Raw genomic sequence first — 57,671 nt, 5'->3', positions numbered from 1 at the left:
ACCTGCCCGCGGGAGGCCCCCAGCGCGCGGAGCAGGGCAAAGTCGCGCATGCGCTGGGCGACGGTCATCGCGAAGGTGTTGGCGATGATGAACATGCCCACCAGCAGGGCGATCACGCCGAAGGCGATGAGGAAGTACTGGATGAACCCGAGACCGGCGGACACCGTGCGGGCGTCGGACTCCGCCAGCTCCTCCCCGGTGCTGATCTTCGGGGCCTCGGGATCACCGCCGGAGATCTCGTCGGACAGGGTGGAGGCCACGGTCGTGGCGTCCTGCCCCTCTGCGACGGAGACGGTGAGCCCGGGCAGGCCATTGCCGGTGTAGCGTTCGAGGTACTCGCCCTCGTTCATCGCCAGGCCGAGGAAGGTGGTGCTGTCGCCGGGGTACGTGCCACTGACGGTCACGGGGAGGTCCCCGACGTTGTCGTTGACGGTGACCTGCGCGCCGACACCGAGACCGTGGTCGGCGGCGACGTCCGTGGACACGGCGACCTCACCGGGCCCGGGCGGGGCACCCTCGGTCATCTCCATCGGAGGGCCGACCGTGGCTTCCGGCGGGTACCAGGGAACCGGACGCACCGGCACGCCACCGGTCGGGACCGTGGAACCGTCCTGGCTGAGCACCACGCTGCGCTGGTCGTGGACGTTCACCTCCCCGACCAGGGGACTGGCATCGACCCTCTCCAGGGTGTCCGGTGGAAGGGTCCGCTGCCCCTCCCCGGGCTGGACGGCGACGTCGACACCGTCGTACTCCGAGGACGAGACGGACTCGAAGGTCCGGTCGAGTGCGCCGGTGAGCATCAGCGTGCCGGCGACGAAGCCGGTGCCGAGGACCACGGTGAGCAGGGTGAGCAGCAGGCGGGCGGCGTGGGCACGGATCCCGCGCAGGCTCAGTCTGGCCAGGGTGGCCGTTGCTTTCAGCGGTGACCCCGCAGCCATCACTGCTCCCCGATACGGGTCATCACGGACAGGACGCCCGGGGCCGTCGGTTCCCTGACCTCCTCGGTGACGTGCCCGTCGGCGAGGAAGACCACCCGGTCGGCGACGGAGGCCGCGGTGGCGTCGTGGGTGACGGTCACCACCGTCTGGTGGAACTCGTCGACCGCGGTGCGCAGGATGTCGAGGACCTCGGAGGATGACCGGGTGTCGAGGTTGCCGGTGGGCTCATCGGCGAAGACGATCTCGGGGCGGGTCACCAGCGCACGGGCGCAGGCGACGCGCTGCTGCTGGCCGCCGGAGAGTTCGGAGGGCAGGTGGGTCAGCCGTCCCTCGAGCCCGAGTCTGCCGGTGATCTCGGCGTACCAGTCGGCGTCGACGGCGCGTCCCGCGATGTCGGCCGGCAGCGTGATGTTCTCGGCGGCGGTCAGGGTGGGGACCAGGTTGAAGGACTGGAAGACGAACCCCACCCGGTCCCGGCGCAGGGTGGTGAGGTCGCGGTCGTTGAGCACGGCCAGGTCCGTGTCACCGATGAACGCCGAGCCGCCGGTGGGGCTGTCCAGGCCCGCCATGCAGTGCATCAGGGTGGATTTGCCGGATCCGGACGGGCCCATGATGGCGGTGAACTCGCCGGCTGCGATGTCGAGCGACACCTTCTCCAGGGCGGTGACGGCGGCTTCGCCGCGTCCGAAGGATCTGCTGAGGTTGACGGTGCGGGCTGCGGGAGAATTCATGGGGAGAGCTCTCGGTCGGGGAGTGAGGGAGGTGGTGTGTGGTGTTGGGGCCCGGGGAACTTTCGCACCCCTGTGGCCGCGTGGCGAGCAGTGAACTGGGGTTTCGTCGGCCTGGTCCGTCGGTGGGGTGCGAAAGTTGGGTGAGGGGGACCGGCGGGGAGCAGCTAGTTGGCGTGCAGGACCTCGTTGAGTTCCACGGAACCGGTCTCACGGGCCACGGCCTCGACCGCGCCGCTGACCGAGTTGCGGCGGAACAGCAGGTTGGGGACACCGGACAGATCGGAGGCCTTGACCACCTCACCGTTGACGCTGACCTTCGTCCCGTAGGTCACGTACAGACCCGCCTCGACCACGCAGTCGTCACCGAGGGAGATACCGACCCCGGCGTTGGCGCCCAGCAGGCAGCGCTCGCCGATGGAGATCACGGCCTTGCCGCCACCGGACAGGGTGCCCATGATCGAGGCGCCGCCGCCCACGTCGGAGCCGTCGCCGACGACCACACCGCCGGAGATGCGACCCTCGACCATCGAGGATCCCAGCGTCCCGGCGTTGAAGTTCACGAAGCCCTCGTGCATCACGGTGGTTCCCTCGGCCAGGTGGGCTCCGAGACGGACGCGGTCGGCGTCCCCGATGCGTACACCGGTGGGGACGACGTAGTCGACCATCCGCGGGAACTTGTCGATGGAGTACACCGTGACCCGGCCCCGGCGGCTGAGCGTCGCGCGGACCGCCTCGAACCCCTCGACCGCGCACGGCCCGAAGTTCGTCCACACCACATTGGTCAGGGCTCCGAACAGGCCGTCCATGTTGCAGCCGTGGGGCTGCAGGACCCGTCCGGAGATCAGGTGCAGGCGGAGGTAAGCGTCCGCGGCGTCGGCGGGCGGCGTGTCCAGGTCGTCGATGACGGTGGTGACCACCGTCAGGTGCACGCCGCGGTCGGCGTCCTCACCCTCCAGGTGGGAGTAATCCGCGGGCTGTGCGGGGGCGGCACCGAGCCCGAACTCGGGGTACCACACGTCCAGGACGGTGTCGTCGGCGGTCAGGGTCGCGATTCCGGTTCCGTAAGCGGCAGTCATGGTGGCACAGTCTAGCGTGTTGCGTCCCCGGTGACGTCGGAGAGGCTGTCTGTGGTGTAGGTGGTGCCGGCGTTGTGGCGGCTCACGAACCAGCCGAGGGCACACAGCAGGCCGAAGGCGATGGCCACCGTGAAGACCTGGTCGCGGGCCGCGTCGTCGAAGAGCATCAGGACGGTGATGCCGGCCAGCGCGACCAGGGTGAGGATGGGCAGGGTCGGCCAGCCCCACATCCGGATCTTCAGGGAGCCCTCGGCCTCCAGCCGGGGACGCAGCTTCAGCTCGCTGAGCACGATCATCACCCAGATCACCAGCAGGCAGCCACCGACCGCGTTGAACAGGATGTTGATCAAGTCCTCCGGGCCCCAGATCTGCAGGCCCACGGAGATGAAGGCGAAGACCAGGGAGCAGATCACGGCGGCGATCGGGACCTTCTGGCCGGAGACCCGGCGGAACACCTTCGGGGCGTTCCCCTGGTGCGAGAAGGAGAACATCAGGCGGGAGGTGGCGTAGATCTGCGCGTTGAACGCCGAGAGCAGTGCCAGGACGATGATGGCCTCCATGAATCCCACGACACCGGGGATGTCGGCCATGGAGAGCACCCGGGTGAACGGGGAGTCCGCGGCGACGTCCGCCTCGTCGAGGGTGGAGTAGTTCAGCAGGGCGGTGATCACCAGCACGGAGCCGAGGTAGAACACCATGATGCGCCACACGACGGCACGCACGGCGGCGGTGATCGCCTGGGCGGGCTTCTCGGACTCGGCCGCGGCGATCGTGACGATCTCGATGCCGCCGAAGGCGAAGGCCACGGCCAGCAGGCCGGCGGCGATGCCGGAGACGCCGTTGGGGGCGAACGGGGTGAAGTTGTCGGTGCCGACCGTCTCGTGGCCCGGCAGGAGCCCGAGGATCAGCAGCACGCCGACCGCCAGGAAGAAGATGATCACCGCGACCTTGACGAAGGAGAACCAGTACTCGAACTCACCGAAGCCGCGCACGGCGAACAGGTTGACGACGGTGAACAGCACCACGCAGATCAGGCCCGGTACCCAGCTCTCGACACCGAACCAGTTGCCCATGATGGCGCCCGCACCGGTGATCTCCGTGCCCATCACCATGATCAGCATGAACCAGTACAGCCAGCCCAGCGAGAACCCGGCCCAGCCACCGAAGGCCTGGCGGGCGTAGGTGGCGAAGGTCCCGGACGCGGGCCGTGCCGCGGCGAGCTCACCGAGCATCCTCATCACGAAGACGACGATGATCCCGGCGACGATGTAGGACAGCAGGACGGCCGGGCCCGCGGCGTTGATGCCGACACCGGTGCCGAGGAACAGGCCGGCGCCGACGGCGGAGCCCAGCCCCATCATCGTCAGGTGCCGGACCTTCAGTCCGTGTCCCAGATCCTTGTTGCCGGTCTCCGCGTTCGCCAGCCCGGATTCGGTGGTCCCGGTGGCGCCCGCAGGGGTCGTGCCACCGGGAGTGGTGTGCTCAGTGCTCATACCTCCGGATTCTCGCACACCTCCCCGGCACGCCCCGGCACAGGTCACTACAGTGAGGGGCACGATGAGTACCACGAACACGGACCTTCCCCCGGACGTCACACTCGACCTGGCGTCCTCCCCGGTAGACCTCACCCGGCAACTGGTCGACATCCCCAGCCGGTCCCACCAGGAACGCACCATCGCCGACGCCCTGGAACAGGCACTGAGCAGGCTTGCCGGCGGATCCGCGGGCATCACCGTGGACCGGCACGGCAACACGCTGGTGGCGCGGACCCACCGTGGCCTGCCCACCCGCGTGGTGCTGGCCGGCCACATCGACACCGTCCCGCCCGCCGACAACCTCCCCTCTTTCAGGGGGCCGGACGCCGACGGCGTGGACTGCATCCACGGACTCGGGTCGGTGGACATGAAGTCGGGGGACGCGGTCTACATCCACGCCTTCGCCACCCTGGCGGCGTCCGGGGAGCTCGTCCACGACCTGACCCTGATCCTGTACGAGGGGGAGGAGGTTGCGACCCGCTACAACGGACTCAACCACCTGTCGGAGGCTCACCCGGAGTGGCTGGCCGGGGATGTCGCGCTGCTGGGCGAGCCGTCCGGCGCGGTGATCGAGGCCGGGTGCCAGGGGACGCTGCGGGTCCGGGTGACCGCCCACGGGACGCGGGCGCACTCGGCCAGGGCGTGGCTGGGCGACAACGCCGCGCACCGGCTGGGTCCGGTCATGTCGCGCATCGGCGCCTACGAGCCACGCTCCGTCGACATCGACGGGTGCGGCTACCGGGAGGGGCTCAACGTGGTGCACCTGGAGTCCGGGGTCGCCACGAACACCATTCCCGACGAGGCCTGGATGTTCGTCAACTTCCGCTTCGCCCCCGACCGTTCGGCGGACGAGGCGCTGGCGCACACCTGGGAGGTGCTCGGGGTGGGGACACCGGACGCTCCGGCGGAGGGCTTCACCCTCGACGTCGACGACCTGGCGCCCGGTGCGCTGCCGGGGCTGCACCGTCCCGCGGCGGCGGCGCTGGTGGAGGCGACCGGGGGCAACGTCCGGGCCAAGTTCGGGTGGACCGATGTCGCCCGCTTCTCGTCCCTGGGCATCCCGGCCGTGAACTTCGGCCCCGGTGACCCCGGGCTGTGCCACACCCCACAGGAGAACTGCCCTGTGGGGATGATCGAGACGGTCAGTGACCAGCTGATCAGCTACCTGACTACCCCGACGGGAGAAACAACGTGAACGACAGGGACAGGGACAACACCGAACCGTTCGTCTACCAGGGGCCGGTGATGCGTCGCCGGGTGGGTACCGCCGGTGACGGCGACGGGGGCTCGGTGACCGGTGGGCCGGTGCCGCGCTCGACCACCGACCAGCGGCTGCTGGACGAACAGCCGAACTCCGACTGGCTCCACTCCGACCCCTGGCGGGTCATGCGCATCCAGTCGGAGTTCGTCGAGGGGTTCGGCGCGCTCGCCGAGATCCCGAAGGCTGTCACGGTGTGGGGCTCGGCCCGCAGCGGGGAGGACCACCCCTACTACGCGATGGGGCGTGAACTGGGGCGCCGGCTGCACGAGGCCGGTTACGCGGTGATCACCGGTGGCGGACCGGGACTGATGGAGGCCCCGAACCGTGGGGCGGCCGAGGCCGGTGGGCTGTCGGTCGGCCTGGGTATTGAGTTGCCGCACGAGCAGGGATTGAACGACTGGGTGAACCTGGGGCTGAACTTCCGCTACTTCTTCGTCCGCAAGACGATGTTCCTGAAGTACGCCCAGGCCTTCGTCTGCCTGCCCGGTGGCTTCGGCACCCTCGACGAACTCTTCGAGGCGCTGGTGATGGTGCAGACCGGCAAGGTCCGCCGTTTCCCCATCGTCCTGCTCGGCTGTGAATTCTGGGGTGGGCTGGTCGACTGGATCCGCAGCCGCCTGGTGGACGAGGGGATGGTCTCCGAGGGGGACCCGGACCTGTTCCTGGTCACCGATTCACCGGAGGAGGCGGTGGCGTACTGTGTTGACGCACACCAGGGCAGGGTCGCTGAGCTGGAGCGCAGGCGCGGTGAGCTGCAGAAGGAACTCCAGGACCTCGAGGGCCACGCCGACTGGCTGCAGAACGGGCATGAACGCGCACAGGACCCCGGAACCCGGTAGTCTCAACACCTATGTACCTGCTCATCACCATTGCCGCCGCACTGCTGGTGGGACTGGTTCTCGTCTACCTCGTCCACGCCGTCTTCGACCGTGTGCCGTACGACAGTGAACCGGATGCGCCTGCGGAGCCGGATCCGGCTGCAGAACCGGAGCACGGGCACCCAGAGACCGTTGGAACGGAGGACGCGCAGTGAAGAGGATCCCCAATCTGCCCCGCCAGGTCCCCGAGATCACCGTGGGTACCGCCGTCGAGGGCACGGACGTCATCGGGTGCCGCGTGGTCGTCGGAGAGGTGCCGGAGACCGGCACGGGGGCGCACCTGGCAGATGACGGGGTCTGGGAGGTCCGGGTCCCGGCGGAGCCGGTGCCGTTGACCGACCTGACGGACCTGTCCGAGGAGCCCCGGCTGGGCGAGGACGGGTGGCGGGCGGCTGCGGCGGTCCTCGTCCGCCGGCTCGGGGTCGTCGTCGCCGGGCACCCGGTCCGGGCGAAAAGGCACACGGTGCAGGTCTCCGTCCCGTCCGGCACGACCGCACTGAACCTGCGCAATCTCGCCCAGGGGCTGGTCCTCGGTGGCCGTCCGATCGTGGTGACCAGGAAGGAGCCGTCCCCGGAGGTGCGGACGATCCACATCGACATCGGTGCGATCGACGACCCCACGGTGGTGGACAAGGCGGCGGAGAGCGTCTCCCGTGGCAGGGTCCAGGGGTCGGCGACCGCACTGGCGCGCGACCTCGCCAGCGTGCCGGAGTCGGACGCGACGCTGCAGTGGTGGAAGCGCCAGGCGAAGTCCGCGATCGGTGACATCCCCGGCACCCGGGTGAAGACCCACGGTGCGGGGTGGCTGCAGCGCAAGAGCTTCGGCGGTCTGCTGGCCACCGCCGTGGCCGAGGGCGCCCCCGCCGACCGGGACCCTGACGGGGACGTGGGAATGGTCGAACTGCAGTGGGACCCGGCGGCCGCCGAGGGGGACCTGACCGACGACCGCCCGGACGTGCTGATCGTCGGCGGGGCCGAGACCCCCGCCGTCATCCGGGCACTGGCGGAGCTCCGGGGGCCCAGGAAGGTGGTCGGACTGGTCCCGGTGTACGGCAGCACCCTGCCGCAGGCACTCCCGGACCGGACGGACGCGGTTGTCGAACACGTCAACGGGATGACGACCCGCCTGAACCTGACGGCGGACGGGGCCCAGCGGTCGCGGGCGTCCCGGCGGCTGGCACTCGCGGACTCCGTGGCCTACGGGGTGCAGCGGTACAACCCGCGCCGGGTGGTGGTGGTCGCACCGGTGGCCGCCGCATCGAAGATCGCACTCGGGGAGCGGACCGGGGCGGTGTTCGGGGATTCCCAGTCGGTCCGCCGGGTCACGCTGCGCGGTGCCCGGGTGGGGGAGCGGTGGTGGCCGATGCCCACCCCCGCCCATCTGGAGCGCAGGGTGACATCCCGGGAAGCGGACGCGGTGGTGCAGTCCGACGGTCCGGACGCGCTGACTGCGGCGATGTTCCTCCGCAGGTTCGCGGGTGAGGTGCCCTGCACTGTGCTGGACACCTTCGGCCCGGCCCGGTCCGATGCCGTGGTCGGTGAGGTCAACCGGGGCAGCACGGGTTTCGCCGCCAGGACTCTTGTAGAGTGGTTCAGGAAGTAATCCGACCTTTTTCCTTGGAGGGGAGACCCAGCGACCGTGCTCTCTGATGTCATCGACCTGCTCGCCGACCCCGTGGACGGCACCCCGCTCCGTCACGGCGACGAATCCTGGCGGACCCTGGTCTCCGAATCCGGCCACAGCTACGACGTGGCCCGGCAGGGCTACGTCACCCTCGCCGGCGGTGCTGGCCTACGGTACTCCGGCGACGACGCGGACATGATCCAGGCCCGCGAGACCTTCCTGTCCGGCGGCCACTTCAGTCCGTTCGTCGAGCAGTTGACCGAGAATGTCTCGCACGCCCTCGATGACGCCGACGTCGCCGAGGACACCTCCCCGGCGATCGTGGAGATCGGTGCCGGCACCGGCTACTACCTGTCGCACACCCTCGATTCGATCCTGCACTCCCGGGGGGTCGGCATCGACGTGTCCGTTCCCGCCGCCAAGCGGCTGGCGAGCTGCCATCCCCGGGTGGGCGCCGTTGTCGCCGACGCCTGGTCCAGGCTGCCGTTGCGTGACGGGTCCGTGGATGCGGTGACGGTCATCTTCGCCCCGCGCAACGCCGCGGAGTTCGCCCGGGTGCTGGCCCCTGAGGGCCAGGTGGTGGTGCTCACCGCCGATGCCGGGCACCTCGCCGAGCTGCGCGGGCCGCTGGGGATCATCGACGTCGAGGAGGGCAAGGTCGAGCGGATGATCTCCCAGGCATCGGGTCACCTGGTCCCGGTCGGGGATCCGCAGACCGTGGAGTTCAGCATGTCGCTGGACCAGGCATCCATCGCGGCACAGATCGGCATGAGCCCGTCGGCCCGCCACATTCACCCCCGTGTGCTGGCCGAACGTATCTCCGAGCTGCCGGAGACGATGACGGTCTCCGCCAAGGCGTCGATCACCCGGCTGAAGCGGGACCCTGCGCTCGGCTGAGCGTTCCCGCTGCCCCGCTCCCGGCTCTCCCCTAGTCCTCGCCGGGGTCGATCCCGGCCTCGAGGTCGCGGTCGGCCAGGACGGCCTCGCGGATCAGCCTCTCCTGCTCCTCCGGATCGTCGAGGTGGGCCAGGCGGCGCTGGAGCTGGCGCCCTAGTGACTCCATGGCGGAGATCACGTGTGCCTGTCCACTGGCGGCGACGCTGAACCTGTCGAAGGACCCCTCACCGGTCAGTGCGGTCGTCAGGGAGACGAGGCCGCCGTCGGCGAAGACCTCGCAGACGGGCCCGTCGACGAAGACGGTGAGGGTGTCACTGTCCCCGTCCGCCAGTGGTGCGGTGCGGACGTCCCCGTCCCGCTCGATGGTGACCTTGTCGCCGGAATGCCGAACACTGACCAGCACATTGCCCGCGTCGTCCTTGACGTCCACGGTCACCGACCCGCCAGGGCCGGCGTCGCCCTCCTCGGTGACCTCGAGCTGGGCGGTGAAGACCGCCGCACGGTCGGTGTAGGAGCGCACGGCGGTGGGGAGTCCGATGACGTCCTGGTAGAGGTGGCCCGCACGCAGGCTGAGGAAGCGGGGGACGGACAGGCAGTTCGCCCACGTCCCCTCGCCCTCGGGGGCGGTGGGGAAGGCCCCGACCAGGCCGGAGAGGACGGGTCGGTCACCCTGGACGAGGCGCGGCCGGGTGAAGTCATGACCGTGGTCGAGGACCTGGAATGGACTGCTCGGGTGGAACACGGTTCCCTCCAGCGTCCCGACGACGTAGCCGGTGGTCTCCGTGCTCCCGTCGCTGACGGTGCCGTCGGCGGGGTAGGTGACGAACAGGACGTCGTGCTTCTCACCGGTGTCCAGGTCGGTCATCACCGCGATGCGGGGCGCGAAGGGGCGACCCTCCGGGACGGTGGCGCCGTCCCCACTGAAGGTCAACGGCCCCTCCACCGTCCAGTGCTGCCGGTCGTCGGAGGTGAGGACAACGATGCTGGCGTCCTGCTCGTCCACCAGCGCCAGTGCGATCATCAGCCACCGGTCGCCGCGCCGGATCACCGACGGGGTCACGAGGTCGGGGACGGGGTGGGCCGAGTCGTCGACGCTGATGGTCCCGAGCCTCTCAACGAGGGGGGAGACCACGCTGGGGTCGTCCGAGATCTCGTCGGTGGTGGCCGAGAGATCGGCGATCCGCGCCCTCTGGACCGCGAAGCGGCGGTCTCCGCGGTGGCCGTGGGGGACGGTGTTGGAGCGGAGCCCGGCAGCGTCCTGCCCGGGGCTGGCCGTGGTGGTGACGAAGTACAGCTCCACGCCGTTGTCGACCGGCACCGAGGAGCCGGCGAGGCAGTCGATCTCGTCCTCCGCGGGGGCGAGGACGTCGTCGCAGACGTCCCAGCCGTAGGGGATTCCGGTGGCCACCTGGTGGGCCCAGCGTGCCCCGGCGTCCGGGCGGGGCCGGAACTGGTGGAAGACATGGAGGGCGTCGCCCTTGTTCAGGGCACCTGCGGGGGCTTCGAGGACGCCGACCTCCGCGGTGACGTGCAGTTCGGGTCGGTAACGATTCACGACACCCCTGTATACCAGCGTTCTCAGTGCTTCGTGACGATGGTCGTCCCGGCGCCGAGGGGGAGCCGGGCGACGGTCAGGACGTCGTCGGTGGCCAGGGACGCGAGGTGCTCCTCGGCGTCGTGGGCCGCCCGGGCCTGCCTGTCGGTCCTTTCGGGGTCGGCGAGAGTGCCGTCCAGCAGTGAATCGAGCAGGACCAGGACACCGCCGGGCCGCAGGGCGGGGAGGGCCGCGTTGACGGTGGCGGAGAGATGCTCGATCTCCGATTCGGAGACGATGATGTCGTAGGAGTCGTTGGCCAGACGTGTCACCCCGTCCAGGGGAGCGGAGGGCAGGAACCGGTAGCAGTTCGGTCGTACGCCGGCGGCGGAGAAGGCGTGCCGGGCGAGGGTCTGGTGCTGGACCTCCGGGTCGATGCAGGTGACGTGGCCGGTGCGTCCGCCGGTGCTGAAACCGGTGAACAGGTGCAGGCCGATGACACCGTAGGCCGGCGACATCACCACGGCACTTGGCGGGGTGGACGATGCGCGGGCCGCGAGGAAGGTCAGGAATTCCCCGGTGATGGAGTCCGGGGTCAGCAGTCCGTACTCGGCCGCCGAATCGCGGGCTGCGGCGAGTGGTTCGTCGGTCACGACCGATTCGTTGACGTAGTCGCGGACGGCGTCGAGGGCGGAGCTGGATTTCGCGTTCACGGGTGCAACTGTAGGTCGCCTCCGGTGCCGGTGGGGTGACCTGTGCGGCGAGTCGGGTGTGACGGGCCCGAATATGGGAGGACAGTGACTGCTGGGGTTGATGTGACAGTGCCCGGGGTGCGGACGGGTAACCGTTGGACACCGTGGTGGGCGACCGGATAGATTTGGAGTGGAAAGTCGTGTGGCTGTGGTTCACAGGAAACCTCCAGTCGCCCGCAACTCCCCGACAATGCACGTACGTCAGGATGGATCCCATGAACGCTGCAGCTGACTCGCACCCGGAGCCTACTCCGTCTGAGTCCGTCACGGGTGCCTACGACCGTGGCGAGGGAGACATGCCGTCCTGGGCCGACCTGGTGGGGGAGCACGCCGACAGCGTCTACCGCCTGGCGTACCGGCTCAGTGGTGATCCGCAGGACGCGGAGGACCTCACCCAGGACACGTTCATGCGGGCGTTCAGGTCGTTGAAGACCTACCGTCCCGGCACCTTCTCCGGATGGCTGCACAGGATCACCACCAACCTCTTCCTGGACATGGTCCGCCACCGGGCCACGATCCGCATGGAGGCCCTCCCGGAGAACTACGACCGGGTGGAGGGGACCCGGGAAGGCCCGGAGCGGGCGTTCGAGATGAACAACATCGACCCGGCGCTGGGCCGGGCACTCGATGACCTGGCACCCGAGTTCCGCGTCGCCGTGGTGCTCTGTGACGGCCTCGACCTGAGCTACGAGGAGATCGCCGACACGCTGGGCCTGAAGATGGGCACCGTGCGCTCACGCATCCACCGGGCGCGCAGTCAGCTCCGCGAGAGCCTGGAGCGCTCGTCCGGCGAGCTGAACTACGTCCCGCGGGCCTGACACGGGCCGTGTACCTGTGCGCGGGAGTGCAGGCTTGCGGCACGCTGCGGCGTCACTGGGTACCATGGGGGATCGTTGGATGAATGTTCGACGCCCGGTGTGCATGACGGGCGCGATGAAAGCGTGAGGAGGCCGGACCTTGACGGATATGGGCGGTTTCTCCGACGTCGGACATCTCACCCCGGAAGTTGTCGCGGCACTTGTCGACGGGGAACTGGGGAAAGGGGCCGAGCACCGGGCGCGCATCCACCTGGTCCACTGCGAAGAGTGCCGGACAGAGGTCCGTGCCCAGCGGCAGGCCGCTGAGCGGCTCAGGGGGAGTGACCCCCTCGACGGGATCCATGTCTCCGGTAGCCTCCTGGACCGGCTGACGCAGATACCCACGGTGTGCGGGGACAACGCAGAGCAGGCGGAGGATGAGCCGGGGGATGTGGGCCCGGACGGACGCCGCCGGCCGGCGACCCTGTCCGGACGCATGGCGGCGGCGGCACGCCGGGTGCAGCGGATGGGATCGGCGGCACAGTCCAAGTCGCCGCGCAAGCGCCGGGAGCGGTAGGATCGTCGGGGTCGGAACAGTCGAAGGAAAGGCGCGTGCACGGTGTTCTCCAGCGTCGGATGGGGCGAGATCCTCGTTGTGATCATCGTCGGCATCGTCGTGGTCGGCCCGGAGCGTCTCCCACGGCTGATCAATGACGTCAAGGCACTGCTGCTGGCGGCACGCCGGACGGTGTCGAACGCGCGCAAGGAGTTCGACGAGGACTTCGGGGAGGATTTCGAGGAGTTCCGCAAGCCGCTGAACCAGCTCAACAGTGTGCGGCAGATGGGGGCCCGCGGGTTCATCACCAAGACCCTGCTCGATGACGACGACAGTTTCCTGTCCGACTTCGAGGACTCCGCCCGTGAGGTCACCGGGGCATTCAAGGGTACCGCGGACGCGGTCCGGCACCCCGTGCGGGAGACCTCGCCGGACAAGGGGGCCCCGGCCACCGGAGCGGCCTCTGGGACGTCCTCGGGGACGGTCTCCGGGGGAACCTCCGGAGCGACCGGTGAACCGGCGGAGGCGGGAGTGCCGGCCGCGGATGCTCCGGCGGAGTCCGGGGTGGAGGTGGCCCCTGTGGAGGAACCTGTCGCGCAGGCCTCTGAGCCGCACACCGGCCTTCCCCGTCAGGGGGAGGCAGGTCGCGCCCCGGACTGGACCGACTCCAGGGGCTACGACGACGCGATGTAGCTGCCGCGGTCCCGCAGCCCCGCCGGTGACGGACTTTCACACCCGACCGGATTTCTGACCTTCCCATGCGATGCTGTGACCTGCGCGTATCACATCGTGGGAATTTTCAGGGTGTGAAAGTGTCGGTGAGGGGGCACCGACGCCCCGGTGACCTTGGAGCCCCGGGCACGCGCATCATGGATCAGGACCCGGCGACACCCAGGTTCAGGGAACGCCCCGCCAGCGACTGGCGACGGGTCACCAGGTGGTCGGCGATGTCTCCCAGCGCCTCGCCCGAGGCTGAGCCGGGCTCGGAGATCGTGATCGGATTACCCAGGTCCCCGCCGATGCGCAGGTTGGGGTCCAGGGGGATCTGACCCATCAGGGGCACCTCGCCTCCGGTGATCTCGCTGAGTCGGTCGGCGACGACCTGGCCGCCACCGGTGCCGAAGATGTCCATCCGTGTGCCGTCCGGCATGTCCATCCAGCTCATGTTCTCGATCACGCCGCCGATGCGCTGCCGGGTCTGCTGCGAGATGCTGCCCGCGCGCTCGGCGACCTCCGCGGCCGCGACCTGCGGCGTCGTGACGATCAGCAACTCAGCGTTCGGGACGAGCTGGGCCACCGAAATGGCCACGTCGCCGGTGCCCGGCGGCAGGTCGAGCAGCAGGATGTCCAGGTCGCCCCAGAACACGTCGGCGAGGAACTGCTGGATCGCCCGGTGCAGCATCGGCCCACGCCACACGACAGGGGAGTTGCCGTCGAGGAAGTGGCCGATGGAGATCAGCTTCACCCCGTGGGCCTGGGGCGGGAGGATCATGTCGTCGACCTGGTGCGGCCGGTCATTGGAGCCCATCATGTGGGGCACGGAGTGGCCGTAGATGTCCGCGTCGACGACGCCGACATTGAGGCCACGCCGGGCCAGTGCGGTGGCCAGGTTCACGGTCACCGAGGACTTGCCGACCCCGCCCTTGCCGGACGCGATGGCGTAGACCCGGGTGGTGGAGTCCGGCTGGGCGAAGGGGACGATCGGCTCGGCGGCCCCGCCGCGGACCTTCGTCCGGAGCTCCCGGCGCTGCTCGTCGCTCATCACGTCGGTGGTGACGGTGACCCGCTGGACGCCGTCGACACCTTCGGTGGCCTCCTGCGTCCGGGAGGTCAGCGTCGATTTCATCGGGCAGGCGGCGATGGTCAGGAAGATCTCGACGGCAACGTCCCCGCCGTCGATGTCGATCGATTTGACCATGCCGAGCTCGGTGATCGGCTTGTTGAGTTCCGGGTCCTCGACGGCGTCGAGGGCGCTGCGGACCGCTGATTCAGTGACTGTAGACATCATCCCCGATGGTACGCCCGGCCTGGGCCGGAACAAACCATGGTTTCCCTCACACTGGCCCTCACACCGGGTCGTCGTCCCGGTGTTCGTCGCGCTGCTCGTCGTGGCGCTGGTCCTCCATTTTGTCCTCGATCCTGCGGAGCAGGTCACCGAGGTCGTCGAGTTCGCGGCGCAGGTAGTCGCGGGTCACGTTCTCACCCACGGCGATGCGCAGCCCGGCGAGCTCGCGGGCCAGGAACTCGGTGTCGGCCTTGGTCTCCTCGGCCCGGCGCCGGTCCTCGTTGAGCGACACCCGGTCCCGGTCGTCCTGCCGGTTCTGAGCCAGCAGGATCAGCGGCGCGGCGTAGGCCGCCTGGGTGGAGAAGGCGAGGTTCAGCAGGATGAAGGGGTAGGGGTCCCAGTTCCACCAGAATCCGCCGATGTTCAGGCAGATCCAGACGATCACGATCACCGTCTGCCACATCAGGTAGCGTCCGGTGCCGAGGAACCTGGCCACCTTCTCGGCGCCGGAACCGACGGCGTCATCATTGAGGGCGAACAGCCTGCGCCGGTTCGCGGCGATCGGGGTGTCCAGCTCGGTCCTGGGGTAGTTGTCCGGCATGTCTCTCCTCACGCGGTGCGGGTCGTGGGGTCGGTCGTGGGGCGGTTGGTGGTGCGGTTCTCGCGCCAGTCGTCGTCGCGCCAGTTCTCGGGCAGAAGGTGGTCGAGGAGGTCGTCGACGCCGACGGCGCCGAGCAGGTGGTGTCCCTCGTCGAGCACGGGTGCGGACACCAGGTTGTAGGTGGCGAAATAGCGGGCCGCCGTCTCCTCACTGTCGTCCGGGTGCAGCGCGGGGAGGTCGAGGTCGAGCAGTCCGCCGACCAGTGACGACGGTGGTTCGCGCAGGAGCTTCTGCAGGTGGACGCACCCCAGGTAGCGTCCGGTCGGTGTGGCCTGCGGGGGACGGGCGACGAAGATCAGCGAACTCAGCGACAGCGGCACCTCCGGATTCCGGGCGTGCGCCAGTGCCTCGGCGACGGTGGCCTGCGGCGTCAGGATGATCGGGTCCGAGGTCATCAGCGCACCGACGGTGTCGGGGGAGAAGCTCATCAGGCGCCGGACCGGTTCGGACTCCTCGGGGTCCATGAGCTCGAGCAGGACGTCCGCCTTGTCGTCGGGCAGCTCGCCCAGCAGGTCGGCGGCGTCGTCCGGATCCATCTCCTCGAGGATCATCGCGGCGCGCTCGATGTTGAGCGCCTCGAGGATCTCGGTCTGCTCGTCATCCGGGAGCTCGGCGATGACGTCGGCGAGCCGGTCGTCGTCCAGTTCTCCCGCGACACGGAACCGGCGTTCCGCCGGCAGGTCGCGCAGTGCGATGGCGACGTCGGCGTTGCGCATCACCGTGAACTCGGCGATGAGTTCGGCGTCGACGTCGCGCGGACCCGTCCCCGAGGCGGACAGTCCGTGCACGTGCTTCAACGGGATGATCGCGGGTGTGCTGCGCCGTCCGAGACGGGGGCGGGTGATCACGGCGACGCGGCTGAGGTCCCACTCCCTGGTCCGGGTGAGCTCCAGCTCGACGTCGGAGATCTCGACAGCGCGTCCGGCCAGGTTCTCGTACGCGGGGTCGTCGGTGTGGACCTTCGCGCCGACGAGGTCCTCCATCACGGTCAGCTCACCGGCCCGCGACCGGAAGGGGCGCAGGTTCACCGAGCTGGTGTTCAGGGTGACCTCCTTCGGGTCGATGGCGGCGACCCTCCCCATGGGCAGGAAGATGCGTCTCTTCCCCGCGACCTCGGCCACCAGACCCAGGGCCTGTGCGCGGGAGGGACGAATGGTCACCACGATGTCCCGGACCCTCCCCAGCGATTCCCCGTCGGAGCCGAGGAGCAGCATCCCGGCCAGTCGTCCCGCGTACACCCGTGTTGTGCCCATGGGTAATGAGGTTACTTCACCTCACAGCCAGCCGTTGCGGCGGAACACCCGCACCAGCAGGACGACCGATGCCACGATCGCGATGATGACCGCCGGGTAGCCCCAGGACGTCCCGAGTTCCGGCATGTGCACGAAGTTCATGCCGTAGAACCCGGTGAACAGGGTCGGCACGGCGATCACGCCAGCCCAGGCGGAGATCTTGCGCATGTCCGTGTTCTGCTGCAGTGAGATCCGGGCGGACGCGACGTCGATCAGCCCGGAGAGCCGGTCGGTGTAGCCGTCGATCCGCGCGGCGGTCTGGAGCTGGTGGTCCAGGACATCGCGCATGTAGGAGTGGTCGTGTTCGGGGAACAGGTCGGACGCCCCGTCCAGGCCCTTCAGGGCGGGTGTCAACGGTTCGACCGCGTGCCGGATGGTCAGGACCTCCCGCATCTGCACGTAGACGTCCTGGATGGAGAAGTCGCCGTCGGGGTCGAACACGGCGTCCTCCAGGGCGTTGATGTCGTCCTCGAGCTCTTCGGCGATGCGCAGGTAGTTGTCCACCACGTCGTCGGTGTAGGCGTACAGCAGGGAATGCGGGCTGAAGGAGCGGTCCAGGTCCCCCTGCAGGCGGGTGGTGATGTCCGGGATGCTCGCTGCGGGGCCGTGGGTGACCGAGATCAGGAACCCCTGCCCGAGGATCAGCTGCACCTCGCCGACGGCCGCCTCCGGACGTCCTGTGCCGTCGCCGCCGCCGTCACCCCCGGAATAGCTGAGGGAGCGCAGCACCAGCACCGCCTGGTCGCCGTAGCGCTCGAACTTGGGACGTTGCCTGCCGAGGACCGCGTCCTCCACGATCAGCTCGTGGATGCCGAACACCTCGGCGAGCGTGCGCATGTGGGAGACCCTCGGCGCCCGGGTGCTGATCCAGCAGAACTCGTCGGTGGTCATGCCGTCGTGGAGTTGCTGCACGTCCGACACATTCTCCAGGGTCACGTGCCGGGAGGTCACCGACGCATCGGGGCGCCTCTGGTACACGGTGCAGCTGTCGGCGGTGTGGAACGTGTCCGAACTCGGTTCCGTACTCATGGTGGCAAGTTAAGCAGATGTCGCGCGGACGGCTATCCTTTAGACGGATACGGATAGTGAGGGTGCAGTAAGGGAGGTTGGCATGACCCGCTTGATCGCCGGTGGTCTCTGCGGCATGGCCGTGATTCTGGCGCTGCCCGGCAGCCCGCTGTGGATTCCCCACGCCGTGGGGGGAGTCGTCGCCGCGGCCGCAGCACTGCTGTCGGACAGGGCACGGTTGTGGGCAGTGGTGCCGTGGGTGGCACTCGTCGTGGTGTTCGTGGTGGCATGGTGGTGATGATGGAAGGACGCGGGGTGCGGCAGATGGCACGGTTCAGGACGGGTGCGGTGGCGGTGGCTGCCGGTGCCCTGGTGCCCGCGATGGCGGCCTGCACGTCCAGCGACGCCACCGGACCGTCCGCCCCGGAGCTGGATGCGGACACATCCGGGACGGTGGTGCTCGGGGTGACCGACGATCCGGTCCAGCAACGCCTGGTGGACAGCTACGAGAGCGAGTTCGCCGCGGTGGGACGCAGCGTTGACGCCTCGGACGTGTCCGGGCAGGACCGTCTGCCGCGCCTGCTCAGCGGTGAACTGACCATGGTGGTGGGATGCGTCGGTGAGCTGCTGGACGAACTCGACCCGGCCAAGGGGGAGGAGATGCGTGGTCGCTACGCCGAGGCGAAGGACGAGGCCGCCGCGGACGGCGGCGAGGTGGACCCCTCGCAGTGGCGTGACATCACCCATTCGACGATGTTCTCCGCGCTTCCCACGGACCTGCAGGCCAGCGACCCCGGCGAGGCGGTGGGCTGTGACGATGACTCCCTGCCGCAGAACATCGTCGCGCTGTACCGCAACACCGAGCTCGACCGGCAGGACCGCAAGGCCCTGAACAATGTCGCCGGCGGGGTCAGCAGTGACGAGGTCGCCCCGACGTGCCCGACAGGGAGAAGGGGAGCCGCTACTTCGCGAAGGCGTCGTTCAGCAGCTGCTCCTGCTCCAGCTTGTGCACCTTCGCCACACCGGTGGCGGTGGAGGACTGGGCACGGCGCGAGATGCGCTTCATGCTGAAGCCCGGGATGCGCTCAGGCAGGTGGAGGGCGACGAACGGCCACGGACCCTGGTTCGCCGGCTCGTCCTGCACCCAGCGGAACTCCGCGTTCGGGTACCGGTCGGTGACGTCCTTGATCCGGTTGTGCGGCAGCGGGTGCAGCATCTCCACGCGGACGATCGCGACATCGTCACGTTCATCGGCCGCGCGCTTCTTCTCCAGGTCGTAGTAGATCTTGCCGGAGCAGAGGATCACGGTGGAGATGTCGTCGTGCGTGCCGGAGGTCTCCTCCAGCCGCGGGTCGTCCAGCACCGAGCGGAAGCTGGTGACCTCGGTGAAGTCCTCCACCGGGGAGGTGGCGGCCTTGTTGCGCAGCATGGACTTCGGGGTGAAGACCACCAGCGGGCGGCGCATGCTGCCCATGGCGTGCCGGCGCAGCAGGTGGAAGTAGTTCGCCGGGGCGGTCGGCTGTGCGATGGTCATCGAGCCCTCGGCGGCCATCTGCAGGAAACGCTCGATGCGGGCGCTGGAGTGGTCCGGCCCCTGGCCCTCGTAGCCGTGGGGCAGCAGCAGGATCAGGTTCGACAGCTGGCCCCACTTCGCCTCGCCCGAGGAGACGTACTCGTCGATGATGGTCTGGGCGCCGTTCATGAAGTCGCCGAACTGTGCCTCCCAGGCCACCACCGCGTCCAGGTTGCCCACGGAGTAGCCGTACTCGAAGCCCATTCCGGCGAACTCCGTCAGCGGCGAGTTGTAGGCGCGGAAGGAGCCACCGTTGCCGTGGTCCGCCGCGAGCTTCTCCAGGGGGCTGTACGGCTCGGAGGTCTCCGCGTCGAACAGCACCGCGTGGCGCTGGGTGAACGTACCGCGCAGCGAATCCTCGCCGGCGAGACGGACCAGACGGCCGTCTTCCGCGAGTGTGGCGAAGGCCAGCAGCTCGGCGAAGGCCCAGTCGACGCCGCCATTGACCGACATCTCGTGGCGGCGCTTGACCACCGGCTTGACACGCTGGTGGACACTGAAGCCCTCCGGGACGTTGGCGAAGGCGTCTCCGACGGCCTCGAGGGTCTCCGGGCTGACCGAGGTGTCCAGGCCGCGGGTCAGCGACTGGGATCCGGCGATGCCGGTCTGCTCGGCCGGTGCGGTGCCCTTCTCCGCCTCGCGGACCTGGTTGAACACGGTCTCCATCTGGTCGTGGAAGTCCTCGGCGGCGCGCTTGGCGTCCTCGTCGGTCAGCTCGCCACGGCCCACCAGGGTGTCGTGGTACAGGGCACGGACGGTCGGACGGTCGTGGATCCGGTCGTACATCGCGGCCTGGGTCATTGACGGGTCGTCGGACTCGTTGTGGCCACGCCGGCGGTAGCAGACCAGGTCGATGAAGACGTCCTTGCCGAAACGGCGGCGGTACCCGGCGGCCAGGCGTGCGACCCAGACCACGGCCTCGGGGTTGTCCCCGTTGACGTGGAAGATCGGGGCGTCGAAGCCCTTCGCGAGGTCGGTGACGTAGTGGGTGGAACGGCCGGCGTCCGGCGTGGTGGTGAAGCCGATCTGGTTGTTGACGACCACGTGGACGGTGCCGCCGACGGAGTAGCCGTTGAGCTTTCCGAGGTTGATCGTCTCCTGGACGATGCCGAGACCGGTGAAGGCCGCGTCGCCGTGCATCAGAATCGGCATGATCGGGAAGTCGTTGCCGTTCTCGGAGAGGTCCTGGTGCGCCCGGGAGATACCCTCCATGACCGGGTTCACCGCCTCCAGGTGGGAGGGATTCGCGGTCAGGGTGATGTCGATGTCGTTGTCACCGAACATCTGGGTGTACTCGCCGGTCTGCCCGAGGTGGTACTTGACGTCACCGGAACCGCCGGAGATCGACGGCTCGATGTTGCCCTCGAACTCGGTGAAGACCTTGGAGTAGGGCTTGCCGACGATGTTGGCCAGCACGTTCAGGCGGCCGCGGTGCGGCATGCCGATGACGACCTCCTCGAGGCCCTGCTCGGCGGCGGAGTCGACCGCGGCGTCCAGGAGCGGGATCAGCGACTCGGCGCCCTCCAGCGAGAAGCGCTTCTGGCCGATGTACTTCGTCTGCAGGAAGTTCTCGAACGCCTCGGCGGAGTTCAGGGTCTGCAGCAGGTACTTCTGCTCGGGATTGGACAGCTTGGGCTGGCCGGCCTCGATCTGCTCCTCGAGCCACTGGCGCTCGGTGTGGTCGAGGATGTGGGTGTACTCCGAGCCGACCTTCAGGGTGTAGGCCCTGCGCAGGGTCGCCAGGACCTCGCGCAGCGTCATCTTCTCGCGGCCGGCGAACCCGCCGACGTTGAAGCTGCGGTCGTAGTCCCACAGGGTCAGACCGTGGGTCTCGATGTCCAGGTCGGAGTGGTCGGGGACCGGCAGGCCCGGCTGGGTCCACTGCAGCGGGTCGATGTCCGCGATGAGGTGGCCGCGGCTGCGGTAGGCCTCGATGAGCTGCATGACGCGGGTGGACTTGTCCACACCGATGCTGGGCAGGTCCTGGCTCCAGCGGACCGGGGCGTAGGGCACCGACATGGCGGTGAAGATGTCGTCCCAGAAGTCGTCGTTGATCAGCAGGCGGCTGATGTCGCGGAGGAACTCGCCGGACTCCGCACCCTGGATGATGCGGTGGTCGTAGGTCGAGGTCATCGTGACGAGCTTGCCCACGCCGATCTCGGCGAGGCGGTCCTCGGACGCGCCGGCGAACTCCGCCGGGTAGTCCATGGCGCCGACACCGACGATGGTGCCCTGCCCGCGGGTCAGACGGGGCACGGAGTGACGGGTGCCAATGCCGCCGGGGTTGGTCAGCTGGATGGTGACCCCGCTGAAGTCGTCCATGGTCAGCTTGCCGATGCGGGCGCGGTTGACGATGTCCTCGTAGGCGTCGACGAAGCCGTCGAAGGAGAGGGTCTCGCACTCACGGATGGCGGCGACGACGAGGTTGCGCGCGCCATTCTTGGAGACCATGTCGATGGCCAGGCCGAGGTTGATGTGCTCGGGGGTGACCATCACCGGCTTGCCGTCGACGACCTTGTAGCTGTTGTTCATCGAGGGGTGGGCCTGCGTGGCCTTGACCATTGCCCAGCCGATGATGTGGGTGAAGCTGATCTTGCCCTTGCCGCGGGACTTCAGGTGGTCGTTGACCATGGCGCGGTTCTCGAACATCAGCTTCGCCGGCATGTCGCGCACGGTCGTGGCTGTGGGGATCTCGAGGGAGATGTCCATGTTCTTGGCGATGGACTTCTGTGCGCCCTTGAGGGGGTGGTCGCCGGAGGTGGGCGCCTCGACCGGGCTCTTCGGGGCCGGCGGTGCGACGCGCTCGGGAATCGGGTTGACGGAGGCTGGCAGTGACCTGGCCGCGGCTCCGGCCTCCGTACCGGACGCCATCGGCGGGACGGGCTTGGAGGGCTTCTCCGGCTCCTTGTCGGGGGCCTTCGCGGGTGCCTTCTCCGGGGTGTTCTTCGTGGCCGCTGCCTTCTTCGTGGAGGTTCCGGTGCTGTCTGCGCCGGGACTGCCGGCTGCGGCGGGCTGTTCAACCTTGTCCGGCCGGTTGTTGAAAAGATCCCGCCATTCCTGGTCAACGGACTGCGGGTCTTCCTTGAACTGCTGGTACATCTGGTCGACCAGCCATTCGTTTTGGCCGAAATTGGTGCTGTTCACAGCAGGTCCTCGCCTCATTTCATGATGTGGTCAATCTCGACGTTCCACACTACTACAATGCAGCCCATACGCGGTGTGTCGGGGGCGGCGTCAAAAACAGCAGATGAGCCTATGTTTTCAGTATTATTCTTTGCGCTCGTTCATCGGTTCGGTGGCGTCGCGCCACAGACGTGCGTACGGGCCGCCGGCCTCGAGCAGGCTCACGTGGTCCCCGCTCTCGACCACACGGCCCCCGTCGAGGACGATGATCCTGTCGGCCCGGGCGGCGGTGGCGAGGCGGTGCGCGACAATCACGGCGGTGCGTCCCCGGGACACCGCGGAGATGGCGTCGACGACATGGTGCTCCACGTCATCGTTGAGGGAGGCGGTCGCCTCATCGAGCAGCAGGATCCTCGGGTCGGTGATCTCCGCGCGTGCCAGGGCGATGATCTGCCGCTGGCCGGCGGACAGCCCCACCCCACGTTCGCGGACCGGTGCCGACAACCCGCCCGGAATGGTCGCGATGATGTCCTGTCCGCCGATCCTCTCGACCGCCCCGGTGATCTCGTCGCGGGTGGCGTCCGGGCGCCCGTAGGCGACATTGGACGCCACCGTGCCGGAGAACAGGTGCGCCTCCTGGGGTACGACCCCGAGCTGTCGGCGCCAGAGCGCGATCCTGGCGTCCCGCAGGTCGGTGGAGCCGGCCCGGACGGCACCGGTGGTGGGGTCGTAGAGCCGGGAGAGGAGCTTGACCACCGTCGACTTCCCGGCCCCCGTTTCCCCGACGAGTGCGGTCGTGCCGTGGAACTCCAGGTCCACGTCGAGGACGGTGGAGTCGCCGTACCCGAAGGTCACGTCCATCGACGGAGTGCCGGAGACCTCCCGGGTGCCGTCGGTCATCGACGACCGGCGTGCGAGGAGTTCACTGATCCGCTGCAGGCTCACCTTGGCCTGCTGGAACTGGTCGAAGACCTGGGACAGCTGCTGGATGGGCCCGAACAACTGGGTGACGTACAGGGAGAACGCCACCAGGACCCCGGAGCTGATGTCGCCGCGCGTCACCATCGCCGTGCCAAAACCGAGGACGACGGCCTGGGAGATCTCGGCGAGGAACTGGATGCCGGGGAAGAACACGGAGGCGGCGGTCTGCGCCTTCATCCGCAGTGAGCGCAGCCGGTCGGATTCCCCGGTGAACCGGGCGAGGGTGGTGGCGTCGTAGTCGTAGACCTCGCTGGTGGCCAGCCCCGCGACATTCTCGTGGAAGGAACCGTTCACCTCGGAGGCGGTCGACCGCGCCTGCTGGTAGAGCGGCCGGACGATGCTGCGGAACGCCAGCGCCGCTGCGAGGGTCACCGGGATGAACAGGGCGGTGATGCCCGCCAGGGCCAGGTTCGTGGTCACCAGCATCACCAGGACACCCGCCAGCATCGCCACCGAGACAATGGACTGGGAGACACCGGTCTGCAGGAACCTGGACAGGGTGTCGATGTCGGTGGTCATCCGGGTGAGGATGCGCCCGGCGCTGGTGGTCTCGAAGTAGTTCATGTCCAGACCGGTGATGTGGCGGTAGCTGCGCAGGCGCAGTGAGTAGAGCAGACGTTCACCGGCGCGGGAGGTGAGGATCTCCGTGGCCGACTGCGCCGCCCAACTCACCAGGACGACCGCCAACGCGATACCTGCCGCGACCAGGACGGTGCCCATGTTCCCGGTCGATACCCCACCGTCGATGGCGTGCCGGACCAGGGTGGGCAGCGTGACATCCGCGGCGACGGACAGCAGCAGCACGCCGACGATGGCGATGACCAGTCCCCGGACCAGCCGCAGCAGACTGGGCAGGGAGAAGGGGGCGGTGTAGTCGGGGACGGACGGGACCTCGCGGGCGGCGGGGAGCGACCGCAACTGCCGGGCCATGTCGGGGCGTCCCTCGAGTTCCGTGGCCCATCGCTCCAGATCCGCCTCCTCCCGGGTCCTTTCCCGGGGTTCGTCGGCAGCACGGCCAGGGCTGTCCACCGTGCGGCTGCCGGTCGGCCACAGGGATCCCCGTGCGGGTTCCGGGAGGTCGATGAGGACATCGGCGAGTTCCACAGCGGAGTGGCGTCGTCCGGTGAGGACCAGGGTCAGCGGGGAGGAGGGGGAGTGGGCGCTGTGCAGGTTCCGGAGGTTGTCGAGGATGCGGGCCTCGGTACTGGCGTCGATTGCCGTGGTGGCGTCGTCCAGGATGAGGATCCGTGGTGAGCGCAGGAACGCCCGGGCAAGGCCGATACGCTGTCGCTGGCCACCGGACAGTGTCAGGCCGCGTTCCCCGATGACGGTGTCAAGGCCGCCGAGTTCGTCGATGAAATCCTCCGCGCAGGCGGCGCGGGCGGCCTGCCGGACCTCGTCATCGGTGGCGTTCGTGCCCATGCGGATGTTGTCGCGGATGGGCGCCGAATAGAGGAAGGGGTCGTCGAACACCAGCGTGGGACGGTCGTCGTCGCGGACGTCGGGGAGCGGTACCGCGTCACTGCCGTCGGTGAGGGCGAGGTCGACACCGTCCGTTGCGTGCAGTCCCGCCAGGGTATGCAGAAGCAGGGTCTTCCCTGACCCTGCCGGGCCGCGGACCCCCACCGTGGTCCCCGGTTCGATGTCGATGTCCAGGTCAAGGGGGCCGGTGCGGATACTGCCGCGTATGCCGGTGGCGTTTCCGGTGCTCCGTGTGCCGGTGGGGCGGGCGGGAAGCGCGAGGATGTCCATCACCCGGGACACCGCGGAGGACGCCAGCTGGACCGTGACGATCATCCCGGCGGCCTGCCGGGTGGTCCGCGCGATCAGGGTGACGAACGTGCTCGCGGACAGGAACTCACCGACGGTGATGTGCCCCTCCAGTGCCAGCCAGCCACCGATGACGATCGTGGCGACCATGCCGACGTTCGGCAGGCTGGACAGGACGGGCTGGAAAACGGCGGTGAGCCTGGCCTCCCTCATGCGCAGCGAGAACATCCGTGCGGCCAGACGGCGCAGTGCCCCCAGTTCCCGCTCCTCCTGGGTGAAGGCCTTCACCACGCGGATGCCCGTCACGCTCTCCTCGACCTGCGTCGCGATGTCGGCGCTCTGCTGCTGACTGGCCCACGTTGCGGCGTACAGACGACGCCGGCTGGCCACGACCACCACTCCCAGCAATGGAACCTGGACGAGGATGACCAGGGCGATCGGCAGTGACAGCCACAGCATTGCCACCACGATGACGACGATCTCCACCATCGCCGCGACCGCCATCGGCAGCATCTCCAGCATGCGTTCGATCTGGTTCAGGTCGGAGATGGACCGGCTGACGAGCTGCCCGGACCGCAGTCGCATACGTTGGCCGCCCGTGGTGCGCTGCAGTGATGCCAGCAGGCCCGTGCGCAGTTCGTGCTGGGTCCGGGTGGAGAACTGCCCGCCCGTGTACTTGCGGACCGCCTGGAACGCGTAGCGCAGTACTGCGGCGACCACCAGCCCGGAGATGGCGCCGTCCCGGCCGTCGATGGCGGATCCGGCGAAGATGGGCAGGACAACCTGGGCCAGTGATGCCAGCACAGCGGACCCGAACGCCAGGCCGACCCAGACGGGGTGGCGGCGGTACTGGTCGCGGAGTCGAGGGTGCTGTGTGCTCAATCGCGTGCCTACGTGGTCGGCACCGGATCGTCGCCGAGGATTCCGTGGACATCGGTGACGAGACGGTTGGCGGTCGCCCGGTTCGCGCGGGCCCCGAGGTAGGCGCCGGCGCCGAAGGGGAGGAGTTTGCCGGTCATGGAGGTTCCGAGACGGCGCCGGATGTTGCGGAACGCGAGGGTGCCGAGCGTGGAATTCAGGGAGAGGTTTCCCGCGCTCCCGGAGGTCGGCAGGCTCATCAGTCCCCGCAGCCCCCGCTGCCCGGTCATCGAGGACAGGGCCTTGGATCCCGATGCCCCGGCGAAGGCGAGGAGTACAAGGTCACGCCGGACGGCAGCGTCGGAGATGTCGACGCCGTGCAGCCGTGCGGAGGCGACGACGTACCATGCGCAGAGTTCGAGAAGGACGACGCTTTCGAGACCGACCGCGCCAACGGCGGCGACGGTGCCGATCCCGGGGACCACCGCGACTCCGCCTGTGCCGACCCCGGTGCCGGTGGCCAATCCCATGAAGTGCTTGTCGATGGCGCGCTGGGCGGCGCCCAGGTCACCGTCGTTGCTGCGCAGGGTGGCGTCGGTGTAGGCCCGGATGGGGGCGGTCTGGATCTGGACTGCCCTGTCAACGGCTCCGATGAACTTCCGGGTGACGAATGAATCCTTGTTCCGACGTCGACGCAGCACGGTGCCGTCCTCTCTCACGGGGGTGAAGTTGTCAGGATGTTCATTCTAGGCCGCAACCGCTCCGGGTGGTATCGGGCTAGCATTGGGGACGTTCCGGCTGACCCTCTCCCGGAGAACGTACGTTAAGGAGGTGCCCGTCATGGGTTTCTATGAGGACATCGCTGAATCCCTCGATGCGGAGGGGATCGAGTCCAGGGTCAATGACGGCATCCTGTTCGTCCCCGTGTCCGCCGATCTCGAGATCCAGTTCGTCGAGATCGAGGAGGTCGCTGGCACGGGGATGCATGCCGCCAATGTCTTCCTGGCCATGGCGGATGTGTCCGAGGACGATGACGAGTTCGAGGCTGCCCTGGTGGGGGTGGTGTTCTCCGTGGAGGATGCCGTGTCCACCGTGGCCCGGCACATCGCGACCGACCAGGTTGTGACGGTGATTCGCGACCTGATCGACGGCACGGATTCCCGGATCGAGGATCTCGAGTTCGTGCAGGACGCCACCGATGCCCTGCGGGTCGCCGCGGAGATCGGTGAGAACTCGGAGCTCGTGGTTGTCCTCGACGGTGAGTCCGCGGTTCCCTCGGCGCGGGTCCAGTTCATCACTCTGGGGGATGGGTTCGACGACCTCATGGACCAGGCGATCTCCGAGGTCTGGGATGACGGTGCCCCGGGCGAGGGCCTGTCGGAGGTCGAGCGCCAGGCAATGTTCCAGGGGCTGGTCAGTGACGTCGCGGATCTGGCCGAGGAGGTTCTCGACCTCGGTGAGTTCACCGACTTCGACAAGCTCTTCGACGTCCTGGCGGTTGCCAGGGAGCAGGCGGAGGACTGGGAGGAGCTCCTGGTCCCGCTCGAGCAGCTCTGGGAGGACGATGACGACGAGGACCCGGAGGATGACCCGGATGACGTGTTCTGGGGGGAGGACCAGGCCTGACGTCCGGTCACGCCGCCCGGTCCTCCCCGGACGTGGTCCCGCGGTGCAGACCGCCGGGGCTGTCCTCCAGCTGGGTCCCGGTCATCAGTGCATGCCAGGTCCATTCCAGCGTCCGTTCGGTGGGGGAGCCTTCCGGGTGCTCCCTGCCGCAGGTCTCCGCGTTGATCCACCCGGGTCCGGTGCCGGAGTCCGGGTCGAGGACCAGACGGAACAGGGAGTGAACGCTGACGGTCATGTCCCGGACCGTCCCGGTGAGATGGGACGGCTCGGTCAGGGCACTGAGTGTCACCAGGAACAGGGGGGAATCCGGGACGGTGACGTGGGCCGGGGTGCCGGTGAGTTTGCGCCACAGGGTGGGGGAGACCCGGTGGCGGGAGAGGAACACCGTCGCGCTGCCGGCGGGGAGAAGCACCGTCGTCGACGGGGCGCGCCATCCCGGGGTGACCCTGATTCGGCTTCGGGGGTGGCGGAGCAGGCTGGCGCAGCGGTCAGCGGCACGGGCGATGGCCGCCGCGGGGCGCAGGGCGCTCAGGGGACGGCGGACGGGGCGGTGGGTCTGGGTGGATGATGTCGTGTCGGTCATACCCGGCAATGTACGACTTGGCCCGGACAGCGTCACTGGCCGGGCCATCAGAATTCGAACATCCGTTCGATGATTGGCTGACGTGTTGTCCGGCCGGTTCAGCCCAGCTCCGCCGGTGAGACCCGACGGGGCAGGACCTGGGGCCGCGTGCCCGCGATCTCCTCGACGATGCGGATGACCTGGTTGGAGTAGCCGTACTCGTTGTCGTACCAGACGTAGAGGACCAGGTTCCGGCCCTCGGAGATGGTCGCCAGACCGTCCACGATGCCGGCGTGCGTGGAGCCGACGAAGTCGGTGGAGACGACCTCGGGGGACTTGATGAAGTCGACCTGCTGGCGCAGGTTCGAGTGCAGGGCGACCTTGTGCAGGTAGTCGTTGACTTCGTCGCGGGTGGTGTCCCGGTCCAGCGACAGGTTCAGCACGGCCATCGACACGTCCGGGGTGGGGACGCGGATCGCGTTGCCGGTGAGCTTCCCCCCGAGCTCGGGGAGGGCCTTGGCCACGGCCTTGGCCGCGCCGGTCTCGGTGAGCACCATGTTCAGGCCGGCGGCGCGTCCACGACGGGGGCCCTTGTGGAAGTTGTCGATCAGGTTCTGGTCGTTGGTGAAGGAGTGGACCGTCTCCACGTGGCCGTGGGCGATCCCGTAGCGGTCGTTGATGACCTTCAGCACGGGGGTGATCGCGTTGGTCGTGCACGACGCCGCGGACAGTACGCGGTCGTCCTCGCTGTCGGTGATGTCGGCGTGGTTGATGCCGTAGACGATGTTGCGCACATCGCCCTTGCCCGGGGCGGTGAGCAGGACCTTGGAGATGCCGTTGGTCGACAGGTGCTGGGACAGTCCCTCACGGTCGCGCCAGCGCCCGGTGTTGTCGACCAGGACGGCATCGTCGATTCCGTAGGCGGTGTAGTCCACTGTGGCGGGGTCGTTGGAGTAGATCACCTGGATCGGGGTCCCGTTGGCCCAGATGACGTTCCTGTCGTGATCCACGGTGATGGTGCCGTCGAAGGCACCGTGGACGGAGTCGCGGCGCAGCAGGCTGGCGCGTTTGTCCAGGTCGTCGTCCCCGTTGCGGCGGACCACGATCGCACGCAGGCGGGAGCCGCCGTAGGTCGCCTCGCGGGAGATCAGGATCCTCGCGAGCAGCCGGCCGATGCGTCCGAAACCGTAGAGGACGATGTCCGCCCCCTGGATCTCGGTGCGGGCTCCGACCACCCCGGAGAGTTCCTCCTCCAGGTAGTCGCGCAGGACGAGGTCCCCACCCTGCTCCGCGTTCCGGGTGTCGAAGCCGGTTGCCAGGCGTCCCAGGTCGATCGAGGCGGTGCCCAGGTCCATGTCCACGAGCTCCTGCAGGATCGGCAGGGTCGAACTCAGCGGCATCTCCCGGTCGGTGACCAGCCGGGCGTAGCGGTGCGACTTGATGATGTCGATGTCGGTGACATTGATCAGCAGCCGGCCGAAGATCGAGGTCACCACGTTGTGCTCGTGGTGGAGACGGGAGAGCAGCGGCAGGATCTGCTGGGCGAGCAGGATGCGCGAGCTCCAGTCGTTCTGGTTGTCAGGGGCCTGTGCAGTCATGTGGATGCGGTTCCTTCAAAGTCTCAAGGCGGTCTGTCTGACCGGTGGGGAGGCGCTCGGCTGGTACCCCGGGTCAGGGGTGCCGGACACTACAAAGGTAAATCAGGGGAACATTGTTGACCTAGTTGGCCCCCGGTCCGGCCCCCTGTGTCGGGGTGGATCTGCGCGTCAGCGGGTACAGCAGACTCATCAGCGCCAGGAAGATGACCCCGGCCCACAGTGCGGAGTGGTACTCGTCCATCCACACCATCGTCCCGAAGGTGACCAGGATGACCGCGACGGCGAACAGTTGCCCGACGGGCCACAGCGGCACGGTGAAGGTCAGCGACGCCGGGTCGACCCGGTGCCTGTACCGGCTCGACAGGTGGGCGAGCAGGATCATCAGCCACACGAAGACCGTGGCGAAGGTCGCCAGGGCGGCAATGTCCTGGAACAGGTCGGCCGCGGTGTCGTTGGTCAGTTGCAGCCCCACCCCGATCAGCAGCACCACGATCATCACGCCGATCGTGGTCCCGGGGACGCCACGCGAGTTGAGTGTCGCGAAGACCTTCGGGGCGAGTCCCTGGCGCGCCATGCCGAAGACGACGCGTCCTGCGCCGTAGAGGTCGGAGTTGATCGCCGACAGTGCGGCGGAGACGACCACCACGTTCAGCGCGGCCGCCGCCCACCCCACACCGAGGTCGTTGAAGATCTGGACGAAGGGCGACTCGTCCCCGGTGATCTGCCGCCAGGGGATTACCGCGACGATCACCAGGATCGCCAGGACGTAGAACAGCAGGATGCGCATAGGGACGGTGTTGACCGCCCGCGGGATGGTCTTCTCGTGGTCGGCCGCCTCCCCGGCGGTGACGCCGATGATCTCGGTGCCGCCGAAAGCGAAGAGGACCAGGATCAGGGCGCTGAACACGCCTTCAATGCCGTTGGGGAACAGGCCGCCGTCATTCCACAGGTTGTCGAACCCCGCGGAGCCGCCGGTGTCGACGTTGAAGACCAGGATCGCCGCGCCGCCGAGGATCATCGCGACCACGGCGGTGACCTTGATCGAGGTGAACCAGAACTCCAGCTCGCCGTACCAGCGTGCACTCGCCATGTTCGCCGCACCCACGATCAGCAGTGCCACGGCGACCCACACCCAGCCGTCCGTCTCCGGGAACCAGAAGGTCATGTACACCGTGATCGCGGTGAGGTCGGCCAGGCACACGATGATCATCTCGAAGGCGTACATCCAGCCGGTGATGTAGCCGGCCCACCCCCCGAGATAGCGGCGGCAGTACTCGGCGAAGGACCCGGGGGCGGGGTCGGCGACCGCCATCTCGCCCAGGGCCCTGAGCATGAAGTAGACCACCGCCCCGCCGAGCAGGTAGACGAAAACCACGCCGGGGCCGGCCGCACCGATGGCCCCGGAGGAGCCGTAGAACAGGCCCGTACCGATCGCCGAGCCCAGGGCGATGAAGTGGATGTGCCGGTGGGACAGGGTGCGGCGGAGCTGCCGTGCGGGGGCGGGGGACGCGGTGGAGGCCCCGGAGGATTCAGTCACGGGGAGATATCCTAGACCTGACCAGTCGCCGAATCGCTTTTGGGGCCGCGGCAACGTACTGTGAACACAATGTCTGAAACTGAGAACGTGACCGGCGACGAGAATATGCCGGAAACATCCCAGTCGTCAGTACCTCAGGAGAATCTGCACGAGGACACCACCGCCCCGGTCACCGGGACGCTGGACCTCGGTGACGTAGTGGGCGCAGAAAATCCCGAGAGCACTGTGGACGGGGACGTCACCGAGAACAACATCCGAACAGAGAACACCGAGAAGACCGAAGAAGCTGCAGAGGCCGATGAGGCCGCAGCTGCCGACACATCCGAGGGATTCGAGTCCCTCGGGCTGCCGGCCAAGATCCTCGACGCCGTCAACGGCGTCGGTTTCACCACGCCTTCGCCGATCCAGGCCGCCACCATCCCCACCCTGATGGACGGCCGGGACGTCGTTGGTCTCGCACAGACCGGCACCGGCAAGACCGCTGCCTTCGCACTGCCGGCGCTGTCGAACATCGATCCCTCCCAGCGCACCCCGCAGGTGTTGGTCCTCGCTCCCACCCGCGAGCTCGCACTGCAGGTCGCAGAGTCCTTCGAGACCTTCGCCAAGCACCTGGGCGGCGTGAGCGTCCTGCCGATCTACGGCGGCGCACCCTACGGCGCACAGCTGTCCGGCCTGCGCCGTGGCGCGCACGTCGTCGTCGGTACCCCGGGACGCGTCATCGACCACCTGGAGAAGGGCAGCCTCGACCTGTCGGGTCTGCGTTTCCTCGTCCTCGACGAGGCGGACGAGATGCTCAACATGGGCTTCCAGGAGGACGTGGAGCGCATCCTGTCCGACACCCCGGACGACCGTCAGGTCGCCCTGTTCTCCGCGACGATGCCGTCGGCGATCCGCCGGCTGTCGAAGCAGTACCTGAACGACGCCGCCGAAATCACGGTGAAGTCCACGCAGCGTACCGCCGAGAACATCACGCAGGACTACCTGTTCGTCACCTTCCGCAACAAGCTCAACGCCCTGACCCGCATCCTCGAGGTCACCGACTTCGAGGCGATGATCCTCTTCGTCCGGACGAAGAGCGACACCGAGGAGATCGCCGAGAAGCTGCGTGAACGTGGCTTCGACGCCGCGGCCATCAACGGCGACATCCCGCAGAACCAGCGTGAGCGCACCGTTGACCAGCTGAAGGACGGTCGCCTGGACATCCTGGTCGCCACCGATGTGGCCGCCCGTGGGCTGGACGTCGACCGGATCACCCACGTGTTCAACTACGACATCCCGCGGGACACCGAGTCCTACGTCCACCGCATCGGCCGCACCGGTCGTGCGGGACGCCACGGCCGCGCCATCCTCTTCGTCACCCCGCGTGAGGGCCGCCTGCTCAAGAACATCGAGCGGGCCACCAAGTCCAAGCTCAACGAGATCGAGCTGCCCGGTGTCGACGAGGTCAACACGGCACGCAAGACCAAGTTCCACGCCTCGATCACCGAGGCGCTCAAGGGGAAGCAGGTCGACACCTTCCGCGAGCTCGTGTCGTCCTACGCCGCCGAGCACGAGGTCGACCCCTCTGACATCGCCGCCGCCCTGGCCGCCAAGCTGCAGGGCAAGGAGCCCTTCTACATGGAGGACATGCCGGAGCCGGCACGCAGGGAACGCCGTGACCGCACCGACCGGAACGACCGCGGTGACCGTCGTGGCAACGACGGTCAGACCGGGGTGCACCGGCCGTTCAAGGAGCGTTTCAACAAGGACGCCCCGACGGTCACCGACCGTAACGGCAAGACCCTGGCCGTCTACAGGATCAACGTCGGCCACCGCCAGCGGGTCCGCCCGGGTGCCATCGTCGGCGCCCTGGCCAACGAGGGCAACATGAATTCGCGCGACTTCGGGCGGATCAGCATTTTCTCCGAGCACTCACTCGTGGAGCTGCCCTCGGACCTTTCTCGCGACGTGTTCGAGTCGCTCGACCAGACCCGGATCTCCGGCAAGCTGATCAACATCGAGCCGGACCCCGGCGCTCCGGCGGGACGCCCCGCGCGCAACCGCCAGGACCGTGACGACCGTGGTAGCCGTGGCGGCCCCCGTGGCGGACGTGGCAACGACAGCCGCGGTGGACGGGGTCGTTTCGACCGTGACCGCAGTGACCGGGACCGTGGCGACCGCGGGGGACGCGGCAGCCACCGCGGTAACCGCGGACAGCGGCGGGACGACCACTAGCGCGGGGGACCTGCCCCACGCGTGACCCGCGGGAGACCCCGGCCGGTGGTACTGATGACCAGTACCGCCGACCGGGGTCTCTCCTGTGTGTGGAGCTTTCTCAGAGCCCGCACGTCCGACGGCCGACGCCGGCGTCGGCGGCACTGATGGTGAGCCCGTAGTGGGCGCAGACCGCCAGGTAGCGTGCGGCGTAGGCGCATCCGGCCGTGGAGGGTGACCCCGGGCCGTCCGCGGCAGGAGGGAGCCACTCACCGAGCGTTCCATCGCTCTTCGACCGGTTCACGGTACCGTCCACCGCGAGCAGGTTGAGCTCACGGTTGTTCGCGAACCCGGCCCGCGTGTCCGGGGTCCACGAGTGGGCTCCGTGGTCCCAGGCTGCTGCCAGAGGCACGACGTGGTCGATCTCCACCTCGTCGGGGGAGAGCGGGTCGCCGGTGTAGACGTCGACGGCGGTGCCGGTGGGGGACGGGCACCTGTCCGGGGCCGTGGCGGCGGGCGGGGACGCCGTGAAGACGTCCAGCATCATGATGTCGCGGGTCGTGCATACCGCCCCATCGGTCCCGGTGCCGTGCCACTGGTCCGTCCACCCGCCGAAATGGTCACGTGAGTAGCCCAGCACATGGACACGGCGTGCCTGGACCGTGAGTGTGTCCAATGCCTCCGCCACCGCGGTCATGTCGGTGTCGTGGGCGGCCCCGGTGCGGAATCCACCGGGATGGCGCAGCTGTGCAACGGCGGCAATGCCGACGATGGCGGCGAGGGCGCAGAGGAGGGCGGTGCAGACGACAGAAGCAGGTCGGGAGGCTCTCATGGTGAAGAGAGACTCTCCCGACCTGCTGGTGGGTTCCCGGGGGTGGGAACCGGGGTCGGCCGGTTATGCGGTGAAGCTAGGCCTTGCCCTCGGCGACCTCGGCCTCGGCCTGCTTACGGGCCGCGTCGAGGTCGGTGCTTTCCTTGGCGGTGAGCTTCGAGAAGCGGATGGCCTCGTCGAACTCATCGGTGATCTCCTTGGACGGCGGCGAGGTGGCCAGGGTCACGGCGATCATCAGGATGACGTTGATCGCGACACCCGGGATCATCTCGTACAGGTCGAACGGCTTGTCCATGACACCGAACTGCGGCAGGCCACCCCAGATGAAGGCGACGATGGCACCGCTGATGAGGCCCGCGGCGGCACCCTGCGCATTGAGCCTGCGCCAGTAGAGGGCGGCCACGATGACGGGGCCGAAGGAGGCGCCGAAGCCTGCCCAGGCGAACTCCACCAGCCCCAGGATCGCGGAATCCGGATCCAGTGCCACCAGCGCCGCGATCACGGCAACGATGACCACCATCACCCGGGACAGGTTCTGCAGCATCTTGTCCGAGGCGTTGCGGTTGATCAGTCCGGCGTAGATGTCCTCCACCAGGGCGGAGGCGACGACCAGCAGCTGCGACGAGACCGTGGACATGATCGCCGCGAGAACCGCGGTCAGGATCAGGCCGGCGATCAGCGGGTGGAACAGCACCTTCGCCATGTCGAGGAAGTTGGTCTCGTAGTTCGCCGTGTCGGAGAAGCTCGCGTCCCCGGTCTGGGCGAAGAACACGGGGGCGACCACCGCGATGAACACGGCGCCGATGAGGCACAGGAACATCCAGCTGACGCCCCAGCGGCGGCCGGCGGTGGCGTCCGACGGCTTGCGCATCGCCATGAAGCGCACGATGATGTGCGGCTGGCCGAAGTAGCCGAGGCCCCAGGCGAGGTTCGAGATGATGATGATGAACGCCGCCATGGCGGTGGTGTCGGTGAACGAGAAGAGCTTGAAGAACTGCGAGTTCGCGGAGAGCTCGTTGGCCACGTCACCGTAGGTGTTCTCGGTCTGGAACGTGAAGATCTGGGACGGGTCGTCCAGCGAGAAGATCGCGAAGATCGGGACCAGGATCAGTGCCAGGAACATCACGGAACCCTGCACCACGTCGGTGTAGGACACCGCGAGGAATCCGCCGACGAAGGTGTAGATGACGGTCACTGCACCGATGATCAGAAGTCCGGCGGTGTAGTCACCGTCGAAGCTGGACTCGAAGTAACGACCGCCGGCGACCATGCCGGAGGAAACGTAGAAGGTGAAGAACACCAGGATCACGATGCCGGCGACGATACGCAGCGTGTGGCTGTGGTCGCGCAGGCGGTTCTCCAGGAAGGAGGGGACCGTGATGGAGTTGTTGGAGATCTCGGTGTAACTGCGCAGGCGCGGGGCCACGATCTTCCAGTTGACCCAGCAACCGGCAAGGAGCCCGACGGCCATCCAGATCTCGGAGAAGCCGGACATGAAGAGCGCCCCTGGCAGGCCCATCAGCAGCCAGCCGGACATATCGGAGGCACCGGCGGAGAGTGCGGCGACGAACGGGTGGAGACCGCGGCCTCCCACCATGTAGTCCTCGTATTCTGTTGTCTTGGTGTAACTCCACACGCCAATGCCGAGCATGACGAGCAGATAGATCACCATGGCGATAATGAACCAGGTTGATTCACTCACCGGGACCTCCTCGATGTGTAGTAGCGGGTAACGTCTCGAATTATTTACCGCCCCCGGGGGTTTTCCGGAGACGGCACTGCTACGAGCGTTTCATGGACGGGCCCGGATATCCAGTCATTTAACGATAATCACCCATGATTCGCGCAGGATTCTGCCAGGTTCTTCTGCGGCGTTACCATCCGTGAACTGGGAAGAGCGCAACGGTCGATGTTGACCCCGGGAAATGTTCATTGGTCGCCGGAGACCCCGGGGGTATCCCGGCCGACTCCGTCATGGACGTCGTTGTAGTACTGCCCGTGTAACCGTGTCCGCCACGCGTGGTACACAAGGAGGGTGACTGAACACCGGGTACACCTTCTGTGGCTCGCTGGCCGTGGACTGCATCTCTGGGCCGAGCGGCTCGACGGACACGCCGCCGTCATGGACGCGGCGGACGTGGCCGAGGGCGACCTGGACGGGGAACTCCGGCGTCTGCTGTCGTCGAAGCCCCTGCGGCGCCGGGAGGGGATCCGCGTCGCCACCCCGAAGGGCAGGGTGAAGGTGCTGTCGTTGCCTACCCAGGCCTACACGCCCGACCAGGCGTTGGTCGTGCTGGGACGCCTGTCCCACTACCTGCGGACGGTCCCTGGAGCGCAGGACGCACAGGATGCGCAGGAGGGGGCCACCGCGAGCGGTGGACTCTCCGCCGAGGCGGTGTGGCTGGTGAAGCTCTACGACTTCCTGGTGGACATCATCCACGCCGGCCGGGTGATGGTGAAGATGCAGTTCTCCGACGGGCAGTGGTTCCCGTCCTGGTGCGTGGCCTCCAGTGGCGACCACAACCGGGTGCTCCACATGTTCCAGGCGGGTGCACCGGCCGTACTGACCATCAACGGAGGACCGGATGCGCTGCGCAGGGTCGCTGATGAACTGGTCCACTGCATGTGTGTCCGGCTTCTGGGCTCACGTATCGACGGTATCGGCGGTATGCCGGACAACCACTTCGTGTCGTCCCTGGTCTCCGGGGATCCGGATCCGCGGGCAACGCCGGCGGTCGCCGAGGCGTTGAACGAGTGGCGCACGTCGGCGAGGAGGGCGACCACGCGCATGGTGCTCTCCGTGGAGGAGCCTGATTCCCTGGAGGGAACAGTGACCGGTGCCGACCGTGACGGGGACCCACGGCGCTGGCGTGTCGGGATCCGGATGTCCGTCGACGACGGGCCGGCCGAGCCCGTCGTCGCGGCGGAGGCGTCGTCAGGGGTCCGGGGCTCGGTGAGGGAGGGGCTCGATCTGGCGTACCAGGCGTGGCCCCCGCTGAAGGACTGCGGCACGGCCCCCGAGGCGTGGCTACGTACCAGTGTGTGGTTCCCACCCCCGGAATCACTGACCGGTCGTCCGGAGAAGGACCGCACGGTGTTCCTGGCGATGACCGATGGTGAGGTGGAGCACCTGCTCTCCGAGGGGGTCCCGGCACTGTCCGGGTCCGGGATCGAGGTCCTCGTCCCGCGTGGATGGTCGGCGGTGCGCCCCAAGGTGACTCTGCGCGTCACCCCTGTCGGGCAGGGACCGGGTGCGGGCAAGATGGGGATGGACCAGGTGCTGTCCTTCGACTGGGCGGTGTCGGTCGCCGGCGAGGAACTCAGCGGGGCCGAGATGGTGGAGCTGCTGGACACGGCGAAAACCGTTGTGGAGCTCCATGGGCGGTACCTGCGGCTGGACACCAGGTCACTGGGCACGGCCAGGGCCTACTTCAAGCAGCTCCGCACCGCGGAGAAGGAGCGGCAGCGCGAACGGATGCGGCGTGCGGACCGCCGGTACGGGCCGGACGGGGGTTCCGCCGACGGCGATGCGCAGGGCCACCTCCGGCTCATCGACTTCCTGTCCTCCGACATCGACGCACCGGAGGGTACCGGTGTGCGCGAGGATGCCGGTGACCTCCGTATCGAGGCGGGTGGCTGGGTGGCGAGGATGCTCAGGGCGGCCATGCCGGGGGTCGGGGTCGGGGAGGACGGATCGTCCGCCGCGCCGCCACGCATCGACCCGCCCGAGCAGATCGCCACACCGCGCATGGTCCGTACCGACCTCCGCGACCACCAGCGCCGTGGCCTGAACTGGCTGGTGTGGATGTTCCGCCACCGGATCGGCGCGATCCTCGCCGACGACATGGGCCTGGGCAAGACCCTCCAGGTGCTCAGCCTGCTCGCCTGGGAGCGGGAGGCGGGCCTGGTGTCCGGGCCGACGCTGGTGGTTGCCCCGACCACGGTGCTGGACACCTGGCGCAGTGAGGTGGACACCCACGTCCCGGAGCTCTCCGTCCTGGTGGACCACGGTTCGGCGAAGGTGCCCACGGAGGAGTTCACGGAGCGCGCCGGGGCCGCGGACATCGTCCTGACGTCCTACGGGACGGCGGGGCGCAACCCGGAACGCTACAACATGCTGCGCTGGGGCAGGGTGGTGCTGGACGAGGCCCAGAACATCAAGAACCCCGGCACGTCCCAGAGTCAGGCGGTGCGGGAGCTCGCCGCCGATCACCGGCTCGCGTTGACCGGGACCCCGGTCGAGAACCGGCTGGCGGAGCTCCACTCGATCATGGACTTCTGCAACCCCGGGGTACTGGGCAGTGCGCAGTCGTTCCAGAACAGGCTGGCCATTCCCGTGGAGCGCTACCAGTACGGGGACGCCCGCGCGAAGCTCAGGCGCCTGGTGGAGCCCTTCATCATGCGGAGGGTGAAGAACGACGGCTCCGTGGGGTTGAACCTCCCGGAGAAGAACGAGTTGATCGACCTCGTCCCGCTGACCGAGGAGCAGGCCTCCCTGTACCAGGCGTACACCCAGGACATCGAGGAGCGGCTGGAGGCGTCCCAGGGCAGGGGACGCAGCGGGATCATCCTCGGCGCACTGGTGCGCATCAAACAGATCTGCAACCACCCGGCCCACTACATCGGCGACGGATCCGGGTTGTTCCGGGACGGGCAGCACCGCTCGAAGAAGGTCGAGCGGTTGTTCCAGATCGTCCGGGACGCCCTCGCCGAGGATCGCCGGGTGCTGGTGTTCACCCAGTTCCCGACCTTCGGTGAGATGCTCGCCCCGGAACTGTCACGGGAGTTCGCCACGGACGTTCCGGTGCTGCACGGCGGATTGTCACGCACGGCCCGCACCGGTCTCGTCGACTCCTTCCAGTCCGAGGACGGACCGAAGGTGATGATCCTGTCCACCCGCGCCGGGGGAACGGGAATCACGTTGACCCACGCCAGCGTGGTCGTCCACATCGACCGGTGGTGGAATCCCGCGGTGGAGGATCAGGCGACCGACCGCGCCTACCGCATCGGGCAGGCGCGGGACGTGACCGTCCATAAGCTGGTGTCCACCGGTACCCTTGACGAGAGGATCAACGATATTCTGCGCGCGAAGCGGGAACTCGCCGGCGACGTGGTCAGCACCGGAGAAGGCTGGATCGCCCGGTTGAACGACGAGGACCTCGCGGAACTGTGGCGTCTGAACAGGTCGTCGGTGGAACGGACGTCGGTCGGCGCGGACAAGGAAGGACGACAGTGAGTGACGGGGAACCACCGCACAGGTGGGATCGGCGTCGCCGGGGCCAGGGTACGGGCCGGCACCCGGGGGACGACCGCGGTCGGTTGGGTGTGCCCCAGCCCCACTGGGGCGACAATGTCGTGTCGGCGGACTTCAGCCGTGGCCGCGGGGGGACCGGGCAGTCGACGACGGTGCCCTCCCGCCCGGCGGTCCGGTCAGCGGAGGTCCCGCATGCCAGTGACCTGTCCAAGGAGAGCTGGGCGGCGACGATCGTCATGCGGACGGCGACGTCGCACGCCGATTCGGGGCGCCTGTCCAGGGGGAGGACCTACTTCAACAAGGGAAGTGTCCTGCAGTTCGACCATGAGCTCGGGTCCGTGACGGGCCTGGTCACGGGCACCCAGCTCGAACCTTTCGAGGTGCAGATCCGCTGGCGGCCGCTGTCCACCCGCCAGCTCGACTTCATCATCGGCGAATGCGGTGACCACCAGGAGAACCTGAGGCTGCTGCTGGCGGGGTCCCGCCCCCTCCCGGAGGTCTCCGCGGTCCTCTTCGGTGTCGACCAGTACATGGATTCCTGGTGCACCTGTCCGGACCACGGGAGTTTCTGCAAGCACCGGGTGTGCCTGTGCTACGCCCTCGCGGCGGAGTTCAGCCGGGATCCGGTGGCGTTCCTGGCCTGGCGGGGCATCGACGCCGACGCGTTGCTCCGGAAGGCGCGGGCCTCCGAGGAGGAAGGGGCGGCACAGCAGGCACAGGCCCCGGAGTCGGTGGAGTTCACCGAGCCGGAGACCGCCGGGGACGCCGGACCGGAGTTCGCCGGGCAGGATTCACCGGCGGATCCCGGCGACGGGACCCGGTACATGCCCGCCGAATTCTGGGGCAGCGTGGGCGACGTCCCGCAGTGGGAGCCCTTCGACGTCGACTTCGGTCTGGAGATGGGGGACCACACCAAGCGGGACGCGGCGATCAGGAAGTTCAGCTGGAACAACGTGGACCAGCTCCGCGTGCTCCACACTCTGACCCAGTGCTACGAGGTGCTCACGGACACCGACGGAATCGTCTCGGATTCGGAACAGGTGTTCGACAGGGAGCCGTGGCTGTCCGACCCGGCTGATAGAAGTGGGAACCATGACTGACATCCCAGCCAGCACCGCCACAGAGACACTGCCCCAGCGGCCACGGTCCGGAACGTTCCGGTTCCTGCACACCTCCGACTGGCAGTTGGGGATGGACCGCTGGTTCCTCGGTGAGGAGGCTGGGCCCCGGTACCGGGAGGCCCGCCTCAGTGTGATCGAGCGTCTGCTGGGGATTGCGGATGACCGGGGATGCTCGGCGGTCGTCGTCGCCGGGGACGTCTTCGACGACAACCTCGTCGACCCGGTCACCTGGCACCGGGCCGTCGACATCCTGCGGGATGCTCCTGTCCCGGTGTTCCTGCTGCCGGGCAACCACGACCCCTATGACGCGGCCAGCGTCTACCGGTCGAAGGAGTTCACGTCCCTGTCACCGACGGTCCAGGTCCTCTCGGACACGGAGCCACGGCCGGTGGAGGGAACCACGGCGCAGATCATCGGTGCTCCGCTGCTGTCGAAGTACATGAGCAACGACCCGGTCGCCGCCGCCATCGCGGAGACCAGGGCGCAGGACGCCGGAGCCGACCGTGCCACAGTCCGGATCCTGGTCGGGCACGGGGCGACGCAGTCGAGGGGGTCCGGGGAGGACCCCTCCGTCATCGATGTGGAGGCCGCGGCATCGGCCTGTACCGAGGGGGTGATCGACATGGTGGCGCTCGGCGACACCCATTCGGTGGTGAACCTGCACCCCTCGGGCACCGTCTGGTATTCGGGGAGCCCCGAGGTCACCGACTTCCGTGAACAGGACGGCGGGGGTGAGGGCAGGTCCGGGCACGCCCTGGTCGTGGACGTCACCCCGTCGGAGGCAGGTGCAGCCGGCGGTTCGGACGTCCGGGTCGAGGAGGTGGCCACCGGCTCGTGGCACTTCCTGGCGCTGTCGGCGGAGATCAACGGCAGGGACGACGTCGACGACTGGGTGGCGCGTCTCGGGGCGCTGGCGGACAAGCGCACCACGGTGGTCAAGTACGCACTGACCGGGTCGGTGGACCTGTCGACGTCGGCATGGCTGGACCGGGAGATGGACCGGCTCGGTCCCTCCTTCGCCGCGTTGTACCCGAGGCAGCGGCTGATGGACCTCCACGTGGTCCCCGGTGACGGGGAACTCGCCGATGCGGACTGGACCGGCGTCGTCGGTACCGCCGCCCGGGGGCTCGCCGATGGGGCGGCCGACGGGGACGAGGACGCCCGCGGTGCACTCCGCCTCCTCTACCGGCTCAGTGGACAGGGGGAGTGACCGGCCGTGCTGAAGATCAACTCACTGACACTCGACCATGTCGCAGGGGTCGCCACGGCACACCTGGAGATCCCGGAGTCCGGGGTGCTCGTGGTCCACGGGCCGAACGAGCAGGGCAAGTCGACCCTGCTGCGCGCCATCCGACTGCTCCTCGACAATGTTCCCACCGGCTCGAAGAAGAGGGAGGTCAAGGCGCTCAAGGACGTCTCCGCCGATGAGCCGACCACGATCACCGCCGACCTGACCGTCGGGGACCGTGAACTGGAGATCACCAAGTCCTACAACAAGGGCGGCGGCCGCTGTGAACTGCGCGTCACCGCACCGAGGGCCGAGAACCTCACCGGCCGTGAGGCCTCCGACCGCTTCGCCGACATCATGGCCACCGAGGTGGACGCAGCCCTGTTGGACGCGCTGACCATTGAACAGGGCGAGAGCATGGAGCTGCTTGCCGCGGCCGGGCTCGCACCGCTCGAACGTGCCCTGGGATCCTCCGCCGGCGACACCGGTCAGGACGACAACGCCGGATCCGCAGCCGGGGCCCCGGACGCTTCCGGGCTGGTCGACCGGATCGCTGCGGAACGTGCCCGCTACTACACGGCGACCGGCCGCCCCACGAAGGAACTCAAGGCCGCCGAGGACGAGTTCACCGATGCGCAGACCGAGCACGCCGCTGCACAGAGCAGGTACGACCAGGCGCAGGGGCTGATCACCGACCTGGAGCGCCTGCGCGCGGAGAAGGAGGGAATCGTTCGCCAGGAGCCCGCGGCCCTCGCGGACGCGGAGAAGGCCGCCAGCGACCTCGCAGCCGGCCGGGAAGCACAGGCGAAGCTCGAGAAGTACAGGGGTGAGGTCACCCGGGCATCCCAGGCACTGGAACTCGCACAGCAACGCCACCGTGTCCGCACGGAGAAGATCCGGGAGATAGAGACAGCCGGGAATGCACTGGAGCAGGCGGAGGAGGCCGTGCGCCAGGCCCGGGAGGCGGCTGACTCCGAACGGGAGCAGGAGAAGGAACTCCGGACCCGCTACGCCGCTGCCCGTCGGGCGTCCTGGACGGCGAAGGCCTACGTGGGCTACATGGAGGCGCTGCGGGCCCACCACACCGCCGTCGCAGCCCGTGATGCCGCGGCGCAGAAGAAGGAGGACGCCGAGGGCACTGCCGAGCAGGTCCGGGACATGGAACGGCAGGTCTCGGACAATCCCGCCACCGGGGACGCCGTCTCCGCCATCCATGCCGCGGCCGCGGAACTGCGTCGGGCGGAGAGCGTGCGTGATGCCGCGGCAACGACGGTGGGCATCACCGGGATTCCCGGGGTGGGGATCACCGTGGACGGTGATGACCGCACCCTCGATGACGGCACGGCCACGGTCCACGCCACCAGCCGCAGGGAACTGGTGCTCGGTGATTTCACCGTCACCGTGACCCCGGCGCACGACCTCGGGCAGGTGCAGGACGATGTCGACCGTGCACGCAGCACGCTGGACGGTGCACTGGCGGACGTGGGGGCCTCCACGGTGGAGGAGGCGGAGGAGCGTGCCGCTGCCCGGCGTGCCGGTGCCGAGCGGTTGGCGGAGCTCAAACTGGAACTCGGACGGGTTACCGGCGGGGTCCGGGTCGACGACCTCGCCAGGGCCCTGGACGAGTGCGTGGAGGAGGTCTCGGCGACCCGGTCCCGTGTCGGTGAGGCCCGTGGACGCATCACCACGGAGGATCCGGACGGTGAGGTTGACCTGCCGGGCATCGCGGCGGTGCGTGGCGGTCCCGGGGCGGAGACACCGCAGGACGAGGTGCCGCAGGACGGCGGTCCGCAGGTGGGGATTCCCGTGCTCCAGGAGCGGGCTGCCCAGGAGGAGCGGGCCGCCGAGTCAGTGCGCGAGGACCTTGATGCCCTGGCCCGGGCCGGTGCGGTGGTCCGGTTGGACGGGCGGGTGACCGAACGCGACCGGCAGGCCGCCCAGCTCGCCCGACTCACCACCGGCCTCGACGAGGCGAGGGAGGAGACGACGGACGAGGCCCTCGCCACTGAGGTGGCGCAGGGGGAGCAGGACAGGGAGTCCGCCGAGCAGGCGCTGCAGCAGGTCACCGATGAACTGGAGTGTTCCGGGGCCGTCGCAGTTACCGACCTCAGCGTCCTCGAGGGGCTTGCAGACGGCGCCCGGTCGCGGGTCGACAGGCTACGGGAACGTTCCGAGTCCGTGAGCCTCGACATCTCGCGTGCCAACGGTGCGCTCGGGGAGCACAGCGGAGTCGCCGAACGCAGGGAGGAGGCCGAGGCCAGGCTGCAGCGGGCACAGCGGTACCGCGACCGTGTCACCGAGCGTGCCACGGCGGCCGATGTGCTCCACCGGGCGGTGGAGCAGGCCCGGAGTGATGCCCGCCAGCGGTACGAGGCACCGTTCCGCCGGTCCTTCGAGAAGCTCGCGCTGACCCTCTACGGCCGTGCGGTGGACTTCGAGTTCGACGAGGACCTCGGGGTGTCCCGCCGCGTGCTGGACGCGGCCGCCCTCGACACCGCCCAACTGTCCGGCGGCGCACAGGAGCAGATCGCCGTGCTCAGCAGACTCGCGGTCGCCGACATCGTCGGCGGGGGAGACGCCGTCCCGATCATCATCGACGATGCCCTCGGGTTCTCCGACGCCGGGCGTGTCCAGCGGATGAACCTCGTACTGTCGCAGCTCGGGATGTCGCACCAGATCATTGTGCTGACCTGTGACCCCGCGCGGTTCGACAGCGTCCCCGGCGCCACCATGACCTCGATGGACACCGTGCGCAACCAGGGGGTGTGACACATGGAGAACGGGGTGCCCACCACCGAAGAACGATGGTGGGCACCCCGTGCGGGTGTGCCCCCGAGACGATTCGAACGTCCGACCGCTGGTACCGGAAACCAGTGCTCTATCCCCTGAGCTACGGAGGCAATGCAGGCAACTATAGCACCGCCCAACCGCGCACCCGCAAAACCCCCGTACGGGACGCGATTCACCGTCCCCGCACCCCGACTTGTTACTCTCATTGACTGTGACTCCAGCTGAACTTGCCTCCATCATCACCGGCACCGCCCGTGCCGTCCTCACCGACCACGGGTTCGACGCCGACGTCGTCCCCGAACAGGCAACGGTTGAGCGACCCCGTAACCCGGAGCACGGCGACTACGCCACCAACATCGCCCTGCAGACCGCCAAGAAGGCTGGAACGAACCCCCGCGAACTGGGCACCTGGCTCGCTGAGGCCCTCGCAGAGGTCGACGGCGTCGACGAGGCCAGTGTCGCCGGCCCCGGTTTCATCAACATCCGCCTCGCCGCCGACGCCCAGGGCAAGCTCGTCACCGACATCCTCGCCGCCGGTGAGTCCTTCGGCACCGGCACCGAGTTCACCGGCCAGAGGATCAACCTGGAGTTCGTCTCCGCCAACCCCACCGGCCCGATCCACCTCGGCGGCACCCGCTGGGCGGCCGTCGGGGACTCCCTCGGCCGGATCCTCGCCGCACGCGGAGCCGAGGTGACCCGCGAGTACTACTTCAACGACCACGGCACCCAGATCGACCGCTTCGCGCGCTCGCTGGTCGCCGCCGCCCAGGGTGACCCGGCCCCGGAGGACGGCTACGGCGGTGACTACATCGGCGACATCGCCGAGCAGGTCACGGCGGCGAATCCGGCGTGGGCCGACGGCGATGCAGCACAGATCCAGGAGCTCTTCCGCTCCCAGGGTGTGGACCTGATGTTCGAGCACATCAAGCGCACCCTCGCCGAGTTCGGCACCGAGTTCGACGTGTTCTTCCACGAGAACGCCCTGTTCGAGTCCGGAGCCGTGGACCGCGCCATCACCACCCTGAAGGACAACGGCAACCTGTACGAGTCCGAGGGGGCATGGTGGCTTCGCAGCAGTGACTTCGGCGACGACAAGGACCGCGTGGTCATCAAGTCCGACGGCAATGCCGCCTACATCGCCGGCGACATCGCCTACATCGCCGACAAGATCGAGCGCGGCCACGACCTGTGCATCTACATGCTCGGGGCCGACCACCACGGCTACATCTCCCGCCTGACGGCCGCGGCCCAGGCACTCGGCTACAACGCCGACCAGGTCGAGGTCCTCATCGGCCAGATGGTCAACCTGGTCCGTGACGGCAGGGCCGTGAAAATGTCGAAGCGCGCCGGAACCGTGATCACCCTCGACGACCTCGTCGAGGCCATCGGTGTGGACGCCGCCCGGTACGCGTTGATTCGCTCGTCCGTGGACTCCTCCCTGGACATCGACATGGCGCTGTGGGCCAGCCAGTCCAACGACAACCCCGTGTTCTACGTCCAGTACGGCCATGCCCGCCTGTGTTCCCTGGCACGCAAGGCCGACGGCAACGGGGTCTCCCTGCCCAGCGACCTGTCCACCCTGGACCTGTCCCTGCTCGACCACGACCGCGAGGGCGACCTGATCCGTACCCTCGGCGAGTTCCCCGCCGTGGTCGCCACCGCCGCGGAACTGCGTGAACCCCACCGGATCGCCCGCTACGCCGAGCAGCTGGCGGGAACATTCCACCGCTTCTACGACTCCTGCCAGATCCTGCCGAAGGCGGACGAGCCCACCGGGGACGACACCGCCCCGGTGTTCCTCGCCCGCCTCGCCCTCGCCGCGGCGACCCGTCGCGTCCTCGAGAACGCGCTGTCGCTGGTGGGCGTCTCGGCGCCCGAAAGGATGTGATCCGCGCCCATGGACATGGACGTGCATTTCCCGGACGCCCCCCTGCGCAAGCGCACCGACACCCTGGAGGAGTTCAACACGATCCCCTCCCATGTCTTCCCCGCCACCACCCGCCGTTCCGGTGACGGTGGGCTGGTCATCGGGGGAGTCGCGCTGGCCGATCTCGCCGGGGAACACGGCACCGCGCAGTTCGTGATGGACGAGGCGGACTTCCGGGCCCGCTGCCGTCGGCTTGCCGCGGCCTTCGGCGGGGGACACCACGTCCACTACGCCTCCAAGGCGTTCCTGTCGCGCACCGTGTGCCGCTGGATCGACGAGGAGGGTCTCGCCCTGGACGTCGCCAGCCACGGTGAGCTCGCCGTGGCACTGGCCGCGGACTTCCCCGTCGGCCGGATCACCGTCCACGGGAACAACAAGTCGGTGGAGTTCCTCACCGCAGCGGTGTCCGCCGGGGTGGAGCTCATCGTCATCGACTCGCCGACCGAGATCGACCGGCTCGCCGGCGTCGCCCGGGACCTCGGCAGGACGCAGGACGTCCTGGTCCGCGTGAAGCCCGGGGTCCACGCCGACACCCACGAGTTCATCGCCACCAGCCACGAGGACCAGAAGTTCGGGTTCTCGCTGGCCTCCGGCTCCGCGGAGAACGCCTGCCGGACCTGCCTGGACACCGACAGCCTGCGGTTGCGCGGCCTGCACTGCCACGTGGGATCCCAGGTGTTCGACGCGGATGGATTCGCCCTGGCCGCCGACCGGCTGCTCGGACTGTGGACCCGCCTCGTCAGGGCCGACGGGGACGGCAACACCATCGACATCCTTGACCTCGGCGGCGGCTACGGCATCGCCTACACCCCTGACCAGGAGGAACTCGACGTCGAGTCGGTCGCCGACGACCTGCTGGCACGGGTCAGGGCGAAGGCCGCGTCCTACGGAGTGACCCCGCCGGTCGTCAACGTCGAGCCGGGACGCGCGGTGGTTGGGCCGTCCACCGTCACGGTGTACACCGTCGGCACCGTCAAGGACGTCCACACCTCCGACGACACCGTGCGGCGCTACATCTCGGTCGACGGGGGCATGAGCGACAATATCCGCCCCGCCCTCTACCAGGCCGAGTACGACTGCCGGCTGGCGAACCGGGTGGCCACCGGGGACCTGGTGCCCACCCGCGTGGTCGGCAGCCACTGCGAGTCCGGTGACATCCTCGTCAATGACGCCCTGATGCCCGACGACATCGCCCCCGGCGACCTGCTCGTCATCCCCGCCACCGGTGCGTACTGCTACATGATGGCCTCGCGCTACAACATGATGACCAGGCCTCCGGTGGTGGTCGTCAACGACGGTGCCGCGCAGGTGATGATCCGGCGGGAGACCGTCGAGGACGTGTTGGCGCTGGAGAATTTCTGATGGTTTATCATCGACAAGTATTCGACATAACCCACTCGACACAATCACGGGAGAGTAATGGCTGATCAGGCTGACAACAATGCCACCGGGTCCACCGTCGGCGTAGCACTGCTGGGCATGGGCACCGTCGGTACCGAGGTGCTGAACATCCTCACCGACAACGAGGCCGACTTCACCGCGCGGACCGGTGGGACGATCGAGGTCAGGGGCATCGCCGTCTCCGACCTGTCGAAGCCCCGCCCCGGCGTCGACGCCTCCCTGCTGACCGACGACGCCCTGGGCCTGGTCACCCGGGACGACATCGACCTGGTCATCGAGGTCATCGGCGGCATCGACTACCCGCGGACGGTGGTGCTCGGCGCGCTGCGTGCCGGCAAGTCCGTGGTCACCGCCAACAAGGCCCTGGTCGCCGCCCACTCCAACGACCTCTCCGCCGCCGCGGACTCCTCCGGCGCCGACCTCTTCTTCGAGGCGGCCGTCGCCGCGGCGATCCCCGTGGTCGGCCCGCTGCGCCGCTCCCTGGCCGGCGACAAGGTCAACCAGGTCATGGGCATCGTCAACGGCACCACGAACTTCATCCTCGACGCGATGTACAAGCGCGGGGCGTCCTACGACGAGATGCTCGCCGAGGCCACCGCCCTGGGCTACGCCGAGGCCGACCCCTCCGCCGATGTCGACGGCTACGACGCCGCGTCCAAGGCCGCCATCCTCGCGTCCCTGGCCTTCCACTCGGAGGTGTCCGCCACTGACGTGCACTGCGAGGGTATCCGCTCGATCAGCGTGGACGACATCGAGGCGGCCAAGGCCGCGGGCTGCACCATCAAGCTGCTCGCGATCTGCGAGCGCCTCACCGACGGGGACGGCGCCGAGTCGGTGTCGGCCCGTGTGTACCCGGCCCTGCTGCCGCTCGAGCACCCGCTCTCCAGCGTCTCGGAATCCTTCAACGCCATCTTCGTCATCGCCGAGTACGCCGGGCGGCTGATGTTCTACGGCAACGGCGCCGGCGGTGCCCCGACCGCCTCCGCCGTCCTCGGTGACGTGGTCGCCGCGGCCCGCAACATCGTCCACGGTGGACGCGCCCCCGGCATGTCGACCTACGCCAACCTGCCGGTCGGGGACTTCGGGCAGGTGCGTACCCGGTACCACGTGGACATGATCGTCGAGGACCGCCCCGGCGTCCTCGCCGAGGTCTCGTCGACCTTCTCGGTCCACGGCGTCTCCCTGAAGACCGTGCGGCAGGAGGAGGCCGGCTCCGACGGATCCCGCCTGGTGGTCATCACCCACCACGCCACCGAGCATGACCTGGAGTCCACCGTCGAGGACCTCAAGAGCATCGACGCGGTGAATTCCGTGCGCAGCGTGATCCGAATGGAAGGCAACTGATGACCGACAACCGCACCCCGGTGCTCCACCACTGGACGGGCCTGATCAACGAGTACCGCGACTGGATGCCATTCGCGGCCGACTGGGAGCCCGTCACCCTCAATGAGGGCGCGACCCCGTTGATCAGGGCGAACCACATCTCCGAGATCACCGGGTGCGATGTGTGGCTGAAGGTGGAGGGCGCCAACCCCACCGGGTCCTTCAAGGACCGCGGCATGACCGTGGCCGTCACCGACGCCGTCCACGCCGGGAAGAAGGTGCTCATGTGCGCCTCCACCGGCAACACCTCGGCCTCCGCCGCCGCGTACGCCGCACGGGCGGGCATTTCCTCGGCGGTGCTGATCCCGGAGGGCAAGATCGCCCAGGGCAAGCTGTCCCAGGCCGTCATGCACGGTGCGAAAATCATCCAGGTCAAAGGAAATTTCGACGACTGCCTCGAGCTCGTCCGCAAGACCACCACGGATTTCCCGGAGATCGCCCTGGTCAATTCGGTGAACCCGATGCGTATCGAGGGCCAGAAGACCGCCGCCTTCGAGATCGTCGACGCCCTCGGCGACGCCCCCGACATCCACGCCCTGCCGGTCGGTAACGCCGGCAACATCACCGCCTACTGGAAGGGCTACAGCGAGTACGCCGACGCCGGTGTGTCCACCCGTCGCCCGATCATGCTGGGTGTGCAGGCGGCCGGGGCGGCACCGCTGGTCAGCGGGGAACCGGTCCTGAACCCCGAGACCGTGGCCACCGCCATCCGGATCGGCAACCCGGCGTCCTGGCACCAGGCCGTCGCCGCCAAGGAGGAGTCAGGGGGAACCTTCCGCGCCGCCACCGACGAGAAGATCCTCGAGGCCTACCGGTTGATCGCCGCACGTGAGGGGGTGTTCGTCGAACCGGCGTCGGCATCGTCGGTCGCCGGACTGCTCGCAACCCACGCCGAGGGTGGGATCGAGCCCGGCCAGCGCATCGTCTGCACGGTCACCGGCCACGGCCTCAAGGATCCGACGACCGCGCTGAGCGAGATGCCGGAGCCCACCCCCATCGACGTGGACACCAACGCCGTCGCAGAGGCCCTGGATCTCGCATGACCCCGGGGATGACCTCAGGTAACACCGCGGCCGCGGTCCCCGGTGCCGGTGCGCTGCGGCGCGTCCCCACCGGCCGCACGGTCACCGTGCGTGTCCCGGCGTCCACAGCGAACCTCGGACCGGGCTTCGACTCGCTGGGACTCGCCGTGGGACTCTACGACGTCGTCGAGGTCGAGGCGGTGGACTCCGGGCTGGAGATCACCGTCCGGGGCGAGGGGGAGGGCGAGGTCCCGCTCGACGAGCGCCACCTGGTGGTCCGTGCCCTGCGCTCCGGACTCCGCGAGGCCGGTGTCACCGTCGGGGGACTGCGTGTCACCTGCCACAACAGCATCCCGCACTCCCGCGGGCTGGGCTCGTCCGCGGCCGCTGCCGTTGCCGGGGTCGCTGCCGCCAGTGGCCTGGCCGGCGGCGACTCCGCGACCGGTGCCCTGGACGACGACACCGTGATCCAGCTGTCCTCCGCCTTCGAGGGACACCCGGACAACGCGGCCGCCTGCGTGCTCGGTGGGGGAGTCGTCTCCTGGACGAACATCCCGATCGACGGCCGGAGTGCACCGGAGTACCACGCCGTTCCGGTGCCGGTCCACGCCAGTGTCTCCGCCACGGCTCTGATCCCGGACTTCCACGCGTCCACCGAGGCGGTCCGCCGGGTGCTGCCCAGCGATGTCTCCCACCAGGACGCCCGGTTCAACGTCTCCCGTGCGGCATTGCTGCCGGTGGCGTTGAGTACCCGGCCCGACCTGCTGTGGGAGGCGACCCGAGACCGGCTGCACCAGCCCTACCGCGCCGAGGTCCTCCCCGTCACCACGGAGTGGGTCAACCGGCTGCGCAACCTCGGTTACCCCGCGTTCCTGTCCGGGGCGGGCCCGACGGTGATGGTGCTGTCGACCACACCGGTGGACGCCGCGCTGCTGGACGAGGCGAGGGGCCGCGACATCGCGGTGCTCGAGACGGGCATCGGGCAGCGGGCGACCGTCGAGGTCGCCTGAACCACCCGGCCGCCGTCAGTCCCGCTCGCCGGGGCTGCGCAGCTTGATGATCTCGAACTCGTCGGAGGACAGGTGGCTGCGCAGGTCCTTCTTGTCGAACTTGCCCACCGAGGTCTTGTCGATGCTGTCGACGAACGTCCAGTACTCCGGCGCCATCCAGCGCGGCACCTTCTCGGCCACACCGGCGGACAAGCGTCGGGCGGTCTCCCGGTCCCGGTCGATCCCGGGAACGGTCACGACCACGGCCAGCGGACGCTGCCCCCACCGTTCGTCCGGCATCCCGATGACCGCGGCTTCGGCGACGACGGGGGACTCCATCACGATGTTCTCCAGGATCGCGGAGTAGATCCACTCACCCCCGGAACGGATGGTGTCGGTCTGGCGGTCATGGACGGTGAGGAAGCCGTCCTGCGTGATCGTCCCGATGTCCCCGGTGCGCAGCCAGCCGTCATCGGTGAAGCGGACGGCGGCGTCGTCCTCGTCGTCGACGTCGGATCCGCGGAAGCGGTGGGCGACGCCGCCCTCCTCCGCGGCGGGCGAGCGGTGGTAGTCCGTGGTCACCCAGTTGCCACGCACCTGGATCTCTCCACTGGAGCGGTCGTTCGGGGGCAGCGCGGTGCCGTCGTCGGCGACGATCCGGAATTCCATGCCGACCGGGAAGCGCCCCTGGCTGTCGCGGTAGCGGCGCCGGGCCGCGCCGCCCACACCCACCGGGGGACGCGCCACGGTACCCACCGGGCCCGTCTCGGTCATTCCCCAGGAGTGGGTCATGTCCACGCCGTAGCGCTCCTCCCACGCGTCGATCAGGGCGGGGGGAACGGGTGATCCGCCGGAGATGATCTCCTGCAGGCTCATCTTCTCCGGGGGATGCTTCTGGTAGTGGACGACGAGCTGCATCCACACCGTCGGGGCACCGTGGGCCATGCGTGGCATCGCATCGGCGATGACGTGCGCCAGGTGCTCCGGTGAGGCGTTTCCGCCGGGGAGGACCAGCGGTGTGCCGGCCATCAGCGCGGCAACGGGGACACCCCAGCTCAGGACGTGGAAGATGGGGACGGTGCACAGGAAACTGTGCCCGTTGCGCACGCCGAAGGAGTCCGGTGTGCGCAGGTTCATGGCGTGCAGCCACATCGAGCGGTGGGAGAAGGCCACGCCCTTGGGGGATCCCGTCGTCCCGGTGGAGTACAGCAACGCCGCCGGCGAGGTTTCCGGCAGCTCGGGCCAGTCGTACGTGGTCGCCCGTCCGTCCAGCATCTCCTCGAAGTCCAGGACGGTGATGTCGTCCCGTCCGGTCTGCGTGACCGTGTCCCGGATGTCGGCAAGTGCCCCGGGGCCGCCGGTGCCGGTGATCACCAGGGTGTGGACGGTGGGGCACTCGGCCAGAACCCCGGTGATCAGCGACGAGAGGCGGGGGGACGCCACGATCACCCGGTCGCCGGCGTGGTTGATGACGTGCACGAGCTGGTCGACGACGAGGTTGGGGTTCAGGGGGTGGAAGACCGCGCCCATCGAGGTGACCGCGAACATGGTCTCGAGGTGTTCGGTCATGTTCGGCATCAGCGTGGCCACCCGTTCCCCGGTGCCGACCCGGGCGTGATCGCCGAGGGCGTGGGCCAGTGCCGCGGCCCGGGCGCCGATCTGGGCGAACGTGGTGTCCTCGGAGTGGTCGGCGTAGTAGGTGCGGGCGGTGGTTGAGCCGTGGACAGTGCGGCCGTACTCGAGGATCCGCGACATGATCAGCGGGTATTCCCCCATCGTCGACTCCATCAGCGGGGCTGAGGGGTCGTGGGTGCCGTCGGTAGCGTCAGTGCCGTCCATGGTTGTCAAGGATAGGGGACGGGGTAATCGGGCGGGTGGACGACAGGCGGCAGCGTGGGGTCTGCGACAACGCCCGCGGATCACCGGGGGCTCAATTAGTGGAGTTGCCGTCCGGTGGTGGTATTGTGTTCCTGGAGAACCACCCACCGCCATCCCGTCGGCTCCTGGGGAACCAGGTCCGAACAACAACGGTCCGAGACGGTGGGGGGTCATCCGGATCCACGGGAAGCATCACGGGATTCTTCATCGTCACCGGGCTTCACTCGTCTGCCCCCAGTTACCGGGAGCGAGTCCCGTGGTATCCGTCCACAATAAGACGACTCACGAGAGCACGTCACCTCCCGTTGTCCTGTCGCCGGTGGTCCCGCGCACGCTGTTGGGTGTGTGCGGACGTCGCGGCGTCCCCTGTCCCACGGCTGTGTCCGGGTGCGGGTGTGAGGGCCATGCGCAGGAGGTGAACCGAAAGGACACCTGTGACTTTGCCTGACATCGTCTCCAGGGCACAGAACGACGGACTCGCCAGCCTGAAGCTGACGGAACTGAAGCAGATCGCCACGTCGCAGGGCCTGCGCGGGACGTCGGGAATGCGTAAGGGGGATCTGGTTTCGGCGATCGCCGCGGCCGGGGTAGGGGGACCGGCCCGCAAGGCTCCGGCACAGCCCGAGAAGGCACCGAAGGCCGAGCCGCCGGAGAGCACTCCGGCACAGGCCCCCGACAAGGCACCGGAGGCGGAGAACGCACCGGTGAAGGACGATCAGCCCAGGGAGAAGAACCAGGACATGACGGCCGGAGATTCATCGGACGACCGCAACGACAGCAATGACGACCAGAATGCCGAGGAGGGTGGACGCCGGGGGCGTCGCAACCGCCGGAACCGGCGCAACAGGGGCAAGGGCGGCCAGGGCGGGAACGACAACCAGGGCAACCAGAACAACCGCCAGCGCGGCGGACGCAACGACCGGGGTGACCGCAACGACCGCAACGACCGGGGTGACCGCAACGACCGTAACGATCGGGGCGACCGCAATGACCGGGGCGACCGCGGCGGCAGGCAGAACCAGAACAACCAGAACAACCAGAACAACGGCGGCAACAACGAGCCCCCGACCCCGGTGGCCGGCATCCTGGACTTCGCCGACGCCAACACCGCATTCATCCGCACCACCGGCTACCACGCGGGTACGACGGACATCTACGTCCCGATCCAGATGGTCCGCAAGTACGGCATGCGCCAGGGCGACGCCATCACCGGTTCGATCCGCCCCGGTGCCAAGAGCCAGCAGGCGGGAGGCGGGGGACGCGGCCGCAACCGTCAGAAGTACACCCCGCTCAACACGGTCGACACCGTCAACGGACTGACCCCGGACCAGGCGCAGCAGCGCCCCAAGTTCAACAGCCTCACCCCGCTGTACCCGAACCAGCGGCTGCGCCTCGAGACGGAGCCGAAGATCCTCACCACCCGCATCATCGACCTGATCATGCCCATCGGCAAGGGGCAGCGCGCGCTGATCGTCTCCCCGCCGAAGGCCGGCAAGACCACGATCCTGCAGGACATCGCCAACGCGATCGCGGTGAACAACCCGGAGTGCTACCTCATGGTCGTCCTCGTCGACGAGCGTCCCGAGGAAGTCACCGACATGCAGCGCAGCGTGAAGGGCGAGGTCATCGCCTCGACCTTCGACCGCCCGCCGAACGAGCACACCTCCATCGCCGAACTCGCCATCGAGCGGGCGAAGCGCCTGGTGGAGCAGGGCAAGGACGTCGTGGTCCTGCTGGACTCGATCACCCGTCTGGGCCGCGCCTACAACAACTCCTCGCCGGCCTCGGGCCGCATCCTGTCCGGCGGTGTGGACTCCAACGCCCTCTACCCGCCGAAGCGGTTCCTCGGCGCGGCACGCAACATCGAGCACGGCGGATCGCTGACCATCATCGCCACGGCGATGGTGGAGACCGGTTCCGCCGGCGACACGGTCATCTTCGAGGAGTTCAAGGGCACCGGCAACGCCGAGCTCAAGCTCGACCGGAAGATCTCCGAGCGCCGGATGTTCCCGGCGGTGGACGTCAACCCGTCCGGCACCCGCAAGGACGAACTGCTGCTCGGCCCGGACGAGGCCCGCCTGATGCACAAGCTGCGGCGCATCCTCTCGGCGCTGGATCCGCAGGCCGCCATCGAGCTGCTGATCAAGCAGCTGCGCAAATCGAAGACGAACCGCGATTTCATGCTGCAGATCGCGTCCTCGGCGCCGCTGGCGGGTGAAGACGATGAGTGATCTTGCGGGGTCCCCCTCCAAGGTCGACGACATCCTCTCGGAGTACCAGGGTCTGGAGATGCAGCTCGCGGACCCGGAACTGCACAATGATGCGTCCGCGGCGCGGAAGGTCGCCAAGCGTTTCAGTGAGCTGCAGCCGGTCATCCAGACCTACAACAAGCTGGTGCAGGCCCGCGAGGACCACGAGGTCGCCGCGGAGATGGCCGGCGAGGACGCGGACTTCGCGTCCGAGGCCGAGCGCCTGTCCGCCGAGATCCCGGGTCTCGAGGAGAAGCTGACCGACCTGCTGGCCCCGCGCGACCCCCACGACGGTGACGACGTGGTCATGGAGATCAAGTCCGGTGCCGGTGGCGAGGAGGCTGCCCTGTTCGCCGGGGAACTGGCCCGTATGTACCAGCGCTACGGCGAGAAGCACGGCTTCACCTTCGAGGTCCTCGACGTCAACGAGACCGACCTCGGCGGGGTCAAGGACATGACCATGTCCGTGCGGGCGAAGCAGCCCGGCCGAGACGGTGCGTGGAGCGTCTTCAAGTACGAGGGCGGTGTCCACCGGGTGCAGCGTGTCCCGGTGACCGAGTCCCAGGGCCGCATCCAGACCTCCGCCGCCGGGGTGCTGGTCTACCCGGAGCCCGAGGAGGTCGAGGACGTCGAGATCGACGACAAGGACATCCGCGTGGACGTCTACCGCTCCTCGGGTAAGGGTGGTCAGGGAGTGAACACCACGGATTCCGCGGTGCGCATCACCCACCTGCCCACGGGCATCGTCGTGACCTGCCAGAAGGAGCGCTCCCAGATCCAGAACCGGGCGCGCGCCATGCAGGTGCTCGCCGCCCGCCTCCAGCAGATGAAGGAGGAGGCGGCGGATGCGGTGGCCGCCGAGGGGCGCGCCGCACAGATCCGGACGATGGACCGTTCGGAGCGCATCCGCACCTACAATTTCCCGGAGTCCCGGGTGTCCGACCACCGTATCGGCTACAAGGCCAATAACCTCGACGCTGTCCTCGACGGCGACCTGGACGCCCTGTTCGGTGCCCTGTCGGAGGCTGAGCGGCAGAGCCGGCTGGAAGCCGGGGAGTAGTCGGCAACCGTGGTGGCAACGGTCTCGGAGGCACTCCGGTCCGCCGTGGGGGAGCTCACGGAGGCCGGGGTGGAGTCGGCCGCACATGACGCCCGCGCGTTGATGGCGCAGGCCCTGTCCGAGTCCCGCGGTGAGCGGGTCGGTCCGATGGACCTGGTGCTGCGGGGGAGTCACCCCACACCGGAGGACTTCCCCGGGATGCTCGCCCGGCGTGTGGCCCGGGAACCGCTGCAGTGGATCCTGGGGACCGGAACCGTGGCCGGACTGGATCTGGCGGTGGGGCCGGGCCTGTTCATCCCCCGTCCCGAAACTGACCTGCTGATCGACTGGGCCGCGGGGGAGGCGCAGCGGCGTGCGGCACTGTCGGACGGCACCGGTGGGCGGGACGCGGCACTGGTCGCACGCATCCTCCCGCGCACCCTCACCGTGGTCGACCTGTGCAGCGGACCGGGGACGATCGCCCTGGGGACCGCCCACCTGATGACCGCCCGTGGGCTGGCGGACATCCTGGATATCCGTGTGGTGGGCCTGGAGATCAACGGCGCCGCCGTGGATGCCGCGCGTGCCAACACACTGTCGTGGAAGGACGCCGGACACGTGGACGACCGCATCGCCGTGGAGTTCCACGTGGCGGACGTCTCGTCCCCCGATGCCGTCATCGGCCTGGGATTCGTCGCGTCCGGCGACATCGTCGTCTCCAACCCGCCCTACGTGCCGGAGACGACCGAGGTGTCTCCGGAGGTCGCCCGGGATCCCCGCGAGGCGGTGTTCTCCGGCGAGGACGGTCTGGAACTGATGCGCCCGTTGTCCCACGTCATCGATATGGTCGCCGCCCCCACCTCGGTCGTCGGCGTCGAGCACGATGACGGCACCGGGCAGGGGGTGCGGGACCTGCTGGCCGGCGTCGGGGTGCGGGACCTGGTCCAGCACCGTGATTTCGCCGGCCGCGACCGGTTCGTGACCGGGCGGGTGCACCGCGACCCCGGGCACCGCCCGGCACGGTAACGGGACGGACCTGGCGCGGGTCTAGAGTGAACACGATAGTGTAACGGCAACCAGACGATGTGAAGGGACGAACCGGACGGCCATGGCACAGACCTACGACTGCACAGATTCCGAGGGCCGGACGAAGGGGCTCGCTGCAGCCCTGGGTGCCGTGAAGGGCGGACGT

The 57,671-nt window shown here is 68.5% G+C and carries 44 protein-coding genes and 1 tRNA gene (2 of these 45 cut by a window edge); 25 read left to right on the top strand and 20 right to left on the bottom strand.

Annotated elements, in window-relative coordinates; all coding sequences use genetic code 11:
* The 4 genes from ACTIL2_RS00480 to ACTIL2_RS00465 form a co-directional block, all read right to left on the bottom strand.
* Positions 1 to 938: the beginning of an ABC transporter permease gene (locus ACTIL2_RS00480; protein ID WP_442335473.1), read on the bottom strand. 1,648 nt of this gene lie to the left of the window's left edge; only the first 938 of its 2,586 coding nucleotides appear in the window; its start codon is at positions 936 to 938; its stop codon lies beyond the left edge, outside the window.
* Positions 938 to 1,669, bottom strand: coding sequence for an ABC transporter ATP-binding protein (locus ACTIL2_RS00475; RefSeq protein WP_442335472.1), 732 nt, complete (start codon positions 1,667 to 1,669; stop codon positions 938 to 940). Before ACTIL2_RS00475 ends, ACTIL2_RS00480 begins: the two co-directional genes overlap by 1 nt.
* A gap of 164 nt (positions 1,670 to 1,833) precedes the next feature.
* Positions 1,834 to 2,745 (bottom strand): 2,3,4,5-tetrahydropyridine-2,6-dicarboxylate N-succinyltransferase, encoded by a 912-nt coding sequence (gene dapD / locus ACTIL2_RS00470; RefSeq protein WP_442335471.1) that lies wholly within the window; start codon positions 2,743 to 2,745, stop codon positions 1,834 to 1,836.
* Between the two features lie 11 nt (positions 2,746 to 2,756).
* Positions 2,757 to 4,106, bottom strand: coding sequence for an amino acid permease (locus ACTIL2_RS00465; protein ID WP_442335489.1), 1,350 nt, complete (start codon positions 4,104 to 4,106; stop codon positions 2,757 to 2,759).
* Positions 4,107 to 4,302: 196 nt separating this feature from the next.
* Here ACTIL2_RS00465 and dapE point away from each other — a divergent pair, with 196 nt between their 5' ends.
* The 5 genes from dapE to ACTIL2_RS00440 are packed head-to-tail and all read left to right on the top strand — an operon-like array spanning position 4,303 to position 8,940.
* Positions 4,303 to 5,475 (top strand): succinyl-diaminopimelate desuccinylase, encoded by a 1,173-nt coding sequence (gene dapE, locus ACTIL2_RS00460; protein ID WP_442335470.1) that lies wholly within the window; start codon positions 4,303 to 4,305, stop codon positions 5,473 to 5,475.
* A 50-nt stretch (positions 5,476 to 5,525) separates the two neighbouring features.
* Complete coding sequence (locus ACTIL2_RS00455; RefSeq protein ID WP_442335488.1) at positions 5,526 to 6,380, top strand: TIGR00730 family Rossman fold protein; 855 nt, start codon at positions 5,526 to 5,528, stop codon at positions 6,378 to 6,380.
* A gap of 11 nt (positions 6,381 to 6,391) precedes the next feature.
* On the top strand, positions 6,392 to 6,574 hold the full coding sequence (locus ACTIL2_RS00450; protein WP_442335469.1) for a hypothetical protein: 183 nt from the start codon (positions 6,392 to 6,394) through the stop codon (positions 6,572 to 6,574).
* On the top strand, positions 6,571 to 8,022 hold the full coding sequence (locus ACTIL2_RS00445; protein ID WP_442335468.1) for an aminopeptidase: 1,452 nt from the start codon (positions 6,571 to 6,573) through the stop codon (positions 8,020 to 8,022). The genes ACTIL2_RS00450 and ACTIL2_RS00445 overlap by 4 nt, the downstream gene beginning before the upstream one ends.
* Before the next feature lie 36 nt (positions 8,023 to 8,058).
* Positions 8,059 to 8,940, top strand: coding sequence for a methyltransferase domain-containing protein (locus ACTIL2_RS00440; protein ID WP_442335467.1), 882 nt, complete (start codon positions 8,059 to 8,061; stop codon positions 8,938 to 8,940).
* A gap of 31 nt (positions 8,941 to 8,971) precedes the next feature.
* On the opposite strand, the gene ACTIL2_RS00435 is transcribed toward ACTIL2_RS00440, so the two are convergent.
* On the bottom strand, positions 8,972 to 10,495 hold the full coding sequence (locus tag ACTIL2_RS00435; RefSeq protein WP_442335466.1) for a GH32 C-terminal domain-containing protein: 1,524 nt from the start codon (positions 10,493 to 10,495) through the stop codon (positions 8,972 to 8,974).
* 23 nt (positions 10,496 to 10,518) lie between these two features.
* Positions 10,519 to 11,187 (bottom strand): O-methyltransferase, encoded by a 669-nt coding sequence (locus ACTIL2_RS00430; protein WP_442335465.1) that lies wholly within the window; start codon positions 11,185 to 11,187, stop codon positions 10,519 to 10,521.
* Between the two features lie 245 nt (positions 11,188 to 11,432).
* Between ACTIL2_RS00430 and sigE the strand changes: the two genes are divergently transcribed.
* From sigE to tatB, 3 genes are all read left to right on the top strand, one after another.
* Positions 11,433 to 12,044, top strand: a complete 612-nt coding sequence (sigE, locus tag ACTIL2_RS00425; protein WP_442335464.1) for an RNA polymerase sigma factor SigE — start codon at positions 11,433 to 11,435, stop codon at positions 12,042 to 12,044.
* Positions 12,045 to 12,192: 148 nt separating this feature from the next.
* Entirely contained in the window at positions 12,193 to 12,600 is a 408-nt protein-coding gene (locus ACTIL2_RS00420) for an anti-sigma factor (protein ID WP_442335487.1), read from the top strand.
* A gap of 42 nt (positions 12,601 to 12,642) precedes the next feature.
* On the top strand, positions 12,643 to 13,272 hold the full coding sequence (tatB, locus tag ACTIL2_RS00415; RefSeq protein ID WP_442335463.1) for a Sec-independent protein translocase protein TatB: 630 nt from the start codon (positions 12,643 to 12,645) through the stop codon (positions 13,270 to 13,272).
* Between the two features lie 181 nt (positions 13,273 to 13,453).
* On the opposite strand, the gene ACTIL2_RS00410 is transcribed toward tatB, so the two are convergent.
* From ACTIL2_RS00410 to ACTIL2_RS00395, 4 genes are all read right to left on the bottom strand, one after another.
* Positions 13,454 to 14,584 (bottom strand): Mrp/NBP35 family ATP-binding protein, encoded by a 1,131-nt coding sequence (locus ACTIL2_RS00410; protein WP_442335462.1) that lies wholly within the window; start codon positions 14,582 to 14,584, stop codon positions 13,454 to 13,456.
* 61 nt (positions 14,585 to 14,645) lie between these two features.
* The gene (locus ACTIL2_RS00405; RefSeq protein WP_442335461.1) at positions 14,646 to 15,185 is read right to left on the bottom strand and encodes a DUF1003 domain-containing protein; all 540 of its coding nucleotides are present in this window, start codon (positions 15,183 to 15,185) and stop codon (positions 14,646 to 14,648) included.
* An 8-nt stretch (positions 15,186 to 15,193) separates the two neighbouring features.
* On the bottom strand, positions 15,194 to 16,498 hold the full coding sequence (locus ACTIL2_RS00400; protein WP_442335460.1) for a magnesium transporter MgtE N-terminal domain-containing protein: 1,305 nt from the start codon (positions 16,496 to 16,498) through the stop codon (positions 15,194 to 15,196).
* A 21-nt stretch (positions 16,499 to 16,519) separates the two neighbouring features.
* A complete protein-coding gene (locus ACTIL2_RS00395; RefSeq protein ID WP_442335459.1) occupies positions 16,520 to 17,566 on the bottom strand; it encodes a magnesium and cobalt transport protein CorA in 1,047 nt (348 codons plus the stop codon).
* A gap of 82 nt (positions 17,567 to 17,648) precedes the next feature.
* On the opposite strand from ACTIL2_RS00395, the gene ACTIL2_RS00390 reads away from it, so the two are divergent.
* Together ACTIL2_RS00390 and ACTIL2_RS00385 are read left to right on the top strand one after the other, a co-directional pair.
* Positions 17,649 to 17,843 carry a hypothetical protein gene (locus tag ACTIL2_RS00390; protein WP_442335458.1) on the top strand — a complete coding sequence of 65 codons (195 nt, stop codon included), beginning with the start codon at positions 17,649 to 17,651 and terminating at the stop codon, positions 17,841 to 17,843.
* Complete coding sequence (locus ACTIL2_RS00385) at positions 17,843 to 18,616, top strand: hypothetical protein (protein WP_442335457.1); 774 nt, start codon at positions 17,843 to 17,845, stop codon at positions 18,614 to 18,616. The genes ACTIL2_RS00390 and ACTIL2_RS00385 overlap by 1 nt, the downstream gene beginning before the upstream one ends.
* On the opposite strand, the gene ACTIL2_RS00380 is transcribed toward ACTIL2_RS00385, so the two are convergent.
* The 3 genes from ACTIL2_RS00380 to ACTIL2_RS00370 all read right to left on the bottom strand — a co-directional run bounded on the left by ACTIL2_RS00380 (position 18,507) and on the right by ACTIL2_RS00370 (position 26,569).
* Entirely contained in the window at positions 18,507 to 22,262 is a 3,756-nt protein-coding gene (locus ACTIL2_RS00380) for a multifunctional oxoglutarate decarboxylase/oxoglutarate dehydrogenase thiamine pyrophosphate-binding subunit/dihydrolipoyllysine-residue succinyltransferase subunit (RefSeq protein WP_442335456.1), read from the bottom strand. The two genes, ACTIL2_RS00385 and ACTIL2_RS00380, sit on opposite strands and share 110 nt — an antisense overlap.
* Positions 22,263 to 22,385: 123 nt before the next feature.
* Positions 22,386 to 25,874, bottom strand: coding sequence for an ABC transporter ATP-binding protein (locus ACTIL2_RS00375; protein ID WP_442335455.1), 3,489 nt, complete (start codon positions 25,872 to 25,874; stop codon positions 22,386 to 22,388).
* Positions 25,875 to 25,882: 8 nt separating this feature from the next.
* Positions 25,883 to 26,569: a hypothetical protein gene (locus ACTIL2_RS00370; protein WP_442335454.1), complete on the bottom strand. Its 687-nt coding sequence runs from the start codon at positions 26,567 to 26,569 to the stop codon at positions 25,883 to 25,885.
* A 121-nt stretch (positions 26,570 to 26,690) separates the two neighbouring features.
* On the opposite strand from ACTIL2_RS00370, the gene ACTIL2_RS00365 reads away from it, so the two are divergent.
* The gene (locus ACTIL2_RS00365; protein WP_442335453.1) at positions 26,691 to 27,476 is read left to right on the top strand and encodes a hypothetical protein; all 786 of its coding nucleotides are present in this window, start codon (positions 26,691 to 26,693) and stop codon (positions 27,474 to 27,476) included.
* Between the two features lie 7 nt (positions 27,477 to 27,483).
* Here the strand turns inward: ACTIL2_RS00365 and ACTIL2_RS00360 are convergent, their stop codons facing one another.
* The 3 genes from ACTIL2_RS00360 to ACTIL2_RS00350 all read right to left on the bottom strand — a co-directional run bounded on the left by ACTIL2_RS00360 (position 27,484) and on the right by ACTIL2_RS00350 (position 31,173).
* Positions 27,484 to 28,059, bottom strand: coding sequence for a hypothetical protein (locus tag ACTIL2_RS00360; RefSeq protein ID WP_442335452.1), 576 nt, complete (start codon positions 28,057 to 28,059; stop codon positions 27,484 to 27,486).
* 98 nt (positions 28,060 to 28,157) lie between these two features.
* Positions 28,158 to 29,636, bottom strand: coding sequence for a glyceraldehyde-3-phosphate dehydrogenase (locus tag ACTIL2_RS00355; RefSeq protein ID WP_442335451.1), 1,479 nt, complete (start codon positions 29,634 to 29,636; stop codon positions 28,158 to 28,160).
* 121 nt (positions 29,637 to 29,757) lie between these two features.
* Complete coding sequence (locus ACTIL2_RS00350; protein WP_442335450.1) at positions 29,758 to 31,173, bottom strand: amino acid permease; 1,416 nt, start codon at positions 31,171 to 31,173, stop codon at positions 29,758 to 29,760.
* Between the two features lie 69 nt (positions 31,174 to 31,242).
* Between ACTIL2_RS00350 and ACTIL2_RS00345 the strand changes: the two genes are divergently transcribed.
* Positions 31,243 to 33,387, top strand: a complete 2,145-nt coding sequence (locus ACTIL2_RS00345; RefSeq protein ID WP_442335449.1) for a DEAD/DEAH box helicase — start codon at positions 31,243 to 31,245, stop codon at positions 33,385 to 33,387.
* A 100-nt stretch (positions 33,388 to 33,487) separates the two neighbouring features.
* Here ACTIL2_RS00345 and ACTIL2_RS00340 read toward each other — a convergent pair whose 3' ends face one another.
* Positions 33,488 to 34,198, bottom strand: coding sequence for an HNH endonuclease family protein (locus tag ACTIL2_RS00340; RefSeq protein ID WP_442335448.1), 711 nt, complete (start codon positions 34,196 to 34,198; stop codon positions 33,488 to 33,490).
* 76 nt (positions 34,199 to 34,274) lie between these two features.
* Complete coding sequence (gene putP / locus ACTIL2_RS00335; protein WP_442335447.1) at positions 34,275 to 35,900, bottom strand: sodium/proline symporter PutP; 1,626 nt, start codon at positions 35,898 to 35,900, stop codon at positions 34,275 to 34,277.
* 333 nt (positions 35,901 to 36,233) lie between these two features.
* Here putP and ACTIL2_RS00330 point away from each other — a divergent pair, with 333 nt between their 5' ends.
* From ACTIL2_RS00330 to ACTIL2_RS00315, 4 genes are all read left to right on the top strand, one after another.
* Complete coding sequence (locus ACTIL2_RS00330) at positions 36,234 to 39,434, top strand: DEAD/DEAH box helicase (RefSeq protein WP_442335446.1); 3,201 nt, start codon at positions 36,234 to 36,236, stop codon at positions 39,432 to 39,434.
* A gap of 89 nt (positions 39,435 to 39,523) precedes the next feature.
* The gene (locus ACTIL2_RS00325; RefSeq protein ID WP_442335445.1) at positions 39,524 to 40,552 is read left to right on the top strand and encodes an SWIM zinc finger family protein; all 1,029 of its coding nucleotides are present in this window, start codon (positions 39,524 to 39,526) and stop codon (positions 40,550 to 40,552) included.
* Complete coding sequence (locus ACTIL2_RS00320) at positions 40,545 to 41,783, top strand: metallophosphoesterase family protein (protein WP_442335444.1); 1,239 nt, start codon at positions 40,545 to 40,547, stop codon at positions 41,781 to 41,783. Before ACTIL2_RS00325 ends, ACTIL2_RS00320 begins: the two co-directional genes overlap by 8 nt.
* A 6-nt stretch (positions 41,784 to 41,789) precedes the next feature.
* A complete protein-coding gene (locus ACTIL2_RS00315) occupies positions 41,790 to 44,570 on the top strand; it encodes an AAA family ATPase (protein WP_442335443.1) in 2,781 nt (926 codons plus the stop codon).
* A gap of 58 nt (positions 44,571 to 44,628) precedes the next feature.
* Here ACTIL2_RS00315 and ACTIL2_RS00310 read toward each other — a convergent pair.
* Positions 44,629 to 44,701, bottom strand: a tRNA-Arg gene (locus ACTIL2_RS00310).
* A gap of 101 nt (positions 44,702 to 44,802) precedes the next feature.
* On the opposite strand from ACTIL2_RS00310, the gene argS reads away from it, so the two are divergent.
* From argS to thrB, 5 genes are read left to right on the top strand one after another with little or no spacing between them, the layout of a single operon-like run.
* Positions 44,803 to 46,479: an arginine--tRNA ligase gene (argS, locus tag ACTIL2_RS00305; RefSeq protein ID WP_442335442.1), complete on the top strand. Its 1,677-nt coding sequence runs from the start codon at positions 44,803 to 44,805 to the stop codon at positions 46,477 to 46,479.
* A 9-nt stretch (positions 46,480 to 46,488) separates the two neighbouring features.
* Positions 46,489 to 47,880, top strand: coding sequence for a diaminopimelate decarboxylase (lysA, locus tag ACTIL2_RS00300; protein ID WP_442335441.1), 1,392 nt, complete (start codon positions 46,489 to 46,491; stop codon positions 47,878 to 47,880).
* A 57-nt stretch (positions 47,881 to 47,937) separates the two neighbouring features.
* Entirely contained in the window at positions 47,938 to 49,263 is a 1,326-nt protein-coding gene (locus ACTIL2_RS00295) for a homoserine dehydrogenase (protein WP_442335440.1), read from the top strand.
* On the top strand, positions 49,263 to 50,345 hold the full coding sequence (gene thrC / locus ACTIL2_RS00290; RefSeq protein WP_442335439.1) for a threonine synthase: 1,083 nt from the start codon (positions 49,263 to 49,265) through the stop codon (positions 50,343 to 50,345). Before ACTIL2_RS00295 ends, thrC begins: the two co-directional genes overlap by 1 nt.
* 8 nt (positions 50,346 to 50,353) lie before the next feature.
* Complete coding sequence (gene thrB, locus ACTIL2_RS00285) at positions 50,354 to 51,334, top strand: homoserine kinase (RefSeq protein WP_442335438.1); 981 nt, start codon at positions 50,354 to 50,356, stop codon at positions 51,332 to 51,334.
* Positions 51,335 to 51,349: 15 nt separating this feature from the next.
* Here the strand turns inward: thrB and ACTIL2_RS00280 are convergent, their stop codons facing one another.
* A complete protein-coding gene (locus ACTIL2_RS00280) occupies positions 51,350 to 53,152 on the bottom strand; it encodes a long-chain fatty-acid--CoA ligase (RefSeq protein WP_442335437.1) in 1,803 nt (600 codons plus the stop codon).
* Positions 53,153 to 53,631: 479 nt separating this feature from the next.
* Here ACTIL2_RS00280 and rho point away from each other — a divergent pair, with 479 nt between their 5' ends.
* The 4 genes from rho to ACTIL2_RS00260 all read left to right on the top strand — a co-directional run.
* Complete coding sequence (gene rho / locus ACTIL2_RS00275; protein WP_442335486.1) at positions 53,632 to 55,422, top strand: transcription termination factor Rho; 1,791 nt, start codon at positions 53,632 to 53,634, stop codon at positions 55,420 to 55,422.
* Positions 55,415 to 56,500, top strand: coding sequence for a peptide chain release factor 1 (prfA, locus tag ACTIL2_RS00270; protein WP_442335436.1), 1,086 nt, complete (start codon positions 55,415 to 55,417; stop codon positions 56,498 to 56,500). Before rho ends, prfA begins: the two co-directional genes overlap by 8 nt.
* A gap of 12 nt (positions 56,501 to 56,512) precedes the next feature.
* A complete protein-coding gene (locus ACTIL2_RS00265) occupies positions 56,513 to 57,505 on the top strand; it encodes a N5-glutamine methyltransferase family protein (protein ID WP_442335435.1) in 993 nt (330 codons plus the stop codon).
* Positions 57,506 to 57,587: 82 nt separating this feature from the next.
* Positions 57,588 to 57,671, top strand: partial view of an L-threonylcarbamoyladenylate synthase gene (locus tag ACTIL2_RS00260; RefSeq protein ID WP_442335434.1) — the 5' end (the start) only. The gene runs 609 nt beyond the window's last position; 84 of the gene's 693 nt are visible here — the first part of the coding sequence; it begins with the start codon at positions 57,588 to 57,590; the stop codon falls past the right edge of the window.

Source organism: Corynebacterium sp. (assembly GCF_052107835.1).
Taxonomy (GTDB): Bacteria; Actinomycetota; Actinomycetes; order Mycobacteriales; family Mycobacteriaceae; genus Corynebacterium.
The sequence above is the reverse complement of the archived record's forward strand: the minus strand, read 5'-3'. Positions and strand labels throughout refer to the sequence as shown.

What these genes read in the sequence shown, in the direction of transcription:
- ACTIL2_RS00395 (WP_442335459.1), bottom strand. Translation starts at nt 17,566, where the DNA reads ATGAGTACGGAACCGAGTTCGGACACGTTCCACACCGCCGACAGCTGC.
- ACTIL2_RS00450 (WP_442335469.1), top strand. Translation starts at nt 6,392, where the DNA reads ATGTACCTGCTCATCACCATTGCCGCCGCACTGCTGGTGGGACTGGTT.
- sigE (WP_442335464.1), top strand. Translation starts at nt 11,433, where the DNA reads ATGGATCCCATGAACGCTGCAGCTGACTCGCACCCGGAGCCTACTCCG.
- dapD (WP_442335471.1), bottom strand. Translation starts at nt 2,745, where the DNA reads ATGACTGCCGCTTACGGAACCGGAATCGCGACCCTGACCGCCGACGAC.
- thrC (WP_442335439.1), top strand. Translation starts at nt 49,263, where the DNA reads ATGACCGACAACCGCACCCCGGTGCTCCACCACTGGACGGGCCTGATC.
- ACTIL2_RS00475 (WP_442335472.1), bottom strand. Translation starts at nt 1,669, where the DNA reads ATGAATTCTCCCGCAGCCCGCACCGTCAACCTCAGCAGATCCTTCGGA.
- ACTIL2_RS00365 (WP_442335453.1), top strand. Translation starts at nt 26,691, where the DNA reads ATGGGTTTCTATGAGGACATCGCTGAATCCCTCGATGCGGAGGGGATC.
- lysA (WP_442335441.1), top strand. Translation starts at nt 46,489, where the DNA reads ATGGACATGGACGTGCATTTCCCGGACGCCCCCCTGCGCAAGCGCACC.
- ACTIL2_RS00385 (WP_442335457.1), top strand. Translation starts at nt 17,843, where the DNA reads ATGATGGAAGGACGCGGGGTGCGGCAGATGGCACGGTTCAGGACGGGT.
- ACTIL2_RS00420 (WP_442335487.1), top strand. Translation starts at nt 12,193, where the DNA reads ATGGGCGGTTTCTCCGACGTCGGACATCTCACCCCGGAAGTTGTCGCG.
- ACTIL2_RS00405 (WP_442335461.1), bottom strand. Translation starts at nt 15,185, where the DNA reads ATGCCGGACAACTACCCCAGGACCGAGCTGGACACCCCGATCGCCGCG.
- thrB (WP_442335438.1), top strand. Translation starts at nt 50,354, where the DNA reads ATGACCTCAGGTAACACCGCGGCCGCGGTCCCCGGTGCCGGTGCGCTG.
- prfA (WP_442335436.1), top strand. Translation starts at nt 55,415, where the DNA reads ATGAGTGATCTTGCGGGGTCCCCCTCCAAGGTCGACGACATCCTCTCG.
- ACTIL2_RS00400 (WP_442335460.1), bottom strand. Translation starts at nt 16,498, where the DNA reads ATGGGCACAACACGGGTGTACGCGGGACGACTGGCCGGGATGCTGCTC.
- ACTIL2_RS00295 (WP_442335440.1), top strand. Translation starts at nt 47,938, where the DNA reads ATGGCTGATCAGGCTGACAACAATGCCACCGGGTCCACCGTCGGCGTA.
- ACTIL2_RS00360 (WP_442335452.1), bottom strand. Translation starts at nt 28,059, where the DNA reads ATGACCGACACGACATCATCCACCCAGACCCACCGCCCCGTCCGCCGT.
- ACTIL2_RS00390 (WP_442335458.1), top strand. Translation starts at nt 17,649, where the DNA reads ATGACCCGCTTGATCGCCGGTGGTCTCTGCGGCATGGCCGTGATTCTG.
- ACTIL2_RS00355 (WP_442335451.1), bottom strand. Translation starts at nt 29,636, where the DNA reads ATGACTGCACAGGCCCCTGACAACCAGAACGACTGGAGCTCGCGCATC.
- dapE (WP_442335470.1), top strand. Translation starts at nt 4,303, where the DNA reads ATGAGTACCACGAACACGGACCTTCCCCCGGACGTCACACTCGACCTG.
- ACTIL2_RS00340 (WP_442335448.1), bottom strand. Translation starts at nt 34,198, where the DNA reads ATGAGAGCCTCCCGACCTGCTTCTGTCGTCTGCACCGCCCTCCTCTGC.
- ACTIL2_RS00280 (WP_442335437.1), bottom strand. Translation starts at nt 53,152, where the DNA reads ATGGACGGCACTGACGCTACCGACGGCACCCACGACCCCTCAGCCCCG.
- ACTIL2_RS00410 (WP_442335462.1), bottom strand. Translation starts at nt 14,584, where the DNA reads ATGTCTACAGTCACTGAATCAGCGGTCCGCAGCGCCCTCGACGCCGTC.
- ACTIL2_RS00320 (WP_442335444.1), top strand. Translation starts at nt 40,545, where the DNA reads ATGACTGACATCCCAGCCAGCACCGCCACAGAGACACTGCCCCAGCGG.
- ACTIL2_RS00465 (WP_442335489.1), bottom strand. Translation starts at nt 4,106, where the DNA reads ATGATGGGGCTGGGCTCCGCCGTCGGCGCCGGCCTGTTCCTCGGCACC.
- ACTIL2_RS00345 (WP_442335449.1), top strand. Translation starts at nt 31,243, where the DNA reads ATGTCTGAAACTGAGAACGTGACCGGCGACGAGAATATGCCGGAAACA.
- ACTIL2_RS00455 (WP_442335488.1), top strand. Translation starts at nt 5,526, where the DNA reads ATGCGTCGCCGGGTGGGTACCGCCGGTGACGGCGACGGGGGCTCGGTG.